Below are 57,671 nucleotides of genomic sequence, written 5' to 3'. Positions count from 1 at the left end.
GAAACCTTCCAGAAGAAAAGCTTTTAGAAATGCAAGCTATATATTCACAGTCAACACCTGGGTTAACTTGTTCAATTGGATATGGGCGATCATTTCAAGAAGTATATTTAGCATTGAAACTTGCGAAAACTCAGCCTGGTAAAAACGCCATTGTTGGCATTGAGCTTTGTTAAGTTAAATAAGATGATACTTTAGCTGGTAAGATGATACTTTAGCTGGCAATTTTTCCCATAAAACTGTCAAAAGTATTGGTATTGATTAAACCATTTTCTACCAATATTCGACGTACAGCTACCAAATGCACAGACTGAACATAAGCCTGTTGTTCGTAAGCTGGTAAAATGACCAAAGTTCCTGATAATGGATATTGATAGACTTGTTGAGAACCTGTTGTTGGTACTTTTGTAAAACCTATCTTGAAAAGCAATTGTTATAGGTCAGTAAACTGAATATTTCTCATTATCTTAATGTCAGTCATCTAGCTTAGGGTTAATTTAAGATATCTAACTTAGGATTAATTAAATTACTTGAATTAAAGCATAAGCTTTTTATAGCAGGTTAATTCCAATTATTTTATTTTGGAGATATAAGATTATGTCGCAAGCAGATTTTATGACTTCCCAGACAGAAAAAGACGCTTCTTTCATTGGTTTTGATGGGAATTTGTTGTCCGAATTAAGTTCTGAACAAGCTTCTAATATTGCTGGAGGATTTACACTTAAAAATAATACAGGATCACCGAGGATTTTTTATAATTTTGGGGATAAATTACCCCTGCAACAACAAACTTTACAACCGGGAGAGAGCGGTACTTATCCGGGAGAGTTTCTTTTGTATAATTCTTCAGCAGGAAATTCCGGAATTAAGCCAGCAATATTTAACGCAGATCCTTCCGGTTCATTCAGTTTGAATCAATCAGGAACTAAGATAATTCCTACTGATCTTAACTCTTCTAATGGAAATGGGAATGGTGGAAATGGGGATTGCTAAAAAAGCAATGAAAAGCCAAGAGTCGGTAAATAGATTTTAAATAAAAAGCCTCTATAATTCCATAGAGGTTTTATTTATAGTTATAGCAGGAGTCAGGAGTCAGGAGTCAGGAGTCAGGAGTCAGGAGTCAGAAGGAAGAAAGAAGTCTCTTTCTATATGAATTTTCCTGTAAATGTTGTATCTCATTCAAGTGCATACTGCTATATGGGAATTTCCAACTATTTACACTACTTCGCAAGAATGAACTAAAGGTAACAAAGGTCCAATTTGTTCCTGCCCATTTACAGCTAAATCACTATGACATAAATACAATTTATCAGACACCCGCGCCAACAAATCTGCGACAATTCTTTGTAATCTTTCTTCTTCGGCTAATTGTTCATCTGCTGCTGTCCAAGGTTGTCCTAACCTATCCCGTAAAAATAAATTAGCACCAAACAAAGTCGCCGCACCACCTTTTGCCCACAGGGGTGAACCAATATCTAACCAAAAATGCCAACGGTGATGTTTACGACTTGCACGGTATTGGAAGATAGTTGCTAAAGTTACAGCTTTTCTACTGCTACCGATAGGACGGATAGGATAGGGATTTGCAGTAATTGTCCCCCGTCGCAGCAGTTGAATAAATTCAATAATGGTAATGCTGAGTGTTTCTGGTGTATGCAGTGAAAGTAATAGAGAATCGGTTTGTTTTAAGCGGGTGTCTATTTCCCAATAATGTTGGGCGGTTTCTAGTAATTCTCTTAATACTGCTAATTCTTGATATGAAGGGTTTCTATCATTACACACAAAGCGTTGAATGGCTTTGTAGAGGAGAAAAATGGGGGTGAGGAGAAGCCGCTGGTGATATTCCTCTCTCTGTTCTCCAATCCATTGTAATATTTCTTCATAAGCCTGAGTGGCAATATAGCCAATTCTATCCCAACGTTCAAAGGTTTTCACGGGTAATAAATTGGGTGTGTGGGGGTGGGGAACAAAACAAGCATCGGCGATTAATCCAGCCCGCACTGGATCTATTTTAGAATGATGGAATTCTTTTTCCTCTCCATCTTGGGTTTGATATTGACTCAAAACCACTAACATTTCTGCCACCGCATCCCTATCTACTAACCGTCCCAAACCGGGATAAACTAGAGCCATGAGGGTAAGTAATGCTCTGACTACCGAGGAACTGATTAAAGGGCGTTGTTCGTTGAGAGATGCTACTTCAATATTTTGTTTAGTTAGTATTTCTACTATAGTATAACGAGCGATCGCATCTAAACCCGGTGCAATAATCGCTACCTCATCCGCCGCTATTTCCCCGGATTTAACCCCATCAATAATCATCTCGGCTGTTTGGCGTAATAGCTGGGCGCGGGAAGTGGTTTGAATAGGCTGTACACAACTAGGTAAACTCAACATCGTCATCGGCTGTGTTACCAATTCTACCATTTGCTCAGTCAGAGCAGATCCCAAACTATTCCCAGGTGGTGAGGTTAAATTTTCTACTTGACAACGCCCAGATAATCTGGCTAAATACTGAGGATCTGCACCTAAACCCCAGCGTACCTTCCCATGAGAATTGTAGCTAAACGCACCCACAGCCCCAGCATCTAATAAAAATTCAAATAAGTTAGCAGCGATCGCCGGATAATCATCTACATCGTCTGCTATGATGACTTGATAGCGTTGTTTTAGATGTTCCTGATAGCTACTATTAGTTAATAATTTGTGGTGATAAAGTTCGGTAATTAAGCCATAACTCAATAACCCCCGTTCTAAACACCAATTTCGCCAATTTAGTAGTAAAGAACCCAAAAATTCCGGTTCTAAATTGATAGCATTATCTTCTAAACCACTGTGTAATATTTGGGGAATGTCTTCACAAGGTACACCGCTATAAGCTGCTAATTGCCATAAATCCAGGATACGTCTTACCAAACGATTCTCATTCATCCCTACACGCCGCAAAACCTCGGAATCTAACTGACAACTCCAGAGTTTTGTCGCCAATTCTTGTTCCGTTTCTGGGCGTAATCTGACTGGAAATTGAGCTTTAATTGACAATGAATCAATTAGTAACGGCCAAAATAAAATTACCTCATCTTGGAAAAAACCCAAAGCTGTTTTGACGCGAATAGGATATTTTCCTGATGTTAAAGTAGTAACTCTATCAGCTAATTCTCTGCGGTTATCATCATTAGCAGATAACAATAAAATACCTAGTTCTTTTTGGTGTAAATTTACATTTGGATCTATAGGTTGAGTTTGGGAATTGTTAATATTTTTATTATAAAATAAATCAGGTAATTGACTATCAATTTGTAACCAAGCACTAAACTGGTTGACTAAGCGAGTAGTTTTACCACTCCGACTAGTACCAAAAATCCAAAGAGAATCAGAAAGCATGGTTTTTGCGTTAACTTAAGTTTAATAATTTAGTAGATAATGCCAAATAATCGTCTCGATGAAAAATACCGTGTTTAGCCAAAAAATATACCCTTTTTTACTGGCTGCTTACAGATGGTATCTACTGACACCAGAACGTTCTTTAGATACAGCTTATCAAGCGGCTATACAAATTAAGGAAATTGAAGATAAACACTTCAATGGTAACAAAATAGACTCCGAATTTACCATGCACAGCACCAGCGTCATGGATTATTTTCAAGGAGATTTGCAAAAGTTATTAAAAACTGTACAAATGCGGCTGACGGAATTCAAAGCCAGTCGGTGGTTTGCTAATGAATCTAAACAAAAAGCCGCGCTAAAAGTGGGGATAGAATATTCTAGCCCAGCATCAATTTTAGAGAAACTAGAATTCATTGATCAAGTTACTTTCAAATACACTAATAATGATATAGATGCAAATTATAAAAATGCCAATTCTCAACCTGTTGAACCTTCCACAGATTTAGTTAATTCTCAACAATTTATCCCTAAAACATCAAATAAATCCCCCAAAAACATCTCAAAAGGAAAAACTAATACTACAGGTATTTTACCCCGTTCAATTTTAAGTACAATAACTCGACTACAAGTAGAATTAGATCCAGAGTCTGAACAAAATGTAGTTAAGAATTTTCGTCAAGCCCAACAAAGAAGTATTATCTCAATTCGGTTTATACTTCTACTCATTATTGTTCCTCTTCTGACTCATCAAGTCTCAAAGGTTTTAGTTGTCGGACCATTGGTAGAACATTTCCGAAATGAGAAAACAGTAGGAGTTTTCTTAAATGAGGAAATGGAAGAAGAAGGATTATCAACATTACAAAGATTTGAAGAAAGAATTAAATTTGAAGCATTAATTAGTAATGCACCTGCCCTTGCGGCAGAAGAATTAGAAACTAAAATGAAGGAGAAAGCTGAGGAAGTAAAAGAGGAATTTCGGAAAGAAAGTGCTAATGCCATTAAAAATGTATTTGCTGATATTTTCTCAGTAATTACTTTCACTATCTTATTACTTGTTAGTAAATCTGATATCGCTGTTCTCAAAGATTTCTTTGATAATATAGTTTATGGTTTAAGTGATAGTGCTAAAGCATTTATTATCATTTTATTTACCGATGTTTTTGTCGGCTTTCACTCTCCTCACGGTTGGGAAGTTCTCTTAGAAGGGATATCACGACATTGGGGATTACCGGCAAATCGTGATTTTATTTTCTTGTTTATTGCCACATTTCCCGTAATTTTAGATACGATCTTTAAATATTGGATTTTCCGCTATTTAAATCGGATTTCACCTTCTGCCGTTGCTACCTACCATAACATGAATGAATAGCCAATATTTTACTAACATTACTATTAGCTTACCTGTATTTATGGCCAGTTTGATTGTGGGGATACAACCACTCCCCAATCAAGAACTCAGTCCCCCACAATGTCGGTTAGCAAAATGGAATTTACCAGCGTTAGTAAATCCAACTAAAAAGAAGTTACCTGTACTTATTCCGAGAGTCCCAGTTACCTGTTGTCAAGAAGATATATCTTGTTTAGATCAGGCTATTTATGATGATAAAAATGATGAAATTGCCGATAAAAAAGCATTATTACAATCTATAGATTACAGTCTCCAATATTTGCAAACGCCAAGGGCAATTACGGCTTATAAAAAATCAGAAATTACCAGAGAAAGAGTTTATCGAAGTTTGCAAAGATTTCGAGAATTGTTAATTGCTATAGAATCGCCTCAACAACTACAAGCAGCCATAGAAAAAGAGTTTATTTTTTATCAATCTGTGGGTAGAGATAATAAAGGAACAGTTTTATTTACCGCTTATTATGAACCTTTATATTTAGCCAGTCGCAAACCGACAAAAGAGTTTCGCTATCCGGCTTATCGCTATCCTCCTGATTTAGCATCTTGGGCTAAACCTCATCCTACAAGATTAGAATTAGAAGGTGCAGATGGCTTACAAAGTGGCAAAGGAAAATTAAAAGGATTGGAGTTATTTTGGTTTAAAGATCGTCTTGAACCTTATATGATTCAAATTCAAGGTTCAGCCAAACTCAAATTAACAGATGGAACTCAGACAACTATCGGTTATGCAGGGAATACAGCTTATAATTATCGAAGTTTAGGCAGATCATTAGTTGATGATGGTAAATTTCCTTTAGAAGGGTTAAATATGCCCATTATCCTCGACTATTTTCGCAAATATCCCCAGGATTTAAATATTTATATTCCTCGTGATAAGAGTTTCGTATTTTTTCAGGAAACCTACGGAAAACCAGCCCAAGGTTCTATTGGTGTACCAGTTACTCCAGAACGTTCTATTGCTACAGATAAATCTCTTATGCCTCCGGGGGCTTTAGCATTAATTCGCGCTCCTTTTCCCTATATTAATAAGAGTAATAAAATCGAAAATCGGCTGGTAAGTCGTTACGTTTTAGATCAAGATACAGGTGGTGCAATTAAGGGCGCAGGGAGGGTAGATTACTTTTTAGGAACTGGTGAATCTGCGGGGGAACGGGCTGGGGTGACAGTCAGTAATGGACAATTATTTTATCTGTTACTAAAACCGTAGGATTAATTATCACATTTAATTTGTGTTGGTGCAATCGTGCTGTAAATTTAATTCTTTCTCTTTAACGAACCGCAGAGGCGCAGAGAGCGCAGAGGTGGAGGGAAGAGAGATGTAAATATCTTATTTTATTTGGGATTAAGTAGCTTGGCATAATTAAATATAAGACCTCTCTCCAAACCTCTCCCCTACAAGGGGAGAGGCTTTGACTCCCCCTTACCTGGTAGGGAAGGGGGCTGGGGGGTTAGGTCTATCTTATATTTTTTAACGCCTACCTACTTACTATATTTTAACTTTTGCCATAAACTATCAACAGTTACAAATTCATACCCTTTTTGTAATAATTGGGGAATCAAAATATTAATTGTTTCTGCTACATCTTTTCCTCCAAAATAACCATCATGTAAGACGATTAATGAACCATTTTTAACTTGTTTCATGACTCGATTTACCACCACATTGACACCAGGATGAACCCAATCTTCAGGAACTACACTCCACATGACTGGACGATAATTCCACTGTTGAAATAATTGCAATGTTTGAGGTGTGAAAAAACCATTGGGAGGACGCACATCTCGCACTTGTTCGGGTGGTAAATTACAAGCATTGTAAATAGCAATTTGGGTTTTTTCTAAACTCTGTTTTAACTGAGTTGCGGAAAGCAGGGGAAAAGAATCATGTTCATAACCATGTAATCCGATCCAGTGTCCTTGTTCGCTGACTGTTTTCGCAATGTCTGGAAACCGATTCACGCAATTTCCTAACCAGAAAAAACTAGCGGTAATATTGTAACGGTTTAAAACCGATAATACCTGGGGTGTATATTGGGGATGAGGTCCATCATCAAAGGTGAGGGCGATAGTTTTGCTGTTTGAGTTCCCACTCCATAGACAATGGGGAAAAGTGGGTTGGAGAAGCCGATAAACAAGGGGAAATAGGGGAGCAAATTCCATTGTTAAAAAATAAATTTGTAACAAAAACTGTAACAACAACCTAATTTATGATCACACTGGTTTAGATTGGTAAAAAATCTGCGGGTAATTCCTGGACTGAAGATGATATTGTGCAAAGATATTCGAGATTATCAAATTCTCTTTTTGAGTTTATTTCTGATTTTGGGAATTTTCACGCGAGACTGGACATTACATCCAGAATTTATTGCTGTGGCGATCGCCTCCTGCATTATAACTCAAATCATCTTCTCATTGCTCACTAAATCCCAGGACAGCTTTCAACCAATTAATATCCGTAGTCCTCTTATTACCTCTTTAGGACTTAGTTTACTATTACGGGTTGATCATTGGCCAACAATGGCTTTAGCTGGATTTGCAGCCATAGCTAGTAAATTTGTCTTTCAATTTGGGGAAAAGCATTTCTTTAATCCTGCTAATTTTGGCATTATTGCCGTTCTTACCCTCACTAATGATGCTTGGGTTTCCCCAGGACAATGGGGGGAAGAATGGTGGTATGCGTTGTTATTTTTGGGGACTGGAGGCATGATTTTACAGCGCGTTGGCCGTTGGGATACTACTGCCGCTTTTCTAGGTGCTTATTCCCTTTTAGCAGCTATCAGAAATATGTGGTTAGGTTGGACTTGGGATGTTTATTTTCATCATTTAATGAGCGGTTCTTTACTGTTATTTTCTCTGTTTATGGTGACAGATCCGCGTTCAATTCCCAACGCTCCCATTAGCCGAATAATTTGGGCAGTATCTATTGCTTTATTAACATTTATTTTGCGGAATTTCTTCTTTTTACCAACTGCTGTTTTTTGGGCTTTATTTACCCTTGCACCTTTAACTATTCTATTAGATAAATTCTGGGTTACACCTAGATTTTCTTGGGGGAATAAAACAGAGTTACTAGCAGAAAATCATCAATTAACTATCATCAATTAAGGTATCAAAATGCAACTTTTTCGCCTATTTATGCCTTTAATATCTGCACTTTTAGCATTGCTGTGTTTTGCCCCTACAGCTTGGGCTTTTTGTGGTTTTTATGTAGCTAAAGCCGATACAAAACTCTATAATCAAGCTTCACAAGTCATACTTGCCAGAGATGGAAATCGCACTGTCTTAACAATGGCTAACGATTTTCAAGGTGACGTTAAAGATTTTGCGGTTGTGATTCCTGTTCCTAGCGTATTAAAAAAAGAACAAGTTCATGTAGCCCAACCGAAAATTATTGAACGATTAGATGCTTTTAGTGCCCCCAGATTAGTTGAATATTTCGATTCTGACCCCTGCGCCACAATGGAAAAAATGGCGGATATGCCAGCACCACAAGCAGCAGCAAGAATGAGAGGTGCAGAAAATAGCATGAAGAAAGATAGCAGTTTAGGTGTGACTGTTGAAGCCAAATTTAATGTTGGAGAATATGATATTGTCATCTTGAGTGCTAAGGAATCTGGTGGATTAGAAATTTGGCTGAATCGCAATGGTTATAAAATTCCTAAAGGGGCAAAGGAATTACTCAAACCCTATATTCGTTCTTCGATGAAATTCTTTGTTGCTAAAGTCAACTTAGATAAATTTGCCGAATCAGGTTATCAATTACTGCGTCCTTTACAAATTTCCTACGAATCACTAAAGTTTATGTTACCGATTCGTTTGGGAATGATTAATGCTACTAAAGAACAAGATTTAATTGTTTATATTCTCTCACCTCAAGGACAGGCAGAAATTACTAATTACCGCACTGTTAAAGTTCCTTCCGATGTGAATATTCCTGTGTTTGTGAAAAATGAATTTGGTGATTTTTATAAATCCATGTTCCAAAGTTCCTACACGAAAGAAGATAAAAAAGTTGGCTTTTTAGAATATGCTTGGGATATGAGTAGTTGTGATCCTTGTTCTGCTGAACCACTCAATAATGAAGAACTAAAGCAAGCGGGTGTATTTTGGTTAGATAATAATAGTAGTGATAGACCAGTATCTCCCAGTTTTCGTTCTCGTTTCCCTAGCAGTAGTGTTTTCATTACTCGCTTGCACGTTCGTTATACCAGAAATAAATTTCCCGAAGATTTGATGTTTCAAGCAACTTCCCAACGGGACTCTTTTCAAGGACGTTATATTTTACAACACCCATTTACAGGGAATCTTCAATGTAGTGAAGGCAGAAAATATAAAAGTTCTTTAAACCAACGATTTGAAAAAGAAGCCGAAACCCTAGCGAGACTTACCAACTGGAATATTCAAAATATTCGCCAAAAAATGAAAATATCTGTAGGAAAGATTTCTACTTCTTGGTGGGATAATTTCTTAGCTTGGTTAGGTATTTAATATTTAAATCCCCGACTTCAGAACCCCGACTTCTTGAAGAAGTCGGGGTTCTTTTCTGTTTTTTTCTTTTTTTAAGCTTCTTTAATGATTTGTCTAATAGGAATTTCTATCCAGAATTCTGTACCTATTCCCGGTTGTGAATTACATTTGAAAATACCAGAGTGTTTTTCCACCACAATTTGATAACTAATTGATAGTCCTAAACCTGTACCTTTCCCTATTGGTTTAGTGGTAAAAAATGGGTCAAATACTCTAGATACTAAATTTTCTGGCATTCCTTGTCCGTTATCAGCAATAGTAATAATCGCCGTTTTGATATTATTGACTTCTCCAACTCTAGTATTGATGGTAATATGTAAATTACGAGCCGTTTCTGATTCTGGTAATTGATAATTATCTAAAGCATCAATTGCATTACTGATGACATTCATAAATACTTGATTTAGCTGTCCAGCATAACAATCAACTAATGGTAAGTTGCCATATTCTTTAATTATTTCAATGCCTTTATTTTCCGATCTAGCTTTCAAACGATGTTGTAAAATTAACAAAGTGCTATCTATGCCTTCATGGATATTAACATCTTTCATTTCTGCTTCATCAAGACGGGAGAAACTGCGTAGAGATAAGACAATTTGCCGAATTCTATCAACTCCAACTTTCATAGAAGATAATGTTTTTGGAAAGTCTTCAATGAGAAACTCTAAATCTATTTCTTCTGATGCTTCTAAAATATCATCACTGGGTTCAGATAATTCCTCTTGGTAAAGATGGAGAATTTTCAATAAATCCTCAGAATATTCATTAATATGAACGAGGTTGCCACAAATAAAGTTAACTGGATTATTGATTTCATGGGCAACACCCGCTACTAATTGACCCAAGGAAGACATTTTTTCCGTTTGAATTAGTTGGGCTTGAGTGGCTTGTAAATTATGGAGTGTATGGCTGATTTCTTCTGCTTGTTGCTGAGTTTTAATCAATAGATTAGCTTGTTGAATTGCTACCCCAAGTTGTCCAGCGATTTGACTAAGAAAGTTAATTTCTGTCTCTTGCCATTGCCGTGACCCAGAATGTTGATAACTACAAAGTAACCCCCAAAGTTTTTTACCGACAAAAATAGGAGCTAATATAAAAGCATGAATCTGAAACTGTTCTAAATTATCAACATGACAGGGAGTAAATCCCATTTTATAGATATCATCTACAGCAAAGGTTTCATTATTACGGTAACGTCCACCTTGGGTATCTTGTAAATAGGTATCATTCCAAATGGTATTAATCCCAAGTTGAGATTCATTATCCCAATTGGGACTAGCGGCTTCAAAATCTCCGACAAATTCTCCACCCCAATCTGCACTGAAGCGATAAACAGAAACCCGATCTGATTTGATTAATTGACAAACTTCCTTTGTAGTAGTTTGAAAAATTGCATTTATATCCAGAGATTCTCGAATTTTGTTGATAACTCCAAATACCGCTTGTTGTTGATCTCCCGTTCTTCGCATTTCTAAGGTGCGTTTGTGAACTTGTTTTTCTAAACTATCATTAAATCCTTGTACCTGTTGGTAAAGTTCATATTGCTGAATAGCAGAAGCAAAATGTTTACTAATATCTGTAGCTAATTCTATTTCATCATCAGTCCAATGTTGCGATTGTCCTTGTTTAGATTCTCGCCAAATTTCAAAAGATAAACGGGGATAAAGTTGACGATGATCAGAATCAAATTGACCAGCCCAAAGAGTTTCTGTATCTATTTCATTCCGAAAAATACTTAAATATCCCACTAATTGCTGCCGATAATGCAGGGGAATCATCAAAATGCTGCGAATTTTTGTTGGTTTAAAAGCCAGTTGGATAATGCGTAAATTGGGATTTTGGTAAATATCATCAATTGCCCAAACATCATATTTACCTGTTTTATAATGTTCCTGCCAAACACTATACTGCTCTAATAATGGGTAAATTGTTGGTTCAGGAATTACTGGTTGTTGTCCATAGGTATAAACTCGGACGCAATCACTTCCAGGGATTAAACATTCTGGTAAACTTTTAAAAGTGCTGTGAATGAGGTCGAAGGCGTTATGTCTCAGACACAATCTCCCACCTACCCCATGAAAGGCGGCTACCGCAGCTTCTAAAGCAGGTTCTAAGACTATGGTGGGAAGGGAATGGAGGAGGGTGGCAATACGGTTAACAATCGCTTCTCGTTCGGCTCTGGCGCGGGTTTGGGTGAGGAGATGACTATGAGCGATCGCTACAGATAACTGTTCTACTACCATCTGCATCGCGTCTAGTTCATATTCTGCCACTGCACGGGCTTGGGAATGATGGGATACCAACAAACCCCAAAGTTGCTCTTCATGGATAATCGGGGCAACTACAGAAGATTTTACCCCCATTGCTGTTAAATATTCTACATGGCACGGATCTACAGTTCGGTAAGAAATATCCGCAGATCCAGTTTCTCCTAGTTCCAAATCTGACACAGAACTTTGACCAATTTGCTGAGAATCCACATTCACAACAGAACGCACCCGCGATTTAATGAACATTTCCCGCGCCTGGGGGGGGATATCATCAGCGGGAAAATTCAGCCCTAGTAATGATGGTAAGCGATTTTCATAAATTGACTCAGCAATTACCTGACCACTTTGATCACCGTGAAACTGATAAATCATCACTCGGTCAGTTCCCAGCAAGGAACGAACCTCAGCGGTAGTTGTGGTAATAATATCTTCTAATTCTAATGATTGGCGGATACGATTTGTAATCCGACGGAGTAAATTTTCTTGAGCTATACCAGTTTCTAAATTTAGTTTGGGTATGTAGGTCATATTTTTCATAAAATAAAAATAATAGGTTTCTACTAAAAATTATACAGTCTAATAATTATATTTTCAGACTTTCCAGCTTTACTTGTCTTCCGTACAAATACCGTTATAGTATCGACATAATAAACTTTACAAGCAGATACCTGACTTCTTAAATAAGTCAGGTATCTCATAATTTAGATAGAATTCACTTTTTCAGCAAAGCGAATTTTTAGATAATCATCTTCCATTTTTGCCCCTGCTGGTTCCAGTGCTGCTAAGGCTTGGGGTAATACTAAATTACGGCGATGATTGCCAATAGTGATGTTTAATTCATCTCCAGTTTTGCTGAGTTGAACTTGGCTTTTGGGAATATTCGGTAAATAAAGTTCCAAGCTGTATTGGTTATTGTCTTGGACAACTCTGAGAGTGGTTTCTTTATAATAAACTTGAGTTGGATCTTCATCTTTGTACAGAGTTTCTTTCAACCTTTCTAAAGCTGCTAAACCACACAATTCTTCAGAGTATAGAGGTACTTCTTTGACTGGCAAAGGTAAGAAATTATCATGAATTTCTTGACGATATTGTTCTTGATTTTCTTTCCACTGTTTGAAAAATGGATCTGTAACTTCTTGGGGAATAATCCGGTTAGCAATAACTAAATCTGTGGCTACATTATACAAACTCAAATAGGCATGAGCGCGAAGAGATTCTTTAATTACCATTTTTTCGGGGTTGGTAACTAAACGCACTGAGGTTTGGGTATTATCAGTTAAGACTTTTTCCAAAGCTTCAATTTGTTCATAAAACTCATAGGGTGCGTCCATTACCTCTTTATTTGGTAAAGAAAAACCAGCAATGGGTTTGAAAAAAGGTTCTACCAGTGGTCTAAGGGCAACGGAAATATTTTGCAACGGTTTGTAAAAACGACGCATATACCAACCGCCAACTTCAGGCAAACTTAACAGCCGTAATGCTGTACCCGTGGGGGCAGAGTCAATAATTAAAACATCATATTCCCCTTCATCATAATGACGTTTCATTCTTACCAAGCCGAAAATTTCATCCATGCCTGGTAAAATTGCTAACTCTTCTGCTTGGATGCCGTCCAAACCTCTGGCTTGTAAAACTTGGGTAATATAGCGTTTCACAGCCCCCCAATTACCTTCTAATTCTTGCAGTGCATCCAATTCTGCACCCCATAAATTAGGACGAACAAGACGGGCATCATGGCCTAATTCAACGTCAAAGCTATCTGCCAGGGAGTGGGCGGGGTCCGTACTTAAAACCAATGTCCGATAGCCGAGTTCTGCACAACGGAGTCCAGTGGCTGCGGCAACGGAGGTTTTACCCACGCCACCTTTCCCTGTCATTAAAATTACTCGCATTAATTATTCCTTACTGCCTGAATTTTGTTTACATTTATTTACATTATGATTGGTTTTTCACAGAAATGAAATGCTGCTTAATTACATCTAAACGGGAACAGTGCCAATAATCAATATGGGAAACAATTAAACCGTCAGCATTCAGCCGTAATTCACTCCAACCAGAAACAGAAATATGTGGTTTCCAAGGTAAAGGAGAATTCCAACTCATAGTCCATTCAGTTTTAATATTTTCTTCCTGACGTTGGATGTTATGTAAATCTAGTTTGAGATTCAAGAAAAAAGTTTGAATGAATTTAATCATCCATTTATAAAGTTCAATGCCCCGAAACTTAAAAACAGCATCTTGAAAATAAACATCATGGGCATAAATGCTGTAAGTTTGATTTAGCGGAAATCTAGCATAATCGGCTTTAAGAGTCTCAATAATATCCATAAATTAATGTTGTGCTGGTGGTGATAAATTTATTGGGAAAGTAAAGCAGTTTTAGGAATTGATCATATCTTTTATTACTGATTGACAAAATTACCTATTACAGCTTGTAGCTTTACTCTCGCACAATCTCTTTCTTCTACAGGTAAACGGGATAAGGCAAATTCAAAATCATCTAGTTTCTCCGTTATGGCATTGACCAATTCTTTTTGACCTTCTGCAATACTAAATCCAGATTTTTCTAGATCAATTTCTATAGACCCTAAAATCAAACTATTCTCGTTATATTGTGCTAGTTCAAAATCATCTTCTGTTTCCGGGCTAATCATTTCTGATTTAGTGATGTCGAGAATCTCTTCAGTTGTATACTCTAAATCAGCTTGTACTTCTCTTAATAGCTGCACTGCTTCCTTAATCTTTTCATGTGCTATTTGTTGCATGATTTTTTTCTTCTCCAAAAGCAAAGATAATTCTTTTTGAGAATCTAATAATGCTTGTTGCTGCTCTTCGATTTTAGCTACTTGGTTTTTGATTTGAGTTTGAATTTGTGCGACTGTCATTCTCTGGATTCCTTAGAGGATGTTAGAAAGGGTTTTACGAGTCAAATTTTATCCGAATTGCCTGACCATGGCTACACCTTTGACACTTTAATTGTCAATGATTGCGGCCGATATATTGGGATAACGCTCAATTTTGATTCTCGTCCACTTTCGCAGACCCAGAGTTATTTTTCAACCATGTTCCATCAATGAACAGGTATATGCCCTCTAAAAAGCGGGAAAGTCATCGGTTCATCTCACTGCTTCTACCAGGAAATAGAAGATCCCATGCAGGACTTCTATTTCCCTATTACCACAATTAGATTTCCACCCAAAGACGCTCTAAGCGTTGTCGCCAAGCCGCTAAAACTTGTTCTCTTCCCTGGGGATTTTGGTCAATGTCTCCTAATAATCCTTCTGCATAAAAACGGTCTAAATTTTGCATAGTGGCTGCGAGAGATTGCCCCTGTTGTTTTGCTGCTTTAACAATTTCGCGGATACGAGTTTCTACCAAATTATTGAAAACATCATTAACACCAGCTTCATATAATGAAATTAGACGAGCGATCGCATTAGCAAAATCTGCATTAGTCAAAGTGCCACTATTATGCTGGAATACTCCCCACACCACCCCATCATATACAGCATATCGTGTTTCTTGAGTATCATCAAAATTAGCCTCTAGAAACTGGGTCAGAAATGCTGCGGCTTCTTGTAAAGGCATAATTGGCAGTAATACCCGCAACCAAGTATTATCTTCTGAAAGTAGTACCAATAAGCGAAAATCAGGAGTTTCTACTTGCCAAGAACCAGGGGCAATAGATTTTACAACTTCAGCACTAAATAACTCTGTTAACGTACCAGCTATTTCTTCCAGTGTCATAATTATCTTTGAACTTTACCATCTAGATTAACGCTTTTTGGGTAAATGAATCACTTTTTATCTCACGCAGAGGCGCAGAGGCACGGAGAGAATTTAGAGGTTTTGTTTAATTTTTAATGTCTTTAAATCGTTCTTTTGCCCCTGTAAAAGCCTCTTGCATGACTGCTTGAATTTTTTGAGGATCAGGTTTTTTCCCACCCATTAAATCACCGAAATACACGCAAGCAGCTTCACCTAATGCCCAGGTATAAGCCCCTGCCCAAGAGGCCGCAATGACGCTACCAAAACCAGGGATAAATTTAATTAATTCCCGTGCTACCGCTTGGGCAACAAAACCACCAGCTATGGCGCTGACAATACCCCCGGCTTGAGATGGTGTTACTGTCTGTCCATATAATTTACCCAACAATCCCACCATTGATACTTGCAAGGCGGTTAAAACGGGCATGGTAGCAAAAGGTAAAGGAACTGCGGCTAAAGTAGCAGCCATAATCGAAAAGGGCAAAATGTAACGTCTGCCAGCGTCTCGATAAATATTACCTAATTTTTCTCCAGCTTGTTGATCTAATAGTTGATAAATTGCCTTTGATTCGGCTTCTGGGAGAAGTTCGGCTAAATTATCTCGCAGTGCTTCTAAACCGTAAAATACCGGATTATAATCATCTTCTTCTAAAGTGAAATCAATTAAAACGGCACTATTATATAAACCGACAAAATTTTCTTTGATAGCGATAAATGCCCGATTTAATTCTCCAAAATCTGGAGGATAATGAGGATGATTACTTATTTCTGGTGGGTAAACTTCATGCAAGCAAGTTACTACCAATAAACAGGGAATATTGGGATATTGCTGACGTAGTTTTTGAGCAATTTGCCGCAGAGTATCAGTGGCAAAATCATTGATTTTAACAGTGATAATCAGCACTCTAGCTTTATTTGTTTCCTGTTGTAAATCGCCGATTAATTCTTGAATAATGACTTCAGTTGCTTGGTTGACATCTCCCAAACCAACTGTATCTGTAAAAATTAGCAATGGTAAATCATTGTCAGGATATGCGTAACGTTCGGTATGTTGGGTATGGGGACGAAAACCCTGACCGATAATTTCCGCAGAAACCCCAGTTAAACCCCTGACAATCGAACTTTTACCCGCTTGGGGTTTTCCTAATAATAAAGCTTCCGTAGTTGGTAACTCAGAGCGAATGGTTTCCAGAATTTCCGCAACTTGAGTATCACTGACACTAAACCATTGTCCTACAGTTTGTGTAACTTGTTCTACTGGTAAAAGTTGGGTTAATTTATCTGTCGCTTGATTAAAAACCCCTGTCACCCTGTTTTTCCAGGAATTATTATCACCTCGTTCAGTCATAAACTGCACTCCCTACAATTTGATAGAGATGTCTAATATTTTTAGAGGACGGGGAAACCCCGCCCCTACTCAATTATAATCGGTGAATATCCCTTCCCATTTCTAAAATCCTCCTTCCGACCGATTCTATGACAGGAGTTACTGATAAACGATTACCTTTTTTGACTACTAATAACTCATCACCACTAAACTTTGCTTTGAGTGTTAAAAGTGCAAGAGGATTAGTAAATACTTCCACAAATTCAACTTTCACAGTTTGCCAACGAGGAGATTCAGGAGTTGATTTAGCATCATAATATTTACTATTTATATCAAATTGTGTCGGGTCGGAAATACTTGTTTCTACTATCCGCATTAAACCAAAAATCCCCGGAGGTTCAGCATTAGAATGATAGAAAAAAGCTAAATCTCCTATTTGCATTTCCCTCAGAAAATTCCGCGCTTGATAATTACGCACACCGTCCCAAATAGTTTCACCTTGCTGTTGTAAATCAGTAATACTATAAACTGCCGGTTCTGACTTCATTAACCAATAATTAATTGTATTCATCTAATAATTAATTCGATATGAGTAAAAATTCCTTCTTAACCTCCTTCCTCTGCGTCCTCTGCGCCTCTGCGGTTCGATAAAATCAAACCACAGATATACAAAAACTAACTTGTGGCTAAATTACCCCAACCAATATAAGGTAACTTCGCTGCTGTAGCTTTTACCTGTGCTGCATTCGCTACCAACTGTCCGCAAGCGTCCCAAGTTCCTGCAATAAAAGCGCTTCTTGTTCCTTCACTCATAACAACCGAGGCAGTAAAATCACCAATTTGCACTTGCAATTTTTCCAAAGTTATGGTAATAACTTCTTGAGGATTAGCGATGACTAATTCTTGCAACTGTTTAACTACTTCTGATTCAGCAGTTACGCATGGTATCCCCATTGCCACGCAGTTACCAAAGAAGATTTCTGCGAAGCTTTCACCAATGAGGGCTTTAATTCCCCATTTTGCTAGGGCTTGGGGCGCGTGTTCCCGTGATGAACCACAGCCAAAGTTGCGGTTAGCGATGAGGATTTTCGCCCCTTGGTAATGGATTTGATCAAATGGGTGTTCACCGTTTAAGGCTTTTCTGTCGTCAACAAAAACGCCTGCTCCTAAGTCGTCAAAGGTGATAGCTTTTAAGTAGCGGGCGGGTATAATTCTGTCGGTGTCTATGTCGTTACCAATGAGGGGAACGGCGTTACCGGATACTTGTTTTACTTCACTGACCATAATTAATAAACCACGAAGGCACGAAGAACACGAAGGGAAGAGTTTAAGAGAGTTTTTTCTTGTGGGACGGGCTTCTAGCCTGTCCTAGTTTGGGCGAGCAGGATGCCCACCCCACATGATTTTTATAACAACTCGCGCACGTCGGCGATTTCGCCTTTGATGGCTGCTGTGGCTACCATGGCGGGACTCATGAGTAAGGTACGACCGGATGATGATCCTTGTCTACCTTTAAAGTTGCGATTGGAGGAGGAGGCGCTGATTTGTCTCCCCTGGAGTTTGTCGGGGTTCATGGCTAAACACATGGAACATCCTGGTTCTCTCCATTCAAAGCCGGCGGCTTGGAAGATTTTATCTAGTCCTTCGGCTTCGGCTTCTTTTTTGACTCGTTCTGAACCGGGAACTACGAAGGCTTTTACACCCTTGGCAACTTGGCGACCTTGGGCAATTTTGGCGGCTTCTCGTAAGTCGCTTATGCGTCCGTTGGTACAGCTACCGATGAAGCAGACATCTATTTTTGTGCCTTGGATGGGTTGACCGGGATATAAGTCCATGTACCGATATGCTTCTTCGGCAATAAAGCGGTCTTCTTCTAGAAGTTCTGCGGCTGTGGGGACTTTTTCGTTTACGCCAATTCCTTGACCGGGTGTAATTCCCCATGTGACTGTGGGGGGAATGTCTTCGGCATTAAATACTACGACATCATCATATTCGGCATCAGCATGACTACTGAGGGATTCCCACCAAGCAACGGCTTTGTCCCAGTCTGCACCTTTGGGGGCAAAGTCTCTATTTTGCAAATAATCGTAGGTGATTTGATCGGGGTTGACGTATCCGCATCTTGCCCCACCTTCTATGGCCATGTTACAAACGGTCATCCGTTCTTCCATGTTCATCTGCTCAAAGGTCGTGCCAGCAAATTCGTAAGCGTAGCCTACGCCACCTTTTACGCCTAATGTCCGGATAATATGCAATATTACGTCTTTGGCGTAAACTCCGGGTTTTAATATGCCGTTAACTTCGATTTTGCGGACTTTGAGTTTAGATAATGATAGGGTTTGGGAGGCAAGAACGTCTCTCACTTGACTTGTACCGATACCAAAGGCGATCGCTCCAAATGCGCCATGACTTGATGTATGGCTATCGCCACAAGCTATGGTCATTCCTGGTTGCGTCAGTCCCAATTCAGGCGCAATGACGTGAACTATCCCTTGATTTCCTGAACCAATATTATAAAAAGTTATGTCATTTTCTTGACAACTCTTTTCTAATGCCTGAATCATTTCTTCGGCCATGCTATCCACAAAGGGACGGGCTTGGTTTTCTGTGGGAACGATATGATCAACTGTGGCTATTGTCCGTTCTGGAAATAATACTTTTAAATCCCGCTCCTTCAGCATCGCAAAGGCTTGGGGACTTGTAACTTCATGAATAAGATGTAGTCCAATAAATAGTTGTGTTAGTCCTGATGGTAGTGTACCAACGGTGTGTAAGTCCCAAACTTTGTCAAACAGAGTACCCTTGCTCATACATTAATTTATGTTAAAGGAGTCGGATTTTTGATTCTATCAGAAAATCGCCACTCTGTTACCAAGAAGGTGAACAGTAGGCAAGAAAAAAGCTTTAACCGCTGGTTAGTTGTTTGATATCAGCGCGGAATTTGCCGTTTTGTAATGCTTGTACTGTTGTTCCCGAATCTTGTACCCAAAACTGTCTGCCAAAGCGAACAATTTCCCGGTGATTTCCGGCTTGGACAACGCCAATTACAGGTATTCTTGATTTATCTTTATCCCCAGCTTGTGTTTTCAGAATTGTATTTAGACGATGTTGTTCTTCAATTGTCCCTGCTTGTTGTGGACTCAGTTCCACTAAAATCATTTTTACTGTTTCTACAGGTTCTGCATCTTCTAGGATAAATTGAACTTGATCATCACGGCGATCTATTTTACCCCAAATAATTAATCTGGCATCAACTTCTAAAACGGAACTAATGCGCTCATAGGTTTTAGGAAAAACCACAGCTTCCGAAGATCCAGATAAATCTTCAACTTGTAAAATTGCCATAGAATCACCTTTTTTTGTGACAACCTTTTTGACATTATTCAACATGACCACGGCACAAAGGATAGCATCATCTTTTTGTTCTCCCAATTGTGCCAGGTTAATGGGTGCAAGGACTGAGGATGATTGTCTGATAGATTTAAGGGGATGATTTAGATAAAATCCTAATAATTCTTTTTCCATCCGTGATTTTTCTAGGGGTGGTAAATCATTAACGGGAGGAGCTTTCGGTGCAGATTCATAAGCGTTCTTTTGGGGTTGATTATTATTATCTGCAAATCCACCTCCTAATAAATCAAAGATATTTCCCTGTCCACTAGCCTTATCTCTAGCACGGGATTGCGCCCATTCATACACTAATTCTAAATCATGAATTAATTGATTGCGATTAGATTCAATTTTATCAAAAGCTCCGCATTTAATTAATGATTCTAAAGTGCGCCGATTCATAGCCCGTAAATCAACGCGATCGCAAAAATCAGCCAAAGATTTAAATGGCACTAATTCCCCTGATTCTTCCCTCGCTTCTAAAATACTAGTGATCGCATTTTCTCCCACATTCCGCACCGCCGAAAATCCAAATAAAATCTTCTCACCCACCGGGGTAAAATCTAAACCAGAGCGATTCACATCTGGAGCATCAATAGTAATACTAATATTATCGGTAGAGCAGTTTTCAATATACCTCTTCACTTTGTCAGTATCTCCACTGTTAGCGGTTAACAAAGCCGCCATATATTCCAATGGATAATTTGCTTTTAAATATGCTGTTTGATAAGTTACGTAAGCGTAAGCTGTCGAGTGGGATTTATTAAAACAATTGGCAGCGATAAAACCATTTTTAATCACAAAATTATGGTCATTTTCTACGCCAATATCATAAACATTGGCTTGACCGACATAAGTACGAGAAATTATTTTAACCATATTACTTATTTTTGCAAGTTCTCTCTATATATTTGCTGAAACTTTAGTTACAGTCTACCGATTAGTTTGTCATACTCTGCGTGTGTTCCCATCCAAAACCAGGAAATACCGTTTTCCACTTCAACACCCAAAGCACGGTAATTTAATCCTGCTCGAACCGACCAATACTTGTTACCTAGCTTTTTGAAATGTAATGATGGATGAGACGGGTCAGCTTTGAGCAATTCATAGCATTGATTAGCAGTTTGCTGCACACTTTCAGGGAGAGCATCATAGCATTGCCAGAATCGTTGTGTTGTGTAGTGCATCAAATTTCGCGGCAACGTCCTGCTTGAAACTCGGCGATCGCTTCCTGAGCTAACGCTTCCAATTTACCATCTGCAATGTCAATCTCTAGCTGTTTATCCCAATGTTCATAATCTAGGTTTAAAAACCATTGTCTCAGCTTCTCAAAATCATGAGATGGAAGTGAAAGAATTGCAGTTTCAATTTCTTTAAGGTTTGACATAAACAGTTTTTACCTTTGTGGGATTACAGTTGATTTGATCCTATTTTAGTTAAGCTCGAACTTTCTGATGAAGATAATTATTTCTATTAAAGCTGGTGAGTTTTAGTTTACAGACTTTAATAGCCATTATCAGCCACACAAATACCTTTACATTTAATACCATTGGTGGCAGTGCGTTGACAATGGGGACAGAGAACTTCTTCCTTTTCTGTTTCTTGACTGATTTCTATATTACTGCTTACCTGGAGCTTATCTTTTTCTGTCTTTTGTTCCTTACTTAACATTACTGAATATTTTCCACGTATTTTATTTTCTATCTTCGATTGAAGATCGGGTGTAAGTAACTCTAAATCAAAATTAACTCTATCGCCTTTCTGAGAAATTGGCAAAAAAGAATACTCATCTTTTCTGTCGCACACATTGGGGTGGATCTAGCTATTGCTCATTGTTCCGATTTCATTGATTAGACTTATATAATAGCATATCCCGTATATTGCCTAACATTTTGAGGGTGAAAACCTAAAACAATTTTATCTTTAGGAATTCCCGCAGCTTCTAATTCATAGGTAACACCATCTTCTGTATCATCTCTTTGCACCCAGATTTTGCCATCAATAATGTCAAGATGAACTAAGCAACCGTGAATTCTTTTAGCACCATCCCAACCAATAGTTATTAGTAAATAGCTATCATTTTCGTTATCAAAAACTGTTTTACATTCAATCACCCCATAGGAGTAAGGAATTTGTGTATAAGGTATTAACACTTCTTTAATAATCCGGCGATAATTATCTAAGGTATCCATTGGGTAATCCTCTCAGTATCAGAATTGAAAACAAGTAAATTCAGATTTTCACTTTCTCTTAAAAGTTTACCAATTGGTTCTTCAAATAAATCTGTGAATACAGTATCACGCACTCCTAAATATAATATTCTATCAGGTTCTAGACGATTCATAACAGCACGATACAAAACAAATCCACCAATAGCATCTTTAAGATCAGCCATTTCCGAAGGACTGACAAAACTTTTAATTTCTACGGCAATTTTTTTAGTTCCTTGTTCTGCCGCTAAAAGTTGTTTTGCTCCTAAATCTACATACATATCTTTTTGACCCCATTTTAAATGTAGAGGGTCATTTGTAATTATCCAGCCTTCTTGAATTAAGGCATTTTTAACAGCATTGTGATAGATGTCCTTTGCCGGCATATTAAAATTGGCTTTTCCCAATGAACGTATAAACTGATTATCCAACCATAACTAATATTTTTAGTATAACTAAACTCTTAAAACTCTCTTTGCGCCTCTGCGCCTCTGCGTGAGACAAAAAATCTCAAACGAAAATTCCCCAATCCCCACACCTGTAAATGCTAAAATCAATGACTTGATTCCTTAAAGAGAACAATTATGGCATCCATCCGCGAGTTGCACGAACAGATAATCAATAAAGAACGTTCTGCCGTTGAAATTACCCAAGAAGCATTAAATCGGATTCAAGAGTTAGAACCAAAACTGCACAGTTTCCTCACAGTCACGACAGAACAGGCTTTAAAACAAGCTCAAGCTGTAGATGCAAAAGTCGCTGCGGGAGAAGAAATTGGCATCTTAGCGGGGATTCCCATCGGGATTAAAGACAATTTGTGTACTAAAGGGATTGTCACCACCTGCGCTTCCCGGATTTTAGAAAATTTCGTGCCACCTTACGAATCCACCGTTACCCAAAAACTAGCTGACGCTGGGGGTGTCATGGTAGGTAAAACCAACTTAGATGAGTTTGCCATGGGGAGTTCTACAGAAAACTCCGCGTACCAAGTTACCGCTAATCCTTGGGATTTATCCCGTGTTCCCGGTGGTTCTTCCGGTGGTTCAGCAGCAGCCGTAGCAGCCGATGAATGTGTGGTTTCCCTCGGTTCTGATACGGGGGGTTCAATTCGGCAACCGGCTTCTTTCTGCGGTGTGGTGGGGATGAAACCGACCTATGGGTTAGTTTCCCGTTATGGTTTAGTGGCTTATGCTTCGTCTCTCGATCAAATTGGACCATTTGGACGCAGTGTGGAAGATGCGGCTATTTTATTAAGTGCGATCGCAGGTTATGATCCTCAAGACTCTACCAGTCTCAAAGTTGCCATTCCTAACTATGCTGCTAATTTAAAATCAGATTTCAAAGTTGGCAAAAAATTGAGAATTGGCGTAATTACAGAAACCTTTGGTGAAGGTTTAGATCCTGAAGTAGAAGCCGCTGTCACCAAAGCTATCCAACAACTTCAAGAATTGGGTGCAGAAATTCATCCTATTTCCTGTCCCAGTTTCCGCTATGGTTTACCAACTTACTACATTATCGCTCCCTCGGAAGCATCAGCTAACTTGGCGCGTTACGATGGCGTTAAATATGGTTTGCGTTCTCCTGATGCCGATAATCTCTTGTCCATGTATACCCGGACGCGCTCCCAAGGCTTTGGAGCAGAAGTCAAACGCCGGATTATGATTGGTACTTATGCTCTTTCCGCTGGTTATTATGATGCCTATTATTTGAAAGCGCAAAAAGTCCGCACTCTCATTAAACAAGACTTTGAAAAAGCTTTTGAAACCGTAGATGTTTTAATTTCTCCTACTGCACCTACCACCGCATTTCGAGCCGGAGAAAAAACTACAGATCCGTTAAGTATGTATTTAAATGACTTAATGACTATTCCTGCTAATTTAGCTGGTTTACCAGGGATTAGTTTACCTTGTGGTTTTGACAGTAAAGGTTTACCAATTGGACTACAAATAGTTGGTAAAGTCCTAGGAGAAGAACAACTTTTCCAAGTAGCTTATGCCTATGAACAATCAACTAATTGGCATTTACAAAAACCCAAAATGGCTTAGTTTCTAACTTGTTACTTGTAGGGGTTTAGCATTGCTAAACCCCGATGTTATAACTTTCTTTTTCATGGTTTCAAAAATGAAGCAGAATTACCTCGTCTGTGGATTTTTACTCCTACAGCATCAGTAGAACTCCTAGCCAGCTTTAATGGTACTACTGATGAAGAAAACTGGGGAAAAGGGATTTATTTTTTTGGAGAAGGATTCAAAACCGTCATTATTGCCATTCACCAACTCCCTGTTACACCAGAAACACTGTTTTTGAGGGTTTTAGGAAAAGGAAAAGTGCAAAGACAAGCGGTGGAAGAATTAGAAACACTGGCTAATGATAGTCCTTTTCTCGCGGATATTATACAATTAGTACATAACCTAATTGCTGTGTTATCGGCTCGTCAGCGTCAAGAACAAGATATTGATAAAGATGATCAGGAGTTGATTATGAAATTATCGGAAATTTATCAGCAACAATTAGAAGAACTGAAAAAACAAGGACGACAAGAAGGACGACAAGAAGGACGACAAGAAGGACTTCAGGAAGGAATTCATGTAGGACTTCAGGAAGGACGACAGGAAGGACTCCAGGCAGGTGTAGAAAGGGAAAGACGCGCTATGATTGAAAGTATCCTGCAAGTGCGTTTTGGTCAAATTGATGCAGAATTAACAAGAATTATCAATCCTCTAATTGCAATGTCCAGAGAAGAATTTACTCCTTTACTTCTACAATTATCTCGTGAGGAGTTATTAGCTAAATTCGCATAACAATAGTACAGCCAGAGCAGAAGATTAGGGGTTTAGGAATCCTAAATCCCTACATTTAGGTTTTGAAAATGTGTTTATTTATCGTTATTATCTATGATTGATTACATTTTGTTCACTACTGATTTAGGATTACTATAGAAGTTTCAAAAGTATGAGATCATTAAAATCATATAAACTGTTTTTGAATCAACAATAGTTAAAGGAGTTTAAACAGATGGAACAAAATCGTAAGTCAACGGCAATCATTACTGGTGCTTCTTCGGGGGTTGGTTTGCAAGCAGCCAAGGCTCTCGCTGACAAAGGATGGCACGTCATTATGGCTTGTCGTGATTTAATCAAAGCCGAAAAAGCTGCTCAAAGTGTGGGAATGCCAGCAAATAGCTATACACTCATGCAAATTGATTTAGGCTCTTTAGAAAGCGTTCGACAGTTTGTCAACAATTTCAGAGCGACTGGCAAAACCGTGGAAGCTTTAGTTTGCAACGCTGCCATTTATATGCCTTTAATCAAAGAGCCTTTATTTTCTCCCGAAGGATTTGAATTAACCGTTACCACAAATCACTTGGGACATTTTCTGCTGTGTAATTTGATGTTACCAGATTTGCAAAAATCACCTGCGGCTGATAAAAGATTAGTGATTTTGGGAACTGTAACTCACAACCCAGATGAATTGGGTGGAAAAATTCCCCCTCGTCCAGATTTGGGGAATTTTGAAGGTTTTGCAGCGGGTTTCCAAAATCCCATTTGCATGATTAATGGTAAGGAATTTGAACCAGTCAAAGCCTACAAAGATAGTAAGGTATGTAACGTTCTCACCATGCGCGAACTACATAACCGTTTTCATGAGTCCACTGGGATTACTTTCAGTTCTCTCTATCCTGGTTGTGTGGCAACAACGGCTTTATTCCGCAATCACTATCCTCTATTTCAGAAAATTTTCCCTCTTTTCCAAAAATATATCACTGGGGGATTTGTCACTGAGGAATTATCAGGAGAACGGGTTGCTATGGTAGTTGCTGATCCTGAATACAAACAATCAGGTATTTATTGGAGTTGGGGAAATCGGCAAAAAGAAGGCCGGGAATCTTTTGGACAAAAGGTTTCTCCCCAAGCACGCGATGACGAAAAAGGCAAGCGGATGTGGGATCTTAGCTACCAGTTAGTAGGATTAGGAAAAGCATCTGAAAAATCAAAATCTCTAATTTAATTGGGGACTGGGGACTGGGGATTGGGGACTGGGTAATAATTCTTTCCCCCTGTTCCCTGTTCCCTAAATTGAATAATAAAGTGGAAAGGATTTAGCATCTTTAGGTTTGACATAAACCTTTCCTTGTGGTTCTAATTTTAATTGATCGAACCGTTCCCGCGTTAAATGGGCTGTCATCATTTGCCCATCATCTAAGGTTAATTCAACTTGAATTTCCCAACCTAAATGAATGATTCTGCTGACTGTAGCTTGTGCTGTTGTCCCATTACTAACTGTTTCAATGATGATATCTTGGGGACGTAAAAAAGTTTCTGGATTTGTTGATTCAAAGCCGCTACTTTGAAAGATTTTCGCAGAACTCGGTAATACATTCACAGGGCCAATAAAACTCATCACAAATGCAGAAGCAGGATGATCATAAATTTGTGCGGGTGTTCCTACCTGTTCGACTTTGCCTTTATTCATGACCACAATTTCATCAGAAACTTCCATTGCTTCCTCTTGGTCGTGGGTAACGAAAACCGTGGTAACATGAACCTCATCATGGAGACGACGTAACCAAGCTCGTAAGTCTTTGCGGACTTTGGCATCAAGAGCGCCAAAGGGTTCATCTAATAATAATACATTGGGTTCTACGGCTAATGCCCTAGCTAAAGCTACCCGTTGTCTTTGTCCACCGGAAAGTTGCGAAGGATAGCGATCGCCTAATCCACTTAATTGTACTAATTCTAGTAACTGTTCTACTTTTCCCTGAATTTTCTTTTTGGGGGCTTTGCGAATTTCCAAGCCAAAGGCGATATTTTTGCGAACAGTTAAATGTTTAAATAGGGCATAGTGCTGAAAGACAAAGCCAATATTTCTTTCTTGTACACTTTGATAAGTGGCATCTTTACCTGTAAGAATGATTTTACCAGTATCTGGTGTTTCTAAACCAGAAATTAACCGCAATAGGGTAGATTTACCAGATCCAGATGGACCAAGTAAAGCCACTAGCGAACCACTCTGAATTTCCAAATTTACCTGTTCAACTGCCTGGAAACTACCAAAGTTTTTGGAGACGTTTTCAACTACTATGCCCACTGGTTTTACACCTCTGCAAATAATCTACGGTTTTTGAGTAGGAATACCGTATTTTATATTTATATCACAAATATTTGCAGTGGTATCATTAAAATTCATGAATTAAATAACAGGAGTAGGGGCGGGGTTTCCCCGCCCAGAAGTCGGGAGTCAGTAGGGTTTCCCCGCCCAGAAGTCAGGAATCTCGATTTTGAGTCTGATTTAGACAAATTTTAACTTGTTTAGCCAATACTCTCACATTAGGTTCATTGAGGAGAGAAAGGTGAGAACCGGGAATATACTTAACATCTAAGTCACCAGTGATTATTTCACCCCAGCCAAATTGTGGATCATATTCTACACCCACAGCGTCAGTTCGATTTTGATCCTGAGTGCGAAAGAGAGTTACTTTCCCTGGATAAGGTTGGAAAACATAAGTATTCAGGGCTTGGATATGAGCAGTAGAGATATCTAAATACTTACTAATCTTAGATGGTTTAGAGGCAGTATTCACCAGATGAGTAAAATTCTCGCAGTAACCCTTGTGAGCTTTTTCAAAGTAGAAATTAAGGTGTTTGTGCCATCCCTTAGCCTTTTGAGAAATATATTTTGGTCCACCTTTGACGATATTATTGATATGTAATAAAATTCGTTTCTGGAATGACAATCTTTGTATATAACCAGGACGACAGGTATCTAACATAGCTAAAAGTGCTACTTCTTGACCTTGACTACGAAGTTGTTGGGCTATTTCATAAGCGATAATACCCCCCAAAGAATATCCTCCCAAAAAATAGGGGCCTTGAGGTTGAATAGTTTGAATTTCTTGCAGATATTGTGAAGCTATATCTTCAAATCGAACAAAAGGAGGGTGTTTTTCATCTGGTTTTTGGGGTTGCAGTCCATACATAGGTTGTTCTAAGCCTAGATGTATTGCTAAATTCCGATAACATAATACTTCTCCCCCCAAGGGATGAATCATAAACAAGGGTGGTTTTGCACCTTGGGGTTGAATTTCTACCAAAGATGAAAAATTGGCTTTGGGGGTATATTCTAAAACTGGTTGTTGGTGGATAATTTGGGCTATCGCTGCCACTGTAGCCGTGGGAAATAAAGCCGCTAGGGGCAATTTTTTGGCAAATTTATGTTCTATTTCGGCAAATAACCGCACCGCTAATAAGGAATTTCCCCCCAATTCAAAAAAGTCATCTTCAACACCAATTGGTTCAACACCTAACAAATTTTCCCAAATTTCTATTAACTGAGTTTCTATATCATCATGGGAATTAACAAAACTTTCGGTTATTTCTGGCTTGATTAAATTAAATGCTGGTAGTCCCTTTCTATCTACTTTCCCATTGGGTGTTAATGGCAAAGCATCTAAAAAAATAAAGGCACTGGGGAGCATATATTCAGGCAATTTATCCTGTAAATATGTCCGGATTTCTTTAGTAGTAGGTGCTGTTTTTTGTTTGGAAACAAGATAAGCGATGAGACGTTTATTTTCGGGAATATCTTCAGTTGCTATGACTACTGCTTCTTTAATAGTGCTAATTTTGAGCAGTTCCATTTCAATTTCTGCAACTTCAATACGAAAGCCGCGAATTTTTACCTGAAAGTCTTTTCTACCTTTATGAACCAAGCAACCATCTGGTTGAATACAGCCTAAATCACCGGTGCGGTAAATTCTTTTTTTGCTATTTTTAATATCTGGTAAAAAGACAGTTTTTGTCAGTTCTGGTTTCTGCCAATAACCCAAGGCTAAATATTCACTTTTGAGGGCAATTTCTCCAATCTCACCATTTTCAATTTCTATCCCAGCTTCATCTAATAGCACAACTTCCATATCTTCTACTGCATAGCCAATGGGTACGGTGCTATTTTCGATATTTGTATTTTTATCAACTATGAAATTGCGAAAAGTTCCTGCTTCTGTTGCCCCTAAACTGGCATATAAAATACAATCTGAGGCAAATACTTTTTTATAGTTTTCGACATCTCTAATTAAGGTAGCTTCACCACCTAATTTAACTAAGCGAATTTTAGGAAAATTTTCCGTACCTATGAGGGTATCTACAAAATGCCGAAACAGGGTTGTAAAGGAATGATAAATTGTAATTTCTGAATCAATTAACCAATTAACTAAATTAGTTAATCCCTGTTCTTTGACATTAAATGAATAGAGACTAGCACCATTAAGCAAGGTGTAGAAAATACATAATATTCCCCCCAATGCACTACAGGAATAGAGGAAAACTACACGATCTTCATGGCTAATTAATAAAGTTTTGGTATCATTCATGCAGTAATGCAGAGAATTACGATGATTCTGCACTACTCCTTTAGGTTTGCCAGTTGAACCACTGGTGTAAATTATATAAGCTGGTGTTTCTGGTGCTATTTTAATAAGGGGATTTTCACAGTAATTATGGCTATCAATATTGTCTATATTAAATAACTGACAATTATTAGTAGCAGTTTTAGCTAATTTTTTTGCTAAGTTTAAATTTGAATTATTGGTAACAAATGCAACAGTTTGACAATCTTCAATAATATAAGCCAGTCTATCAATGGGAAATGTGGGATCTAAAGGGACAAAGATTTTACCTGTTTTCAAAACTCCCAAAATACTAGTAATGAAATCTGCACCTTTTTCTAGCAATAATACAATTACCTCTGGTTTTTCTCCTCTTTGGGAAAGAATCGCATTTGCTAACTGATTAGCATTCTTATTTAACTGTGTATAAGTGAGGGTTTGATTATGGGTTTTAATAGCAATACCATGAGGATATTTATGAACTTGTTGTTCAAAACGTCTAGGAATAGACTGTTCAATCTCTGATTTGGGAAAGTCTATAAAGCCTTCAGGGGCAGTAATTAAGCGATTGCAAACAAATTTTTGTTTGAATATGATATGAGGATTTACATGATAAATATTGGTCATATTTGAATTTTCGCTTATTTAGTAATCATGTTGATTATTAAAATCAATACTATAGTAAGATTCCATAATCTGATCTACTCAAAGATAAGCTTTCATAAAATCTTTACCTATGCTTTAAAACTAATAATTGTATACCAATTGACTAAATTGATGTAACAATTAAGAATACAAAATATTTTGAGAATTTTGACTCAAAACTAATTTGCAACTTCTTAAGGATTTTAAGACAAATTTATGAATTATGGAAAAATCAGGTTTAATCAGTTACGATCTCTCTCTAACTGATCAATTACTTTTTGTAAATACCAATCATCGGACATTCCCGGATAATTATATTCTTGTTGTTGAATTAAACGTTCTGCTATTTCCCAATGTCCCCCCACTAAACGCAAAAGCCGCTGACGTAAAATTCCATCTTTCTGATTTTTGATTTCAGGATTGGAGATTTGGATTTTTTGTAATTTATTTAACACTTGGTGGTAATTTTCCCAGTCTTCTTGTTCACAATAAATACTAGCTGCTTTTTGATAATCGGATACAGCATTTTGCATTTCTTCCAACAATGTATAGGCAAGACCACGATTATAGTATGCAGAGGGATAATCAGGATTAATTTGCACTGCTTGACTATAATCTTGAATTGCATTCAAACAATTACCCATTTCTCGATAAATATTACCTCTAGCAACATAAACTAAAGGATCTTCAGGCTGCATTTTTAATGCTTGATTTAAATCAGATAATGCCCCTTGATGATCACCTATTTGAGAACGGGCTTTACCTCGGTTACGATACACAAGGGCATCTTGAAAATTTAGTTTTAGTGCTTGATTAAAGTCAGCAATGGCTTCTTGATAATTGCCAACTTTGCACTGAACTACACCCCGACAACAATAGGCTTGGGCATCGTTGGGATCAGCTTTTAATACCCAGTTTAAATCAGCAATGGCTTCTCTGGTTTCTCCCTGTTCAGCTTTTACTAATAATTGCTGAAAATATTGATTAGTAGAAATAATAGATATAGGTGCAGACTTGGTTGGTTGCGGTAGTGGTTTTTCTGGTGGTTGTAGCTGTTTAATTTTTTGCAAACAACTTTGACATTTTTCTTTATCCTTTTGTTCTAGATATAATTCGGCTGCTTTTTTAAAGTTAGCGATCGCATCTTGAATATATCCTTGTTTTCGTCGCACAATCCCCCGCAAATCATAAGCAGCAGCATCATGGGGATGAAGACAAATTGCCTTTTCTATATCATCCAAAGCCCCAGAAAGATTTTTTAATGCTAACCTAGCCAAAGCCCGATAATAAAAAGCTTCTCCACTAGATTCATCAAGTTTTATAGCTTCCGTATAATCATCAACAGCTTGGAGAATTGCCCCTGAATCATAATATGCTAAACCCCGGTGAATATATGCCTTGGTAAACCCAGGATTTTCCTTAATAGCATAGTTAAATTCTGCTATTGCCCCTGCATAATCGTTTTTTTGGGCTTTTTCTAATCCGCGATTGTAAAATTCATTATTCATATTAGTAATTGGAAAAAATTAATTACTCAATACCTTAAGTATACAGCAAGATCCCTGATTTCTTAAAGAAGTCAGGGATCTAAATCTTTATATTTAAGTTAATCAGTAATTAAACTAGGAGAAGTAATCACAAATACATCTCTACTTCCTATGCCTGGATTTTGGGGTTTTATGGGAGTAGTAAAATGGAAAAATTCATGATCATTAACTAAAATTATTTCTCCAGGTTGGAGAACTTTGTTGAAAACTGGTTTTTCTTTTTTAGCATTGTATAAATGGGTTTCTCCCCCTTGAATATTATCTCTACCTACAGCAAAGATGCCAATAAAATCGCTACCATCTTGATGGATACCTTCAGGGGCAGGATTTCCTAAATTATTTGGTGAACAGGTAGTTCTAATTTGATGAACACCAATTTCTGCTTCTGGATGTAATTTACAAGAATCATAGAATGCGAAAACTAGATTCTTAAAAATATCCAGTTCTATGAGGGCATTATCTAATTCTGCAAACTCTCTTTTAATATCTCCTAATAAGGGATTATATTCTCCACTTTGTAATAAATATCCATGGGGAAGTTTAAGCAATTTATCTCCAGAAACTACAAACCGCGATAACCTGCGGGAGCGATATTGACCCTTAATATAAGGATCAATTGGTAAATCCTGAAAAAATGGCTGAAAACCTGTCGTATTGATGGAATTGACCTTTCTGAGGGTAAACAGAAAAGCATATTCTAATTCCCGATAACATGAGACTTTTTGCATAGGATATTCCTCCTTGCAGTGGTCAAGTCTGCCACATTTGTCTATATGGTAGGCTGGTAATCTCTATTATATTCAATCTTGACAAGATTACAGTAAATTTGACTACAAAAATTATCTATTTATAATATAAATTAGACTTTGCGCCTTAATTACTTTGTGGTGATTGATAGCTATTAATTTGGGCGAGGGTAATTAAATCATCTAGTGATAGGTGCGGCTTATCTTCATAGGCTTGAACACCTATATTTATAGCCAGATGAAATGGCTGTTGTTTGCTTTCATTAAATTGGTTAATAGCATTTTGTAATCGCTGTTTTATGATTTGACAATCAGGATCACAACCCTGGGCCAGCACTACAAATTCACTGCCCTCCAATCGTCCTATGGTATCAGAATTGCGACAGGTGCGTTTGAGTAATCTAGCTGTGGACAAGATAGCATCATCTCCGTATTCTTGACCCCAGGTATCTTGAATATTTTTCAGTCCCTCTATGGCAATAAATAGGATACTGATATTAGTTCGTGAACGCTTGGCTAACCGAATCTGCTGTGCAGATAACAGGAAAAAACCATGTCGGTTGTGTATTCCTGTCAACTCATCAGTGAGTGAAAGCAAACGGATTTCCGCTTCTAAAACTTTGTGTGTTTGTATTTCTTTTTGCAGGAGATTCTCCGACTTTTCTAAGGCTGCGGTCCGTTCGCGTAATTTTCGCTCCAATTTTGAATGGACTTGAAAATTCTCCATTGCTACCCATGCAATATTGGCGATGGTTTGCAGTAATTGTACTGCTTCTAGGCTAGGTTCATGGTGATTTTGCCAATATATACCAATAGTACCCATTGGTTTCTGTATACCGAGGGAAACCATGACCATACTTTTGACAAAGGTATGTTGGTAAAAATTATGGATAATTCTCTCATCACTGTAGATATCACTAATTATTACGGGCTGACTATTCAGTATTACCCAACCAGCAATAGAGTGGTTTAGGGGAACTCGCTGACCTTTCCAAAGGGGAGCAATAGAGTTCTCATAGGCATAGTAACAGAAGCCATGATCAAGAACTACAAAAGTTGCTCCATCGGCTTTTGTGATTTTCCGGGCTGCGGTTAAGGCTATTTCCATAATCTGATCTAGGGAACAAGCCTGGGAAAGGTCTTGAGTAACTATTAACAAATATTCCAATGAATGCGAATAGTAATCTGTGGCATTATCAATTGATATATTGCAATGCAGTGGGGACTCATATTTATTCCTCATCATTTTTTTACCAGTTATTTTTAGTTTTTACTTATAGCGGTTAGCTAGATATATAAATTGTACTCAATAGAAAGGTAAATTCAGGTAGTATTTAATGTACCAACAGAGAATAAATTGCTAATATTTATGACAATGATCCCTTGTATTTATAACTACCCAAAACTATATTCTGGTATTTTACTAAAACGCTACAAGCGGTTTTTTGCTGATATTCAACTGGACTCTGGAGAGGTAGTAACAGCACATTGTCCGAATACAGGCCCAATGACGGGAGTTTCTACTATTGGTAGTGTTGTACAACTTTCTAAAAGTGATAATCCTCAACGCAAATTAGCTTATACCTTAGAGTTAATTCAGGTTAATGATAATGCAACTACTTGGGTTGGTGTAAATACGGCTTTACCCAATCGGGTCATCAAATTAGCTTTAGAAACACATTTATTCCCAGAATTGGGAGAATATGAACAGGTTAAGCCGGAAGTGGTTTATGGAAAAGATCGAAAAAGTCGAATAGATTTTTATTTGACGGGGAGTGGTGAACAACGGCCAATTTATTTAGAAGTAAAAAATACAACTTGGGCGCAAGGAAATTTAGTCTTATTTCCCGACACAGAAACCACAAGAGGACAAAAACATTTACGGGAATTAATGGAAGTTTTACCCGAAAGTCGGTCAGTTATGCTGTATTTTATTAACCGAGGTGATTGTTTAGAGTTTGCACCTGGAGATAGTAAAGATCCTGTGTATGGTCAGTTGCTACGGGAAGCAATTAAACTAGGTTTAGAAGTTCTTCCTTGTCGCTTTGATATATCCCCAGAAGGTATCCGTTATTTGGGTTTAGCAACACTGAAAATTTAAGGGGATATAGAAACCCCATCTTCAACAAAGTAAGATGGGGTAGTTCATCAAGAAGATTAGAGCAGCTTTAGAGATTTAGACAAGTTGATGAGAACTTAGAAAAGCATCAACTTCAGATGCAGTAGGTTGAGAAGCAATCGCACCTGGTTTAATAGTAGTTAATGCTCCCACAGCACTGGCATAGATGACAATTCTTTTGGCTGTTTCTGCGTCTTTAAGGCTGTGAATCCCCACTTGTTGCAATTGATGGATAAACCCAGCTAAGAAACTATCCCCTGCACCGGTTGTATCCACAACGGACATGGCAAAAGCCGGGATTTTACCTTCATTTTCTCCTAAACAATAGGAACAACCATGTTCACCGTCTGTCACCAAAACCCCTTCTAAGGTATTGAGTCTATAAGTAATTGCGCCTGGGTCTGTCGTATCAAATAACCATTGTGCTTCTTCTTTGGTTAGTTTGAGAAAATCAAATCGCTTTAATAATGAAAGAATTTTGGTCTTGGCTATATTTTCATCTTGCCAAAATACTGGTCGCCAATTGACATCGAGAATAATTTTTAGGTCATATTGTTCTGCTAACTCCAAAGCTCGCAAAACCGCTTGTTCACTTTCAGGGTAGGCTAGTTCTAAAGTTCCTACTATCAAAAAGTCGGCTTCAGCAAAGAGCGCGGGGGGCAATTTTGCAGCTTGGAGACGGGTATCGGCAAATTCTGAAGTATCATATTTACCAAAACCTGCAAAAGTGCGATCGCCTGCTAAATCCCTAACTACATATACTTGCCTAGTTGGTGCTGTAGAATGACGTTGCACACCCGTTGTATTTACACCAATATCTTCTAATAATGTTACCAGTGTATTCCCTGGTTCATCCTCGCCCACTGCACCCATAAATCCGGCTGATGTCCCCAACTTCACTAAAGCACAAGCCACATTAGCGGGCGCTCCTCCTGGGTAAGGAGTCCAGGATTTCACTTCTTCTAGTTTAAGTCCCAATTGATCAGCTAAACAGTCAAATAAGACTTCACCAAGACATAAAACTTGAGGATTACTCATTTCATTTTTGATTTGCGATGGGACATGATCTAAATTTAGTTTGACACTAAGCTAGATATCTTTTTGATTCTTAAAAAAATGTCCTTCACGAACCCAGAGCTTTTTTATTCATCCTAGTTAAAATCAATACCTTTAATCTGTAGCGTCTATGACTACAAACCTAAAATCAAAAGAAAATCTTGACATTAGTATTATTAGCAACATTTAAAACTATCTACCTCGGAAAGAATCTTCTAGAATGAGGAATAAGATTTGAGTACATATACCAAGGGAGAAATAGTAAGTCATGGCTACTAGTGAGTCTGGGACCCGTGTTAGTCTGTCAGACAGAGAACTGCAAATTATCGACTTAGTGGCCACCGGCTTAACTAACCAAGAAATTGCAGTCAAACTGGAAATTAGTAAACGGACAGTTGATAACCATATTAGCAACATTCTCAGCAAGACTAAGACTGATAACCGTGTGGCTTTGGTGCGTTGGGCTTTACAATGGGGAAAAGTCTGTTTGAATGATGTTAATTGCTGCTCTCTTCCGCTGCGGAATGATCAAAGTATGTCCTAGTCATGCAAAGTGGCAGTTAAAAAGCTAATTAATCAAGCTTTTACGCTATTTTGTAGATTTATGCTTTTGAGTATAGGTGATTGATTTACGCTGTTGTGTATTTATTACTTTGCATATGTAAAAAGTAAGGTCAAGACACAGGTATCTATAGGCGTAAATCAATTATCCTGTAAATATGCTTGATATGTTTATATCTTCTTTGCGTCTACCCTGGGTGATCTCTAAGAGGTTGTTTGATAGCAAAGCGTGGCGTTAGCCATAAAGTATTATATGAAACCCATAATCTCCAAAAACCTAACCCCCCTACCCCCCTTCCCTACAAGGGAATGGGGGTTTTAAAGCCTCTCCCCTCGTAGGGGAGAGGTTTGGAGAGGGGTCTGTTTACACATTACAAACTTTTAAAACATCCTCTAAGAGAGATTGTGCGAAAAATTTGGATTGAATATCCCCGACTTGTGCTGAAAATCAGGGATATCATTTTTATGAAAATGGAAACCAAAAACATCGAAGTTAGTTTAGTTAGAAGTAGGATTTTTTATCTCTTTTTCTAAAGCTTGAACTTGTTCCAGAGATAATTCCGTAACTTCAGAAATTTGTTGTAAACTCATACCAATTCTTAACAAATTTAAAGCTAACTTTTTGGTTGCTTCCGCTATTCCTTCAGCTTTACCTTTAGCTTCACCTTTTACAATACCTTTAGCTTCACCTTCTTCCAGAATTTCTTGATATATCACTGATTCTCGCATAATCTCACTCCTGAAAATCTTCCTAATTACATCTTTTTTTAACACAAGACCTGCTAAAACTGCACTAGCAGCAGCTATATTTCCTTGTATCTTTTGATCTGTAATGGCTGCTACTGCTTCTCCTACTTGGCTTAATACCATTTTAGGATCTTTTGTCTGACTTAGCACTGCAAAAGGTAATAAACCTGGAACTGTCATAAATTGGGCTGTTGGTTGTTCCCAAAGTCTAATTATCTCAAATTGATGGTAAGTGTTGTTTAATTTAAAACTATTTTCACTTACTAAGTCAGAACTCGTTTTTCGCAGATAGATGACGACTTGACGCATTTCTTTTTGAGGAAACCGACGATATACCCTAACTCGATAATCTAACATCCTAAAGGGCATATCTTCATCAGTATCGGTTTGAAATTCTGTATGTAAAACTAATTCATCTGATTGTAATAATATTAATGAATCTGCTCTAATTGGATCATTTGATAATTCCGTGGGACTAAGTTCTGTTAATTTGATTGGTGAACCTAGCAACCATGTCGCTATGTCATCTTTGTAATTTTCGGCAATGAATTTACAGATATTGTCATACATGAGAGATTGTTGAAAATAGCAAGTCTTGATATTTTACCATATCAAACTCCAAAAATATTTAGGGTTTAGCATTGCTAAACCCCTGCAAAATTAACTAACTAACAGCTAATGACTTTTTACTGTAATATTCAGTTTGGGGGTAAACGCTAATAATGGTATTTCCAACTTCAAAAAATGTCCCTGCTTGTTCATGTTTGGAAAATTGCAAATGGGGATATTTAGCAGCTAATTCATCAGCAGTCATGGCTTTAGCTGATATTTGATTTGGTAAAAGTCCTGTCGCACCAATGTAAAATACCATAGGGGAAATATTTTCTTGGTAAATTTTTTCAACATAAGCCGCTAATTTTTGGTAAGCTGTCGTCATAGCTGCAATCAAATCTTCTCTACTAACAGATTTACCAGCGTGTTGAGCATATAATAATAATGCTAAACTATGATCACCAACTTTATTGAGAATTTCCCCTACTTTACCATTGATATTAATTCCCAGAAAGTCGTCAAAAATGGGTTTCATAAAATCATCAACTTTAGTCAGTTTCATTCTTGAAGAAAGGGCTTTTTGTCGAAAACCGATATTTTGATTTAACCCCATTTCCCAAGTTGGTTTAGGGAAAATCTCCCCAGTTTCTTTGTCATAAACCTCATATCTTCGCGCTAAAAATTGATTAGCAGCAGATAATTTACTCAAATTGAGAATATCCTGATTACCAAACTCAATTTTATAACTGATATGAGAATCAATTGTATCTGGATATTCCTGAGTTTTAGGAAAATTCAGATAGAGATTTTTTGACAAATAATGTTGTTTTAATTCCTCTACCTGATTACTCACAAAGACATCTGATTGATGACGTAAACAAGCAGACAAAATACTCGTAACAACTTTAATTTCTGCTAATTGAGTAAATAAACCATCAATACTACCAAGATTGATATTAACAGGAACTAATGGTAAATTATCTAACTGAATTGTATACTCAGAATTGAAATCAAACTTGTCAGCAATAATTACACCTTTAGCTTGCAATAAATCAAATACTTTCTTGTTGCTGATTTTGATATTTAAAACGGAAACATTAACTTTCCCATCTTTAATAATGGTATAATTATTAAAATTATCCAAATCATTAGCCAGCAACCCCGCAACTTCAATCATGGGGGTATTATCTTCAGATTTTACCAGCTTAACCTTCCGCTTTACCAACATATTAATAGTAGCTGTATTGCGATTCATAGCAAATACACCCATTTGCACAAAATCACCAGTATAAACATCCTCAGTTTGTAACCAAGGAGTAATCAAATCACCATTAATATCTCTCACACCTCTCACCCGTTTAATCCCAGTTCGGTGGTAATCTTCCTTTAACTTATGTAAATTCAAAATAATATTTTGACGATGTGCCGATAAAATTTGTATAAGTTCTAACAGGGAAATCTGGTGATTTAAATTCGACATAAAACCCCCTAAATTTTATCAACTAAAAACTCTGTTTTCCTCTTTGCGCCTCTGCGTCTCTGCGTGAGGAAAATCCATATTTCTCCTATTATAGTACATAAATACTAAAAAGTCAAATTACCTGAATGAAGACTAAGATAAAAATAGCTTTACACTTCTTCATAATTAAAACAAAACAATGGCGAGAGATTTACGGGGATTCATTAAAATTCTAGAAGAAAGAGGACAATTAAAGCGAATTTCGGCTTTAGTTGACCCAGATATGGAAATTGCGGAGATTTCCAACCGAATGCTACAAAAAGGTGGGCCAGGCTTAATCTTTGAAAACGTTAAAGGTGCATCTTTTCCCGTCGCAGTCAACTTAATGGGGACAGTGGAAAGGATATGCTGGGCTATGAACATGGAAAAACCAGAGGAATTGGAAACCCTGGGAAAGAAGCTGAGTATGCTTCAGCAACCCAAACCACCAAAAAAGATTTCCCAAGCCATAGATTTTGGTAAAGTGCTATTTGACGTAATCAAAGCCAAACCGGGAAGGGACTTTTTTCCCCCTTGTCAACAAGTGGTAGTTGAAGGGAATGATTTAGATTTAAATAAGTTACCTTTAATACGTCCTTATCCGGGAGATGCCGGAAAGATTATTACCCTAGGATTGGTAATTACCAAGGATTGTGAGACGGGAATCCCCAATGTCGGTGTGTATCGTTTACAGCTACAATCCAATAATACCATGACCGTACACTGGCTATCGGTGCGGGGTGGGGCGAGGCATTTGCGGAAAGCGGCAGAACGTGGTAAAAAGTTAGAAGTAGCGATCGCTCTGGGTGTAGATCCTCTCATCATTATGGCAGCAGCGACACCGATTCCTGTAGATTTATCAGAGTGGTTATTTGCTGGATTGTATGGCGGTTCTGGGGTACAATTAGCCAAGTGTAAAACCGTAGATTTGGAAGTTCCCGCAGATTCCGAGTTTGTCTTAGAAGGGACAATTACACCGGGGGAAGTTTTACCAGATGGACCCTTTGGCGACCACATGGGATATTATGGCGGTGTGGAAGATTCGCCTTTGGTGCGGTTTCAGTGTATGACACACCGCAGAGATCCAATTTATCTTACCACATTTAGCGGGTTGCCACCGAAAGAAGAAGCCATGATGGCGATCGCTCTTAATCGGATTTACACCCCCATTTTACGGCAACAGGTGTCAGAAATAGTTGATTTCTTCCTACCAATGGAAGCATTAAGTTACAAAGCCGCAATTATTTCCATAGATAAAGCCTATCCTGGACAAGCACGACGAGCAGCTTTGGCGTTTTGGAGTGCGTTACCACAATTTACATACACGAAATTTGTGATTGTCGTTGATAAAGATATCAATGTTCGTGATCCGCGTCAAGTTGTTTGGGCAATAAGTTCTAAAGTAGATCCTACTAGAGATGTATTTATTTTACCAAATACTCCCTTTGATACTTTAGATTTTGCCAGTGAAAAATTAGGGTTAGGTGGGAGAATGGGCATAGATGCCACTACGAAAATTCCTCCAGAAACAGAACATGAATGGGGTGAACCATTAAAATCAGATATTGATATAGCTGCAATGGTAGAAAGACGTTGGGCTGAGTATGGTTTAGCAGATTTACAATTAGGAGAAGTTGATCCGAATTTGTTTGGTTATGATATGCGTTAAAGTGTTACGCTACAACTGGTAACAATATCTAAAAAATCAGCTTGGCTGATAGTATCAGTCAAGCTGAAAGTAGTTTTTCAGTTGTCAAAGGAGTATTCCATGAATAGGGCATTTATCAAAAATTCTCTAGGTTCAAAAGTCATAGCAGAAGAAGTTACACATAGAAAAATAGAGAAATACTTTTGATACCAAAATTTAGTAATATTAACTTTTCAAGAATTAATTAGTAACATATGATAGAAACTATCAATCAGTCTCAAGAAAAAGCAATTCTGGAGAGTTTTCTAGAATTGGTGAAAGCCCCTTATGGAGATTTTGCTGCTATTGGTAAGCTTTCCCATTTTTTGAATGATCCAGCTACGCTCCAAAAAATTGTAGCATTTCTCAGCTTGACTCCCCAGGGCAAGCAAGCTTTTGTAGACCGCCCCTTGCTGGGAAAAATTGATTTACAACAACTTCATCAGTTACCTGAGCATACACTGGGCTATATGTATGCCGAACACATGATTAAGAATGGATTAACTCCACCACCTGTTAACGAAAATATAAACGATCAGTTTACATTTTTGGGGACTCACATCACTGAAACTCATGACATCTGGCACGTCGTTACAGGGTGTAATACTGATAAACCAGGTGAGATTAAACTTGAAGCTTTCTATATTGCACAGCTTGCTTCAGACCGTTTATTTCTAGCCCTGATTGCTAAGAACTTACTCAAAACCGCAATGTATGAAATCGAGCTTTGTGAGCAGATTATGGATGGATTGACCCAAGGCTGGATAATGGGAAAACAGGCAAAACCGCTGTTTGGTATGGAATGGAACAAATTATGGAAAATACCTTTAAAAGAAGTGCAGACATCCTTAAACATTAGCTAAGTAGAAAATATTTTTTATTACTATGAACCATCCCCGTATATTACACAGGGATGGTTAATAGCTATATATTAGCCTTCAACAATGATTTGACCAACCATACCAGCACCACGGTGAGGTTCGCAATAGAAGGTATAAGAACCAGGTGCAGCGTCAACAGGAATAACGGTGGTTTCGGTTTGTCCAGGACTCATTAATAACTTCTTGTGGGACAAAGATTTCGCTAAAACAGCATCCTTAGCGGGGTTTTTAGCAGGATCAAAAACAACGTTGTGGGGGGGAACTTTGTTGTTCTTCCATTGAATTGTGTCACCAGCCTTAACAGTCAACTTCTTAGGTTCAAAAGCTAACATACCTTTATCACTACCCAATTTAATTGTATATGTGTCCGCAGATGCAGTGGGAGTAAACACAGCAAAGCTGCCAAAAATTACAATAACTGTTAATACAGCTAGGCTTAAGCGTCGCAAAGTTGCTGCGATAGATTTCATGGTTCTCTCCTGTGGAAATATTTTTATTTTTCTGATCTCATTTTAAATACATTCAATGCCAAATATGACAACCTGTCATATATTTATTTTTGTTAACCACTATCGCCAGCTAGATGTCTTAGTTGAAAGCCGCTGCAATCACCGGAGATTAGGCTATATTTAGCGAACTTAAACAGCAACTGTCTTTTTCCTTCTGAGTTCCTAACTCGGTGACTTGGTGACTCCTGCTATAAAATAGTAAATAGACCTGATATACATTACTAACTAAGCGTAATTCCCAATGACCACTAAACGCCATTACCACATTATTACCTTCGGTTGCCAAATGAATAAGGCCGACTCTGAGCGCATGGCTGGCATCTTAGAAGACATGGGCTTTGAGTGGTCAGATGACCCAAATCAAGCAGATGTAATCCTTTACAACACCTGCACCATCAGGGATAATGCGGAACAAAAAGTATATTCTTATTTAGGTAGACAGGCCAAACGCAAGCAAGAACAACCTGATTTAACTTTGATTGTTGCTGGTTGTGTTGCCCAACAAGAAGGGGAAGCTTTACTGCGACGGGTGCCAGAATTAGATTTAGTCATGGGACCCCAACACGCCAACCGTCTCAAAGATTTGCTAGAGTCGGTTTTTGCAGGTAATCAAGTTGTCGCTACCGAAGAAGTTCACATTTTTGAAGATATCACCCAACCCCGTCGAGATAGTCAGGTAACAGCTTGGGTAAATATCATTTATGGTTGCAATGAACGTTGTACTTATTGCGTAGTTCCCAACGTGCGCGGTGTGGAACAGTCCCGGACACCAGAATCTATTCGGGCAGAAATTGCCCAGTTAGGAAAACAAGGATACAAAGAAATTACCCTCTTGGGTCAAAATATTGACGCTTACGGGCGAGATTTACCCGGTTCTACCCCAGAAGGTCGTCACCTGCACACATTGACAGATTTACTATATTATGTCCATGATGTGCCAGGGATTGAACGCATTAGATTTGCCACCAGTCACCCCCGTTATTTTACAGAAAGATTAATTAAAGCTTGTGCAGACTTGCCCAAGGTGTGCGAACATTTCCATATTCCCTTTCAATCTGGGGATAATGAGCTTTTAAAAGCCATGTCACGGGGTTATACTCACGAAAAATATCGCCGCATTATTGATACTATTAGACGGTATATGCCAGATGCGTCAATTAGTGCTGATGCGATTGTGGGTTTTCCGGGGGAGACAGAGGAACAGTTTGAAAATACTTTAAAATTGACGGCAGATATCGGCTTTGATATGTTGAATACTGCGGCTTATTCTCCCCGTCCTGGGACACCTGCGGCTTTATGGGATAATCAATTGAGTGAAGAGGTAAAAAGCGACAGGTTGCAAAGATTAAATCATTTAGTTAATATCAAAGCAGCCGAGCGATCGCAACGTTACTTTGGCCGCATTGAAGAAGTATTAGTAGAAGCTCAAAATACCAAAGACACAAATCAGGTCATGGGAAGAACTGGGGGAAATCGCCTCACCTTCTTTACTGGTGATATTAATCAACTTCAAGGGCAAATAGTCAAGGTAAAAATTACCGAAATTCGCGCTTTTAGTTTAACTGGAGAACCTGTGGAAGTCCGTCAAGCCGTCACAGTTTAAGAAAATACAGGAGTATGGTGTCAACTATACTCCCTTCCTGGAATCTCCCAAATCAAAACAATGGCTACACCCAGTGCAAGCATGACTCTAACGCACTTTACATATCATTCAAGTTATCATAATAAAGACTAGGTTATATATTGAAGAAAACATGACGCTAAACAACTTATTAGAAACTCAAGGAATTATTCACTGCGATCCTGAAATTATGAGTGGAGTTCCAGTGTTTGTGGGAACTCGTGTCCCTTTAAAAACATTTTTTGATTATCTCGAAGGAGAGGGTGGATTAGCTGAGTTTATTCATGATTTTCCTTATCTGGAGACTCAAACTATGAAAGTTTTAGAAAATGCAGCTAAATTAATAATTGCTCAAGAACGTTGCGCTTAATGATTATATTGCTAGATGAAAATCTTTTAAGTAAAAAACTCAAACAACCTTTTTTAAATAAAGGTTATATTGTTTATAACGTTAATGATATGGGATGGCGTGGTTTTAAGGATCACCAAATTCTTAATTTAGCTGAAAAACATCCTTTTGATGTGTTTATTACAGCCGATAAAAATCTTCCTTATCAGCAAAATTTAACTGATAAAACTTTGAAAATTATTATTTTAAACTCTCGTAGCACTCGTCCTGATTATTTAGTACCTCTAATGGAAAAAATTAGTGAAATGATCTCATCTTTATCAATGGGTTCATCTGTATTTATAAATGATGCAGGTGATATTGAAGCGATTGGTTAATTATTTAGTTACTAATACTACAATGTAGTATATTGGGCTTTGCGCCATATAGCATCAAAATAGACTTAATTGCGCTTATTAAAAAAGTAGAAGTAATAAATTCTGATCAATGAAGATATCCCGGAAAGACAAGATATTGTTACAATATTTAACAACGTTGATCTAACTGGTGGCTTCTTCATGATGGTTAAGACACTTCCCCCTAGTTCTCGAACAAGTCAGGAGGACAGTCGCGGAGGCGAGTTGTCCGTAATTGAAGTAGTAGCGGAACAAAGTACACAGACTTTAGTAATCAAGTCAGCGGCAGCTTCACGATTGCCAAGACACAAGCCACGGGTGACAACTGGATCTGAACCAGAGTCAGTGCTGTATGATCCTGTAGAAATACAAGCACAGTATAATGGGCGATTTTGGCAAGTTTTACGGCGGATTTTCACAGTTCTGCAACCAACTCTTTCCTTTGCATTTGGATTGTGGTGGGATAAGCAATGGGGAATTGTGGTTAAAAATGAACGTCGTCGCGCTGTTCAACTCAGAGACTTACTCACCAAGTTGGGTCCGGCTTACATTAAAATCGGTCAAGCTTTATCTACTAGACCAGATTTAGTACCACCAACTTACTTAGAAGAATTAACTAGACTCCAAGATCAATTACCAGCTTTTCCTAATGAAATAGCTTACCAGTTTATTGAGGAAGAACTGGGAGCGCCACCAGCAGAAATTTATGCAGAATTGTCTGCACAACCCATTGCGGCTGCTTCCTTGGGACAGGTATATAAAGGGAAATTGAAAACTGGGGAAGAAGTAGCAATTAAGGTACAACGTCCGGATTTACGGGAACGAATTACTATAGATTTGTATATTTTGCGTAACTTAGCTGGTTGGGTACAGCGGAATGTTAAGCGGGTACGCAGTGATTTAGTCGGGATTTTGGATGAGTTAGGCGATCGCATTTTTGAAGAAATGGACTATATTCATGAAGGCGAAAATGCGGAACGCTTTTTTGAATTATATGGTCACATGAAGGATATTTATGTACCAAAAATTTACTGGGAATACACCAACCGTCGCGTTTTAACGATGGAGTGGATTAACGGAATCAAATTAACTCAACCAGAAAAAATCGCCGCTTTAGGAATCAATGCAAGGTATTTAATTGAAGTTGGGGTGCAGTGTTCTTTACGTCAATTATTAGAACATGGATTTTTCCACGCTGACCCCCACCCAGGCAACTTATTAGCGACAATGGATGGTAAATTAGCTTATCTCGATTTTGGGATGATGAGCGAAGTTAAACCCGCCCAACGTTATGGTTTAATTGAGGCCATTGTTCACGTCGTTAACCGAGAATTTGATAGTTTAGCAAAAGACTATGTCAAGTTAGAATTTCTGACTCCAGAAACAGACCTTACCCCCATTATTCCAGCTTTTGCCAAGGTATTTGCTAACGCCCAAGGTGCAAGTGTAGCGGATTTGAATATTAAAAGCATCACCGATGATTTATCAGCTTTAATGTATGAATATCCCTTCCGCGTCCCCCCCTATTACGCTTTAATTATTCGTTCTCTTGTCACTTTAGAAGGGATTGCAATTTATATAGATCCCGATTTTAAAGTTCTCAGTGAAGCCTATCCTTATGTTGCTAAAAGGTTATTAACAGATCCCGCAGATGAGTTAAGAACATCATTACAAGAATTACTGTTTAAAGATGGTAAATTCCGCTGGAATCGCTTGGAGAACTTGTTAAAAAATGCCCGCAGTAACCAAGAATATGATCTTAACTTAGTCGTCAATCAAGGAGTAGAATTTCTCTCTTCTGACCGAGGTTCATTTATTCGTGACAGATTAGTTGATGAATTTTTTAACAGTATAGATGCTGTCAGTAAAAATGCCTTGCACAACTTCACTTATGTACTCCGAGAAAGGGTAGGAATCACCGCAGTAAATCAAATCCCCTCCGCCACAGTTGAACAACAGCAAACCTTAGAATATATTAAACGCATTGCTGGTATTCTGCGAGAAACGAAAGGATTTGATGTGACAAAACTAGCCCCTCAATTAGCCCAAGTCATTGTTAATCCAGGAGTCCAACTTTTAGGTCAACAAATTGCCACTCGTGTCACTCAAAAAGCTGTAACTCGGATAATTCGGGAATTATTAGCATCTGAATAATGTCTTAACTGTGATTTTTCTGATTAATTAATTGTCTTAACTGTGATTTTTCTGATTAATTAATTGTCTTAACTGTGATTTTTCTGATTAGTTAATTGTCTTAACTGTGATTTTTCTGATTAGTTAATTGTCTTAACTGTGATTTTTCTGATTTAGATGATTAAGATGATTAATTAATCACAAAAATCAGATTAATCAAATTAATTAAGAAAATCAGATTAATCAAATTAATTAAGAAAATCAGATTAATCAAATTAATTAAGAAAATCAGATTAATCAAATTAATCACGCAAATCATAGTTCTGATGTTTTTCTTCTAAAGCTTCGATTTGTTCACGACGGGCTTCCAATTCCAGGCTGCGACGGGCTAAATCTTGATTTTGCAAAGTTAGATGTTGCTGCCAATTTTCCAATTTTTCGGCTTCTTGTTTCATAAATTCAGGAGTAACTCCTGTGGAAAGATAGGTTTGGACTAGATTAATTACCCAGTCTTTAGCATCTTGAATTGTTTCAATTTCACCTGTAGCAGATAATTCAACTAATACTAATAAGTTATGACTCATAGTATTTTCCTTTCCTAAAAGAATTAAAGTTTCTATGGTTATAGCTTGCGTGACGAAGGAGGAGTAAGAGGTCAATCTATCGCTATCGGAAATTGTTAGCCAAAAGTTTTCTGATTCTTGACGGGCTAATAAATGTAATTGATACTGATCTAAAAAATCATTTTTATGTACTTGGGCAAGATATAACATAATTTTACTTTGCTTCTAACTTCATATTGAGGAAAGAGGAACAAATCAATTAAAAATTAATTGTTCCCTATTCCCTATACAGTTATACTAGACTACGTAGGCGTTCACGTAAAATTTCTGCTTGTTTTTCAGCTTCAGCTTTTGTAGCCCTAGCACTCTGTACCACATCTGCGGGGGCTTTATCAACAAACTTGGAATTGCTTAATCTAGCGCTTAAAGATTGGGCTTCTGCTTCAGCTTTTTGCAGACTTTTCTCTAGTTTTGCCCGCACAACTTCAATATCTACAACCCCTTTTAAGGGAATTACTACCTGTACAGTTCCGACAACACCAGCAATGGAATTTTCTTTTTCCTGGGGTACGGTTGCTGGTAATTCCGGTTCAGTTGGTGTTTCACTGGGTGGGAAGTATTTTGCAAATAACTCTTTTCTAGCTTCAGCATTGAGTAAATAGCGGAAACCAAACCAAGCTACATAACCTAAACCAATTATTTCAAAGCTAGTCCCAAACAAGGGAATATCTAATGCAGTATTACCCACAAATAAAGCCACTCTTAAACCAATAAGCGCGACAACGGTTAAACCGATGATTTTTAACCCACCCCAATATTTATTATCTTCAACTTGTGCAATTTCTTCGGGAATAACAACAGGATTAGCATCTACAATTGTTAAAGTTTCCACTTTGGCTAAATCTTGAATATAAGCCTGTCCAGCGGTGAGAATAAACCTTTCACTTGCGCTTTCACTTTGCAAATTAGCAGTAACTTTTACCCCTGGTTTAATATCTGCTTCTGCCCGTAAATTGCGAATTGTGCGAATTGTCCCAATTAATAAATCAAACTGTGTTTCTAACGCTGAATCAATGAAATTTTCATCTGCTTCAGGATAGGCTTGTAAAGGTAAAAGTTGGGGATTTTCAGCGGGTTGTTGAGTGAGAGTTTGCCAAATTTCCTCAGTAATATGAGGCATAAAGGGATGCAATAATTTTAAAATCCCTTCGAGAATATAGGCAATAATTTGCTGGGCAACTTTGCGAGATGTGGGTTCTGCATCTTGCTGTAATCTGGATTTGACTAATTCAATATACCAATCACAGAAATCACCTCGAATAAACTCATAAAGTCCTTTAGCTGCTTCTCCTAAACCATAATTCTCAATGTCATGATTTGTTTGTTTGACAACTTGATTAAAACGGGAAAGAATCCATCTATCACTCAATTCTGTGGGAACTGGTTGACCTAATTGGGCTGGAGTTTGTCCATCCAAATTCATCATTACAAATCGGGCAGCATTCCACAACTTATTGGCAAAATTACGAGAAGCTTCCACCGAAATAGATTCATCTTTTTTGCGGTCATATTCTAAGCGAATATCTTGACCAGCCCCAGCAACTTCCTTAATTAAGGTATAGCGTAAAGCATCAGTTCCATATTTGGCAATCAACAATAAAGGGTCAATGCCATTATTTGCTGATTTGGACATTTTCTTATTATTTTCATCTCGAACCAAACCATGAATATACACAGTTTTAAACGGCATTTTTCCGGTAAAATGTGTACCCATCATCGTCATTCTGGCGACCCAGAAAAAGATAATATCAAAACCAGTAACGAGGGTAGCCGTAGGGTAATATGTGGCTAAATCTTCAGTTTCTTCCGGCCAACCTAAAGTAGAAAATGGCCAAAGTCCCGAAGAAAACCAAGTATCTAAAACATCGGGGTCTTGAACTAATTTTACATCTTCCCCAAATTGGGCTTGGGCTTTTTCTAAAGCTTCTGCTTCATTGCGGGCGACAAAATAAGGGGTAGAGTCAGTAATTTCTCCTTCAGTTTCGCTGACAGCATACCAAGCGGGGATTTGATGCCCCCACCACAACTGACGAGAAATACACCAGTCACGCAGATTTACTAACCAATCACGATAAACTTTATGCCAACGTTGGGGGACAATTTGGGGGGAATCTTGGGTATCGAGGAAATCTAAGGTTTTATCAGCCAATGGGCGGATTTTTACAAACCATTGGGTAGAAAGCAAAGGTTCAACAGGGACTTTACCGCGATCGCTATAAGGTACTGTATGTTTATATTCCTCTACTTTGACTAAAACGCCTTCAGCTTCCAAACGGGCTACTACATTTTTCCTAGCCACAAAGCGGTCTTGTCCTTGGAACTCACCGGCATTTTCATTTAATGTGCCGTCCTTATTCATAATATTAATGAACGGCAAATCGTGACGTTTACCCATTTCAAAGTCATTGGGGTCATGGGCTGGAGTCACCTTCACACAACCAGTCCCAAAAGCTGGGTCAACCAATTCATCACCAATAATGGGGATTTCCCGGTTCATAATTGGCAAAGTTACGGTTTTCCCAATCAGGTGTTTATATCTGTCATCATTGGGGTTAACCGCCACACCTGTATCACCTAACATGGTTTCCGGGCGAGTTGTCGCCACTTCCAGAAAGCCAGAACCGTCGCTGAGGGGATAACGGAAATACCACAGATTCCCATTTACCTCTTTGGGTTCTACTTCCAAATCAGACACCGCTGAAGCAGAAGCGGGACACCAATTGACTAGATAGTTACTGCGATGAATTAATCCTTCTTCGTGGAGGCGAATAAATGCTTCTAAAACAGATTTTGATAAACCTTCATCTAATGTGAAGCGTTCCCTTGTCCAGTCTACGGATACTCCTAAGCGTTTTAACTGATTAATAATTGTGCCACCAGATTCGGCCTTCCATTGCCAAGCCCGTTCTAGAAACTTTTCCCGCCCTAAATCATGGCGAGTTTTGCCCTCGGCTTTCAGTTGCTTTTCTAAAATCGTTTGCACTGCAATACTGGCGTGGTCAGTTCCCGGTAGCCACAGGGTGTTCCGTCCTTTCATGCGGTGGTAACGCACCAGGGTATCAATGATAGCCCCTTCAAAGGCGTGACCCATGTGCAAACTGCCAGTCACGTTAGGTGGAGGGATAACGACGCAGTAGGGTTCACCTTTGTGGTTGGGGTCAGCTTTGTAAACTTGGTTGTCTTCCCAGAATTTTTGCCATTTGGCTTCTGTGGAAAAGGCTTCGTAAAGACTGGGAAGATTAGGAATAGTTACGGTCATGCTGGGAATAATAATTTGATTACAACTTTACTAAATTTTGCCACAGGCTTGGAAAACCTTTATCATCAGTTGGGGATTAGCTACCCATGATGTTACAACCCAATCAGCTAGATAACCACCAACTCATCCCACAACAGTTGTAGCAACTGGTATTGCCAATCGTTAGGTCTTAAATATTGAAGGAAGATTAATTTTAAAGAACTGGATCTTTTTTTTAAAGATTTGATAAAGCATCTCCAAAATAAACCTATTTATTAGAGAATGACTGGCAGACAATGAGAATCTAGCTTAAAAACCTACTCAAGAATTCTTGAATAGACATCTGCTTTTTTTGTGATTAATATGGTATAAAAAAGCATGATAGCCACCGAAAGGTATATGTTAGTACAAGGGAAAATATGAGAATTTTAGTAACAGGCGGTGCGGGGTTTATTGGGTCTCACCTGATTGACCGATTAATGAATGATGGTCATGAAGTCATCTGTCTGGATAATTTTTATACAGGAAAGAAGCATAATCTCCTGAAATGGTTAGATCATCCGTATTTTGAAATGATCCGTCATGATATCACCGAACCAATTCGCTTAGAAGTGGATCAAATTTATCATCTAGCTTGTCCGGCTTCTCCAGTCCATTACCAGTACAACCCAATTAAAACCGTTAAAACTAACGTTATTGGTACACTGAATATGTTGGGTTTGGCTAAACGGGTTAAAGCCAGATTTCTCTTAGCTTCCACCAGTGAAGTCTACGGAGATCCAGAAGTTCATCCTCAAGTCGAAGAGTATCGAGGTAGCGTTAATCCGATTGGGATTCGGTCATGTTATGACGAAGGCAAAAGAATTGCTGAAACCTTAGCATTTGACTATCACAGAGAGAATAACGTTGAAATTCGAGTTGCCAGAATTTTCAATACTTATGGACCAAGAATGCTGGAAAATGATGGTCGCGTAGTTAGCAATTTTGTCGCCCAAGCATTACAAGGTATTCCTTTAACTGTTTACGGTGAAGGTCAACAAACCCGGAGTTTTTGCTACGTTTCTGACTTAGTAGATGGACTAATGCGATTAATGAATGGTGAACATACAGGCCCCATAAATCTGGGTAATCCTGATGAATACACTATTCTAGAACTAGCTCAGGCAGTGCAAAACTTAATCAACCCGGAAGCACAGATTAAATTTGAACCCCTACCGGCTGATGATCCTCGTCGTCGTCGTCCTGATATTACCAAGGCAAAAACTTTGTTAAATTGGGAACCAACCATTCCTTTGCAAGAAGGGTTGAAACTCATGATCGAAGATTTCCGTCAACGTGTTAAAGATAACAATTAATTAGTTATTTATTTATCACCAATCATTTAACTGTCAAAAAACGAGGGTTTAAAAAATGCGTGTTTGCGTAATTGGTACTGGTTATGTTGGCTTAGTTACAGGTGCTTGTTTAGCTCACATCGGTCATGATGTAATTTGCATAGATAATAACGAAGAAAAAGTAAAATTAATGAAATCTGGGCAGTCGCCAATTTTCGAGCCAGGACTCTCGGAAATTATGCAGTCTGCCATCAATAGTGGCAAGATTCAATTTTCTAGTGATCTTGCGGCTGGTGTGACTCACGGGGAAATTCTATTTATTGCTGTAGGAACGCCACCTTTACCCAATGGTGAAAGTGACACCCGTTATGTAGAAGCCGTAGCTCGTGGCATTGGCGAAAATCTCCAAGGTGGTTATAAGGTCATTGTTAACAAATCTACTGTCCCCATTGGTTCTGGCGACTGGGTAAGAATGATTGTTTTAGACGGGATTGCGGAACGTCAGAAAACATTGCTGGCATCTGGTGATACATCTAGTGACGATAAATTATCGGAGATTGCTAACCAGTTTGATGTAGTGAGTAATCCAGAGTTTCTGCGGGAAGGTTCAGCAGTCCATGATACCTTTAACCCTGATCGGATTGTCTTAGGTGGTAATAGTCAACAAGCCACCGGCATGATGAAAGAATTATATGCCCCCATTGTAGAACGCAAATTTGCGGCTGATCAGTCTTTACCTCCTGTTCCAGTCCTAGTTACAGACTTAAGTTCCGCAGAAATGATCAAATACGCGGCTAACGCCTTTTTAGCCACCAAGATTAGTTTTATTAACGAAGTTGCCAATATTTGCGATCGCGTTGGTGCGGATGTTACCCAAGTAGCAAAAGGCATCGGTTTAGATTCCCGCATTGGTAAAAAATTCTTACAAGCTGGGATTGGCTGGGGTGGTTCATGCTTCCCTAAAGATGTTTCTGCCCTTATTCACACCGCTGATGATTATGGCTATGAAGCCCAACTCATGAAAGCCGCTGTCAGTGTCAACGAACGCCAACGCTTAATCGCTCTAGAAAAACTTCAACAAGCTTTAAAAATCCTCAAAGGTAAAACTGTCGGACTACTCGGTTTAACATTCAAACCAGATACCGACGATTTACGGGACGCACCCGCACTAATCTTGATTGAACAACTCAACCGACTGGGTGCTAAAGTCAAGGCTTATGACCCCATTATTTCCCAAACAGGAATGCGTCATGGTCTTTCTGGTGTATTGGTAGAAACCGATGCTGAAAGACTAGCGGATGGTTGTGATGCTTTGGTACTTGTAACCGAATGGGAACAGTTCAGCACTTTGGACTATGGAAAAATGGCAAAATTGATGCTCCACCCCGTCATGATTGATGGTCGTAATTTCCTTGACCCCCAAACGATGATCAAGGCTGGATTCCAATATGTAGGTGTAGGAAGGTAAAAGAGGCAGGGGGCAGGGAGCAGGGAGCAGGGGGAGAAATTTCCTTCTTCTTTCTTCTCCTGACTCCTGACTCCTGACTCCTGACTCCTGACTCCTGACTCCTGACTCCTGACTCCTGACTCCTATAAAAATCGCCGCCCAGAGTCAACTAGGCGGCGTTAATTTTTTGGCAATTTTTTTCAATTTCCAGAGCTGCGAGGAATTCTTTCTATTTCTGCATATCCGCTAAAAATCAATCTTTGACCTTCTGTTTCTAAACGATTCAGTCGCATTTTTACCCCATCTAAGTCAAAGCGATCTAAATCAACCATATTATCCAAAATTTCTACCAATGCCATACTTAAGGTCTGGGAAATTTCTCTTTGTGCTGCTGGAACTCCCTCAAGTTCAATCTTCGGTTCTTTGAAAGAAACCCGCCTTCTTCTTTCAATCCCGATACCAATTGTCATACTTAGGGGTATGATTTCACCGTTGTTTAAATCGGCTTTAGCTAACAAATGTAAGCGATTTTTAGGTAATAGCTTAACCTGAACTTCAGTAAAAGAAACTGGTTCACCACCAGATATGGCGATTAAAGTTGGTTCAGAAAGGTTCAGCAGGCGCTTTTTCACCAGTTCCGACTCAAAAGCCCGATTAATGCCTACTTCTGATAGAATTACTTGGGCTACTGCTTGGGTGGGTTGTTTGAGAGTAAGTTTGCCACTTAAAACCGAGCCGAAGTCAATGGCTACTGCATCGGTTTCAAAGGACATTTCCTCAACTGCGAAATCTTTGCGAATTACTAAGCCACGACCGTTCATTTGAAAGCTATCAATGCTGCCTTGCAACAGTTTGCTGGAGGGATAGCAGCGCACAAAGACTTCTACCGACTCGCTTTGGGTAAACAGGTGGCGAATCGTTTGGCTGGCGACTGTGTTGAGCATTCGCTCTCCCCAATCGGTACTTTTGGAATCTGTTAAACCAGTAAGTCCGCCGAACATTAGGTTTTAGTCTCTAGAAGTTCTTTATATTTTTGTAACAAATTGTGAACAATTATGCAAGCGATCCCCTGATTTAATCTGCTGATGACTTAGAACAGGATAACTGATGGTTGATTGTCGGTTGTCAGTTGTCATTGGTTAAGAACTTTCTTCTATTCCCTATTCCCTATTCCCTATTGCTTGCCGTTGAGTTTGATAAATGTGAATTTGATCTACTAAACCCTGAATACCAGGAATATCATCACCATAAAGTCGGAAACCTTTACCAATAGAATTAGTTAAAAATTCCGAACCATTACCTTGATAATAAACAGGAACTGGACGATTGCCATGATTTCCCCAACCATATTTGATGTTAGGATTAGAACCCCAAAAATGACCCGCTTTCAGGGAATCAGATTCAGCCGTTAAAGCTTCTGCACCTTTTTCTTTGAGTAGTTCAGAAAAGTTAGGATTTAAAGTGAGATAATGATCATGATCAGCAGTGACAATCAGCAGATTATTTTCCCAACCACCATTATTTTTAATCCAGTCAATTGTACTTTTTACAGCTTTGTCAAAATCCAACACCGTCCCCATCATATTATCTAAGTTATCATCATGGGCAGCCCAATCAATATCACCACCTTCTACCATTAACCAAAATCCATCTTTGTCTTTAGATAAAACTTCTAAAGCCGCTTTGGTTAAATCATTGAGAGTGGGATTTTCATTAATTTCTTTTGCAATAAAAGATTGATCAGTTTCTCCAGGAAGTAGAGGCCGAACTGTATCCGGTTTTTGTCCTTGGGAACTAAACAGAGAAAAAATACTTAAACCAGTATTACTATAATCTCCATTTGCGGTACTCACAGGCAGATTTCCCTCTTGTCCCCTCGCTCCATATAATCCTAACAAGCGATCGCCTGCATTTGGATCTAATTTAGCCGCAGTAGCTGCTAACTTCCCAGCAGCATCCTTTCCCCGCTCTAAAAATGTGTACTTATAGCGGTTTTGATTGGGGTTTTTACTCAATTCCCCATAGGTTGATTTAGTAATATATTCAAATTTGCTTGGTGGTTCTACACCCGTGGGGAGAGGTTGACTACTTGCACCCGTGAGAGGATGGCCACCACCTAAAATTACCGTTGGTTGATATATGCGAAGTTGTTGCTGGAGAATATTATCCAAAGTCGGATAATCACCATCATATTTATTGCGACGATTGACATTAGCTGCTGCTGCTCCCGGTGTAGCATGATCAATAGGAACAGAAGTGACAATCCCCGTAGATTTACCTTTATCAGCCGCAGTTTTGAGAATAGTTTCTAAGGGTTTTTCAAATATATCCACGGAAATAGCATTGTTATAGCTTTTTACTCCCGTGTACAAAGTAGTCGCTGTATTGGCAGAATCAGGATAACTATACTTGATATATTCAGGATCATTACCAGGTGTCCAAGGATTTATCCCCCCACGCTGAGGATCATAACCCACCAAATTACCCACCGCATTAGGTTGAAGATTTTTCTCCCCTCCAGATGGTGTATTTCCAGGATTAAATTGGGGTTGGAATTTAAACCCTGATAACATCGGACTAGCTCCAGTAATGGAAATAGAGTTGGACAACGCAGAGTTACCCGTGCTGAAAACTCCATTACCAGGGGCAATGGTAGTACCATAGGTGGTAGCAAGGGCGTAATTATCCAAAGCTTGAAAACTCAGTCCTTCCCCTTGACCAGACGTGTAATTATATCCTTTCGCCATAGCTCCAGCGCGAGCCATTTCCCAGCCCATACCGTCCCCAATCATCAGAATGACGTTTTTGGTTTTAGTGACAGGTGTAGCGGGGCTAGAATGGTTAGTCAGAGTGATGAATATACCAACTACAATGATCAACGCTGTAGTAAATAAACGGCGTTTGAATCGAAATTCTGAACTAGATTTAATTACCATTGGTAAAATGCCTGCTAGAAAATTGCCCTATGATGAGAGAATATTACAAAATGATCACAAAACTTTAGATTTACTCATCATGGCGAAAATTCAGTTTGCTAGAGGTATTGAAGAAACAGTAGTTCCAGATGTTCGTTTAACAAGAGCAAAAAAAGGTGAAAGTGGTACAGCAACATTCATCTTCACCAATCCTGATATACTGGCGCAAGATGGCAACGATGAAGTTACCGGGCTATATTTGATTGACGAAGAAGGGGAAATAGTTATTCGTGAAGTTCAGGGGAAATTTGTCAACGGTAAACCAGAATCATTAGAAGCAATTTATGTGATGAATTCTAATGAAGAATGGGATCGTTTTATGCGGTTTATGAATCGCTACGCCGAAGAAAATGGACTAGGATTAAGCAAATCTTAATTAGTCAGTAGTCAATGGTCAGTTGTCAATTGTCAATTGTCATTGGCTAAAATTTAAATATTATCTATGGAATTTCAACCACACCCCAATACAGAAGAAGTTTCTGTAAGTTGCGCGGTGATTACCGTTAGTGATACCCGTTCCCCGGACACAGATAAAAGTGGTCAATTAATTAAAGAACTACTTTTAGCAGATCATCACACTGTAGAATTTTATCAGATTATCAAAGATGAGCCGGGAGAAATTCAAGCCCAAATGACAGCTTTAAGCCAAGATACTCGTATCAATGCTGTGATTTTTAATGGGGGAACGGGAATTGCTCCCAGGGATACCACTTATGATGCTTTAGAAAAGCTATTAGAAAAGACTTTACCGGGATTTGGGGAATTATTTCGGTTTTTAAGTTATCAAGAAATTGGTTCCCGCGCTATGGCTTCCCGTGCTGTCGCTGGTGTTTATCAAAACAAAATTATCTTTTCTCTTCCTGGTTCTAGTAACGCTGTGCGACTGGGTATGGAAAAGTTGATTTTACCGGAGTTAGTGCATTTGGTAAAACAGATAAGTTAAAATTTGTAGAATATTATCTAAACTATCTAAACTATCAAAACCTAAAAACCAATGAGTGACAAGATTCAATGGACTCCTGAAGCTGAAGCTAAACTTAAAGATATTCCCTTTTTTGTCCGTCCTTTTGCTCGTAAAAAGATTGAAACTTATGCTCAGGATAATAATTTCTCTCCTATCACCATTGAGATTTACGAAGAAGCCAAAAAACAGTTTAACAAAAAATACGACTAACTAATAGGAACTCTATAACTGGATTGACTCTTTTCCTAACTAGGGCTTGCTTAATAAAGCTAAAACTTAGATATATCAAGAGTTTGAAGGTGAAAAAGGTGAATCAGATGCAAGGAATAAGGGTTGAAATTAGCAACAACCTATCACTTGACCAGATTCAAGACTA

Annotated in this window: 53 protein-coding genes (1 of these 53 only partly in view); 22 read left to right on the top strand and 31 right to left on the bottom strand. The window is 38.4% G+C overall.

What is annotated here, in order from left to right:
- Positions 1-173 carry the 3' end of a mCpol domain-containing protein gene (locus FJR11_RS09675; RefSeq protein ID WP_254444731.1) on the top strand. The gene continues 1,348 nt to the left of window position 1, outside the view, so only the last 173 of its 1,521 coding nucleotides appear in the window; the start codon falls outside the window, past its left edge; it ends in the stop codon at positions 171-173.
- Between the two features lie 38 nt (positions 174-211).
- On the opposite strand, the gene FJR11_RS09670 is transcribed toward FJR11_RS09675, so the two are convergent.
- On the bottom strand, positions 212-427 hold the full coding sequence (locus tag FJR11_RS09670) for a type II toxin-antitoxin system HicA family toxin (protein WP_254444730.1): 216 nt from the start codon (positions 425-427) through the stop codon (positions 212-214).
- Positions 428-594: 167 nt separating this feature from the next.
- On the opposite strand from FJR11_RS09670, the gene FJR11_RS09665 reads away from it, so the two are divergent.
- Positions 595-990, top strand: coding sequence for a hypothetical protein (locus tag FJR11_RS09665; RefSeq protein WP_168503482.1), 396 nt, complete (start codon positions 595-597; stop codon positions 988-990).
- A gap of 222 nt (positions 991-1,212) precedes the next feature.
- Here FJR11_RS09665 and FJR11_RS09660 read toward each other — a convergent pair whose 3' ends face one another.
- Complete coding sequence (locus tag FJR11_RS09660) at positions 1,213-3,381, bottom strand: recombinase family protein (protein WP_168503481.1); 2,169 nt, start codon at positions 3,379-3,381, stop codon at positions 1,213-1,215.
- Positions 3,382-3,439: 58 nt separating this feature from the next.
- Here FJR11_RS09660 and FJR11_RS09655 point away from each other — a divergent pair, with 58 nt between their 5' ends.
- Together FJR11_RS09655 and FJR11_RS09650 are read left to right on the top strand one after the other, a co-directional pair.
- Positions 3,440-4,753 (top strand): proton extrusion protein PcxA, encoded by a 1,314-nt coding sequence (locus FJR11_RS09655; RefSeq protein ID WP_168503480.1) that lies wholly within the window; start codon positions 3,440-3,442, stop codon positions 4,751-4,753.
- Positions 4,746-5,999 (top strand): murein transglycosylase A, encoded by a 1,254-nt coding sequence (locus FJR11_RS09650; RefSeq protein WP_168503479.1) that lies wholly within the window; start codon positions 4,746-4,748, stop codon positions 5,997-5,999. Before FJR11_RS09655 ends, FJR11_RS09650 begins: the two co-directional genes overlap by 8 nt.
- A 272-nt stretch (positions 6,000-6,271) precedes the next feature.
- Here FJR11_RS09650 and FJR11_RS09645 read toward each other — a convergent pair whose 3' ends face one another.
- Positions 6,272-6,952 (bottom strand): polysaccharide deacetylase family protein, encoded by a 681-nt coding sequence (locus FJR11_RS09645; RefSeq protein WP_168503478.1) that lies wholly within the window; start codon positions 6,950-6,952, stop codon positions 6,272-6,274.
- Between the two features lie 105 nt (positions 6,953-7,057).
- On the opposite strand from FJR11_RS09645, the gene FJR11_RS09640 reads away from it, so the two are divergent.
- On the top strand, positions 7,058-7,897 hold the full coding sequence (locus FJR11_RS09640; protein ID WP_168504163.1) for an RnfABCDGE type electron transport complex subunit D: 840 nt from the start codon (positions 7,058-7,060) through the stop codon (positions 7,895-7,897).
- A gap of 9 nt (positions 7,898-7,906) precedes the next feature.
- On the top strand, positions 7,907-9,280 hold the full coding sequence (locus FJR11_RS09635) for a DUF2330 domain-containing protein (protein ID WP_168503477.1): 1,374 nt from the start codon (positions 7,907-7,909) through the stop codon (positions 9,278-9,280).
- 71 nt (positions 9,281-9,351) lie between these two features.
- Here FJR11_RS09635 and FJR11_RS09630 read toward each other — a convergent pair whose 3' ends face one another.
- From FJR11_RS09630 to FJR11_RS09560, 15 genes are all read right to left on the bottom strand, one after another.
- The gene (locus FJR11_RS09630) at positions 9,352-12,117 is read right to left on the bottom strand and encodes a GAF domain-containing protein (RefSeq protein ID WP_168503476.1); all 2,766 of its coding nucleotides are present in this window, start codon (positions 12,115-12,117) and stop codon (positions 9,352-9,354) included.
- 173 nt (positions 12,118-12,290) lie between these two features.
- Complete coding sequence (locus FJR11_RS09625; protein WP_168503475.1) at positions 12,291-13,481, bottom strand: TRC40/GET3/ArsA family transport-energizing ATPase; 1,191 nt, start codon at positions 13,479-13,481, stop codon at positions 12,291-12,293.
- A gap of 43 nt (positions 13,482-13,524) precedes the next feature.
- The gene (locus FJR11_RS09620; protein ID WP_168503474.1) at positions 13,525-13,917 is read right to left on the bottom strand and encodes a DUF2358 domain-containing protein; all 393 of its coding nucleotides are present in this window, start codon (positions 13,915-13,917) and stop codon (positions 13,525-13,527) included.
- Between the two features lie 74 nt (positions 13,918-13,991).
- Positions 13,992-14,474 carry a hypothetical protein gene (locus tag FJR11_RS09615; protein WP_168503473.1) on the bottom strand — a complete coding sequence of 161 codons (483 nt, stop codon included), beginning with the start codon at positions 14,472-14,474 and terminating at the stop codon, positions 13,992-13,994.
- 298 nt (positions 14,475-14,772) lie between these two features.
- Positions 14,773-15,336, bottom strand: a complete 564-nt coding sequence (locus FJR11_RS09610; RefSeq protein ID WP_168503472.1) for a hypothetical protein — start codon at positions 15,334-15,336, stop codon at positions 14,773-14,775.
- A gap of 106 nt (positions 15,337-15,442) precedes the next feature.
- The gene (locus FJR11_RS09605; RefSeq protein WP_168503471.1) at positions 15,443-16,705 is read right to left on the bottom strand and encodes a YcjF family protein; all 1,263 of its coding nucleotides are present in this window, start codon (positions 16,703-16,705) and stop codon (positions 15,443-15,445) included.
- A 73-nt stretch (positions 16,706-16,778) separates the two neighbouring features.
- Positions 16,779-17,255 carry an EVE domain-containing protein gene (locus FJR11_RS09600; RefSeq protein WP_254444729.1) on the bottom strand — a complete coding sequence of 159 codons (477 nt, stop codon included), beginning with the start codon at positions 17,253-17,255 and terminating at the stop codon, positions 16,779-16,781.
- Between the two features lie 104 nt (positions 17,256-17,359).
- Positions 17,360-17,968 (bottom strand): 3-isopropylmalate dehydratase small subunit, encoded by a 609-nt coding sequence (gene leuD, locus FJR11_RS09595; protein WP_168503470.1) that lies wholly within the window; start codon positions 17,966-17,968, stop codon positions 17,360-17,362.
- Positions 17,969-18,090: 122 nt separating this feature from the next.
- The gene (gene leuC / locus FJR11_RS09590; RefSeq protein ID WP_168503469.1) at positions 18,091-19,494 is read right to left on the bottom strand and encodes a 3-isopropylmalate dehydratase large subunit; all 1,404 of its coding nucleotides are present in this window, start codon (positions 19,492-19,494) and stop codon (positions 18,091-18,093) included.
- 94 nt (positions 19,495-19,588) lie between these two features.
- Positions 19,589-20,953 (bottom strand): OB-fold nucleic acid binding domain-containing protein, encoded by a 1,365-nt coding sequence (locus FJR11_RS09585; RefSeq protein WP_168503468.1) that lies wholly within the window; start codon positions 20,951-20,953, stop codon positions 19,589-19,591.
- Positions 20,954-21,000: 47 nt separating this feature from the next.
- Positions 21,001-21,261: a hypothetical protein gene (locus FJR11_RS09580; protein ID WP_168503467.1), complete on the bottom strand. Its 261-nt coding sequence runs from the start codon at positions 21,259-21,261 to the stop codon at positions 21,001-21,003.
- The gene (locus FJR11_RS09575; RefSeq protein ID WP_168503466.1) at positions 21,261-21,461 is read right to left on the bottom strand and encodes a hypothetical protein; all 201 of its coding nucleotides are present in this window, start codon (positions 21,459-21,461) and stop codon (positions 21,261-21,263) included. The genes FJR11_RS09580 and FJR11_RS09575 overlap by 1 nt, the downstream gene beginning before the upstream one ends.
- Positions 21,462-21,577: 116 nt before the next feature.
- Positions 21,578-21,745, bottom strand: coding sequence for a hypothetical protein (locus tag FJR11_RS09570; protein ID WP_168503465.1), 168 nt, complete (start codon positions 21,743-21,745; stop codon positions 21,578-21,580).
- 185 nt (positions 21,746-21,930) lie between these two features.
- Positions 21,931-22,266 (bottom strand): XisI protein, encoded by a 336-nt coding sequence (locus tag FJR11_RS09565; RefSeq protein WP_168503464.1) that lies wholly within the window; start codon positions 22,264-22,266, stop codon positions 21,931-21,933.
- Positions 22,254-22,670, bottom strand: coding sequence for a XisH family protein (locus FJR11_RS09560; protein WP_168503463.1), 417 nt, complete (start codon positions 22,668-22,670; stop codon positions 22,254-22,256). The genes FJR11_RS09565 and FJR11_RS09560 overlap by 13 nt, the downstream gene beginning before the upstream one ends.
- Positions 22,671-22,868: 198 nt before the next feature.
- Here FJR11_RS09560 and gatA point away from each other — a divergent pair, with 198 nt between their 5' ends.
- The 3 genes from gatA (at position 22,869) to FJR11_RS09545 (ending at position 26,292) form a co-directional block, all read left to right on the top strand.
- Positions 22,869-24,329, top strand: coding sequence for an Asp-tRNA(Asn)/Glu-tRNA(Gln) amidotransferase subunit GatA (gatA, locus tag FJR11_RS09555; protein ID WP_168503462.1), 1,461 nt, complete (start codon positions 22,869-22,871; stop codon positions 24,327-24,329).
- A 282-nt stretch (positions 24,330-24,611) separates the two neighbouring features.
- A complete protein-coding gene (locus FJR11_RS09550) occupies positions 24,612-25,085 on the top strand; it encodes a Yae1 family protein (RefSeq protein WP_254444728.1) in 474 nt (157 codons plus the stop codon).
- A 214-nt stretch (positions 25,086-25,299) separates the two neighbouring features.
- Positions 25,300-26,292 carry a protochlorophyllide reductase gene (locus FJR11_RS09545; RefSeq protein WP_168503461.1) on the top strand — a complete coding sequence of 331 codons (993 nt, stop codon included), beginning with the start codon at positions 25,300-25,302 and terminating at the stop codon, positions 26,290-26,292.
- 63 nt (positions 26,293-26,355) lie between these two features.
- Here FJR11_RS09545 and FJR11_RS09540 read toward each other — a convergent pair whose 3' ends face one another.
- The 5 genes from FJR11_RS09540 to FJR11_RS09520 form a co-directional block, all read right to left on the bottom strand.
- Positions 26,356-27,372, bottom strand: a complete 1,017-nt coding sequence (locus FJR11_RS09540) for a sulfate ABC transporter ATP-binding protein (RefSeq protein WP_168503460.1) — start codon at positions 27,370-27,372, stop codon at positions 26,356-26,358.
- Positions 27,373-27,547: 175 nt separating this feature from the next.
- Positions 27,548-30,295, bottom strand: coding sequence for an AMP-binding protein (locus FJR11_RS09535; protein WP_168503459.1), 2,748 nt, complete (start codon positions 30,293-30,295; stop codon positions 27,548-27,550).
- Positions 30,296-30,555: 260 nt separating this feature from the next.
- The gene (locus FJR11_RS09530; RefSeq protein WP_168503458.1) at positions 30,556-31,821 is read right to left on the bottom strand and encodes a tetratricopeptide repeat protein; all 1,266 of its coding nucleotides are present in this window, start codon (positions 31,819-31,821) and stop codon (positions 30,556-30,558) included.
- Positions 31,822-31,919: 98 nt separating this feature from the next.
- The gene (locus FJR11_RS09525) at positions 31,920-32,588 is read right to left on the bottom strand and encodes a 2OG-Fe dioxygenase family protein (RefSeq protein ID WP_168503457.1); all 669 of its coding nucleotides are present in this window, start codon (positions 32,586-32,588) and stop codon (positions 31,920-31,922) included.
- A gap of 145 nt (positions 32,589-32,733) precedes the next feature.
- On the bottom strand, positions 32,734-33,852 hold the full coding sequence (locus FJR11_RS09520) for a sensor domain-containing diguanylate cyclase (RefSeq protein ID WP_254444727.1): 1,119 nt from the start codon (positions 33,850-33,852) through the stop codon (positions 32,734-32,736).
- Positions 33,853-33,981: 129 nt separating this feature from the next.
- On the opposite strand from FJR11_RS09520, the gene sfsA reads away from it, so the two are divergent.
- Positions 33,982-34,707, top strand: coding sequence for a DNA/RNA nuclease SfsA (sfsA, locus tag FJR11_RS09515; RefSeq protein ID WP_168504157.1), 726 nt, complete (start codon positions 33,982-33,984; stop codon positions 34,705-34,707).
- 75 nt (positions 34,708-34,782) lie between these two features.
- Here sfsA and FJR11_RS09510 read toward each other — a convergent pair whose 3' ends face one another.
- Positions 34,783-35,763 (bottom strand): carbohydrate kinase, encoded by a 981-nt coding sequence (locus FJR11_RS09510; RefSeq protein ID WP_168503456.1) that lies wholly within the window; start codon positions 35,761-35,763, stop codon positions 34,783-34,785.
- A 286-nt stretch (positions 35,764-36,049) separates the two neighbouring features.
- On the opposite strand from FJR11_RS09510, the gene FJR11_RS09505 reads away from it, so the two are divergent.
- Positions 36,050-36,325 carry a LuxR C-terminal-related transcriptional regulator gene (locus tag FJR11_RS09505; protein WP_168503455.1) on the top strand — a complete coding sequence of 92 codons (276 nt, stop codon included), beginning with the start codon at positions 36,050-36,052 and terminating at the stop codon, positions 36,323-36,325.
- 515 nt (positions 36,326-36,840) lie between these two features.
- Here the strand turns inward: FJR11_RS09505 and FJR11_RS09500 are convergent.
- Positions 36,841-37,659 (bottom strand): Rpn family recombination-promoting nuclease/putative transposase, encoded by an 819-nt coding sequence (locus tag FJR11_RS09500; protein ID WP_168503454.1) that lies wholly within the window; start codon positions 37,657-37,659, stop codon positions 36,841-36,843.
- 94 nt (positions 37,660-37,753) lie between these two features.
- The gene (locus FJR11_RS09495) at positions 37,754-39,121 is read right to left on the bottom strand and encodes a hypothetical protein (protein ID WP_168503453.1); all 1,368 of its coding nucleotides are present in this window, start codon (positions 39,119-39,121) and stop codon (positions 37,754-37,756) included.
- Between the two features lie 178 nt (positions 39,122-39,299).
- Between FJR11_RS09495 and FJR11_RS09490 the strand changes: the two genes are divergently transcribed.
- Together FJR11_RS09490 and FJR11_RS09485 are read left to right on the top strand one after the other, a co-directional pair.
- Positions 39,300-40,808, top strand: a complete 1,509-nt coding sequence (locus FJR11_RS09490; protein ID WP_168503452.1) for a UbiD family decarboxylase — start codon at positions 39,300-39,302, stop codon at positions 40,806-40,808.
- A 233-nt stretch (positions 40,809-41,041) separates the two neighbouring features.
- Positions 41,042-41,689 (top strand): Coq4 family protein, encoded by a 648-nt coding sequence (locus FJR11_RS09485; protein ID WP_168503451.1) that lies wholly within the window; start codon positions 41,042-41,044, stop codon positions 41,687-41,689.
- A 68-nt stretch (positions 41,690-41,757) separates the two neighbouring features.
- Here FJR11_RS09485 and petE read toward each other — a convergent pair whose 3' ends face one another.
- Positions 41,758-42,177 carry a plastocyanin gene (petE, locus tag FJR11_RS09480; RefSeq protein WP_168503450.1) on the bottom strand — a complete coding sequence of 140 codons (420 nt, stop codon included), beginning with the start codon at positions 42,175-42,177 and terminating at the stop codon, positions 41,758-41,760.
- 280 nt (positions 42,178-42,457) lie between these two features.
- Here petE and miaB point away from each other — a divergent pair, with 280 nt between their 5' ends.
- The 4 genes from miaB to FJR11_RS09460 all read left to right on the top strand — a co-directional run bounded on the left by miaB (position 42,458) and on the right by FJR11_RS09460 (position 46,735).
- Positions 42,458-43,819, top strand: a complete 1,362-nt coding sequence (gene miaB, locus FJR11_RS09475) for a tRNA (N6-isopentenyl adenosine(37)-C2)-methylthiotransferase MiaB (protein ID WP_168503449.1) — start codon at positions 42,458-42,460, stop codon at positions 43,817-43,819.
- A 151-nt stretch (positions 43,820-43,970) separates the two neighbouring features.
- A complete protein-coding gene (locus FJR11_RS09470) occupies positions 43,971-44,207 on the top strand; it encodes a DUF433 domain-containing protein (protein WP_168503448.1) in 237 nt (78 codons plus the stop codon).
- On the top strand, positions 44,207-44,563 hold the full coding sequence (locus FJR11_RS09465) for a DUF5615 family PIN-like protein (RefSeq protein ID WP_168503447.1): 357 nt from the start codon (positions 44,207-44,209) through the stop codon (positions 44,561-44,563). The genes FJR11_RS09470 and FJR11_RS09465 overlap by 1 nt, the downstream gene beginning before the upstream one ends.
- Positions 44,564-44,743: 180 nt before the next feature.
- The gene (locus tag FJR11_RS09460; RefSeq protein ID WP_168503446.1) at positions 44,744-46,735 is read left to right on the top strand and encodes an AarF/ABC1/UbiB kinase family protein; all 1,992 of its coding nucleotides are present in this window, start codon (positions 44,744-44,746) and stop codon (positions 46,733-46,735) included.
- 281 nt (positions 46,736-47,016) lie between these two features.
- On the opposite strand, the gene FJR11_RS09455 is transcribed toward FJR11_RS09460, so the two are convergent.
- Positions 47,017-47,487 (bottom strand): hypothetical protein, encoded by a 471-nt coding sequence (locus tag FJR11_RS09455; protein ID WP_168503445.1) that lies wholly within the window; start codon positions 47,485-47,487, stop codon positions 47,017-47,019.
- 82 nt (positions 47,488-47,569) lie between these two features.
- A complete protein-coding gene (locus FJR11_RS09450) occupies positions 47,570-50,596 on the bottom strand; it encodes a valine--tRNA ligase (protein WP_168503444.1) in 3,027 nt (1,008 codons plus the stop codon).
- 398 nt (positions 50,597-50,994) lie between these two features.
- On the opposite strand from FJR11_RS09450, the gene FJR11_RS09445 reads away from it, so the two are divergent.
- Together FJR11_RS09445 and FJR11_RS09440 are read left to right on the top strand one after the other, a co-directional pair.
- Positions 50,995-51,930, top strand: a complete 936-nt coding sequence (locus tag FJR11_RS09445) for a UDP-glucuronic acid decarboxylase family protein (protein ID WP_168503443.1) — start codon at positions 50,995-50,997, stop codon at positions 51,928-51,930.
- A gap of 55 nt (positions 51,931-51,985) precedes the next feature.
- The gene (locus tag FJR11_RS09440; protein WP_168503442.1) at positions 51,986-53,377 is read left to right on the top strand and encodes a UDP-glucose/GDP-mannose dehydrogenase family protein; all 1,392 of its coding nucleotides are present in this window, start codon (positions 51,986-51,988) and stop codon (positions 53,375-53,377) included.
- 179 nt (positions 53,378-53,556) lie between these two features.
- Here the strand turns inward: FJR11_RS09440 and FJR11_RS09435 are convergent, their stop codons facing one another.
- Positions 53,557-54,357, bottom strand: coding sequence for a DUF2993 domain-containing protein (locus tag FJR11_RS09435; protein WP_168503441.1), 801 nt, complete (start codon positions 54,355-54,357; stop codon positions 53,557-53,559).
- A gap of 159 nt (positions 54,358-54,516) precedes the next feature.
- Complete coding sequence (locus FJR11_RS09430) at positions 54,517-56,148, bottom strand: alkaline phosphatase (RefSeq protein ID WP_371417521.1); 1,632 nt, start codon at positions 56,146-56,148, stop codon at positions 54,517-54,519.
- A 223-nt stretch (positions 56,149-56,371) separates the two neighbouring features.
- Between FJR11_RS09430 and psb28 the strand changes: the two genes are divergently transcribed.
- The 3 genes from psb28 (at position 56,372) to FJR11_RS09415 (ending at position 57,505) form a co-directional block, all read left to right on the top strand.
- Positions 56,372-56,707, top strand: a complete 336-nt coding sequence (psb28, locus tag FJR11_RS09425) for a photosystem II reaction center protein Psb28 (RefSeq protein WP_168504155.1) — start codon at positions 56,372-56,374, stop codon at positions 56,705-56,707.
- Between the two features lie 66 nt (positions 56,708-56,773).
- Positions 56,774-57,274, top strand: coding sequence for a molybdenum cofactor biosynthesis protein B (locus FJR11_RS09420; protein WP_168503439.1), 501 nt, complete (start codon positions 56,774-56,776; stop codon positions 57,272-57,274).
- 51 nt (positions 57,275-57,325) lie between these two features.
- A complete protein-coding gene (locus FJR11_RS09415; protein ID WP_168503438.1) occupies positions 57,326-57,505 on the top strand; it encodes a PCP reductase family protein in 180 nt (59 codons plus the stop codon).
- Positions 57,506-57,671 lie beyond the last annotated feature (166 nt).

The organism is Anabaena sp. UHCC 0187 (assembly GCF_009712035.1).
In the GTDB taxonomy this organism is placed as follows: domain Bacteria; phylum Cyanobacteriota; class Cyanobacteriia; order Cyanobacteriales; family Nostocaceae; genus Dolichospermum.
The sequence above is the reverse complement of the archived record's forward strand: the minus strand, read 5'-3'. Positions and strand labels throughout refer to the sequence as shown.

Coding starts and splice junctions, on each gene's coding strand:
- FJR11_RS09455 (WP_168503445.1), bottom strand. CDS start 47,487: ATGTTATATCTTGCCCAAGTACATAAAAATGATTTTTTAGATCAGTAT.
- FJR11_RS09625 (WP_168503475.1), bottom strand. CDS start 13,481: ATGCGAGTAATTTTAATGACAGGGAAAGGTGGCGTGGGTAAAACCTCC.
- FJR11_RS09500 (WP_168503454.1), bottom strand. CDS start 37,659: ATGTATGACAATATCTGTAAATTCATTGCCGAAAATTACAAAGATGAC.
- FJR11_RS09450 (WP_168503444.1), bottom strand. CDS start 50,596: ATGACCGTAACTATTCCTAATCTTCCCAGTCTTTACGAAGCCTTTTCC.
- FJR11_RS09650 (WP_168503479.1), top strand. CDS start 4,746: ATGAATAGCCAATATTTTACTAACATTACTATTAGCTTACCTGTATTT.
- FJR11_RS09605 (WP_168503471.1), bottom strand. CDS start 16,705: ATGACTGAACGAGGTGATAATAATTCCTGGAAAAACAGGGTGACAGGG.
- FJR11_RS09490 (WP_168503452.1), top strand. CDS start 39,300: ATGGCGAGAGATTTACGGGGATTCATTAAAATTCTAGAAGAAAGAGGA.
- FJR11_RS09445 (WP_168503443.1), top strand. CDS start 50,995: ATGAGAATTTTAGTAACAGGCGGTGCGGGGTTTATTGGGTCTCACCTG.
- miaB (WP_168503449.1), top strand. CDS start 42,458: ATGACCACTAAACGCCATTACCACATTATTACCTTCGGTTGCCAAATG.
- FJR11_RS09615 (WP_168503473.1), bottom strand. CDS start 14,474: ATGACAGTCGCACAAATTCAAACTCAAATCAAAAACCAAGTAGCTAAA.
- FJR11_RS09460 (WP_168503446.1), top strand. CDS start 44,744: ATGATGGTTAAGACACTTCCCCCTAGTTCTCGAACAAGTCAGGAGGAC.
- FJR11_RS09485 (WP_168503451.1), top strand. CDS start 41,042: ATGATAGAAACTATCAATCAGTCTCAAGAAAAAGCAATTCTGGAGAGT.
- sfsA (WP_168504157.1), top strand. CDS start 33,982: ATGATCCCTTGTATTTATAACTACCCAAAACTATATTCTGGTATTTTA.
- FJR11_RS09435 (WP_168503441.1), bottom strand. CDS start 54,357: ATGTTCGGCGGACTTACTGGTTTAACAGATTCCAAAAGTACCGATTGG.
- FJR11_RS09570 (WP_168503465.1), bottom strand. CDS start 21,745: ATGTTAAGTAAGGAACAAAAGACAGAAAAAGATAAGCTCCAGGTAAGC.
- FJR11_RS09645 (WP_168503478.1), bottom strand. CDS start 6,952: ATGGAATTTGCTCCCCTATTTCCCCTTGTTTATCGGCTTCTCCAACCC.
- FJR11_RS09560 (WP_168503463.1), bottom strand. CDS start 22,670: ATGCCGGCAAAGGACATCTATCACAATGCTGTTAAAAATGCCTTAATT.
- leuC (WP_168503469.1), bottom strand. CDS start 19,494: ATGAGCAAGGGTACTCTGTTTGACAAAGTTTGGGACTTACACACCGTT.
- leuD (WP_168503470.1), bottom strand. CDS start 17,968: ATGGTCAGTGAAGTAAAACAAGTATCCGGTAACGCCGTTCCCCTCATT.
- FJR11_RS09575 (WP_168503466.1), bottom strand. CDS start 21,461: ATGTCAAACCTTAAAGAAATTGAAACTGCAATTCTTTCACTTCCATCT.
- FJR11_RS09470 (WP_168503448.1), top strand. CDS start 43,971: ATGACGCTAAACAACTTATTAGAAACTCAAGGAATTATTCACTGCGAT.
- FJR11_RS09580 (WP_168503467.1), bottom strand. CDS start 21,261: ATGCACTACACAACACAACGATTCTGGCAATGCTATGATGCTCTCCCT.
- petE (WP_168503450.1), bottom strand. CDS start 42,177: ATGAAATCTATCGCAGCAACTTTGCGACGCTTAAGCCTAGCTGTATTA.
- FJR11_RS09430 (WP_371417521.1), bottom strand. CDS start 56,148: ATGATTGGGGACGGTATGGGCTGGGAAATGGCTCGCGCTGGAGCTATG.
- FJR11_RS09620 (WP_168503474.1), bottom strand. CDS start 13,917: ATGGATATTATTGAGACTCTTAAAGCCGATTATGCTAGATTTCCGCTA.
- FJR11_RS09665 (WP_168503482.1), top strand. CDS start 595: ATGTCGCAAGCAGATTTTATGACTTCCCAGACAGAAAAAGACGCTTCT.
- FJR11_RS09535 (WP_168503459.1), bottom strand. CDS start 30,295: ATGACCAATATTTATCATGTAAATCCTCATATCATATTCAAACAAAAA.
- FJR11_RS09635 (WP_168503477.1), top strand. CDS start 7,907: ATGCAACTTTTTCGCCTATTTATGCCTTTAATATCTGCACTTTTAGCA.
- psb28 (WP_168504155.1), top strand. CDS start 56,372: ATGGCGAAAATTCAGTTTGCTAGAGGTATTGAAGAAACAGTAGTTCCA.
- FJR11_RS09530 (WP_168503458.1), bottom strand. CDS start 31,821: ATGAATAATGAATTTTACAATCGCGGATTAGAAAAAGCCCAAAAAAAC.
- FJR11_RS09510 (WP_168503456.1), bottom strand. CDS start 35,763: ATGAGTAATCCTCAAGTTTTATGTCTTGGTGAAGTCTTATTTGACTGT.
- FJR11_RS09565 (WP_168503464.1), bottom strand. CDS start 22,266: ATGGATACCTTAGATAATTATCGCCGGATTATTAAAGAAGTGTTAATA.
- FJR11_RS09505 (WP_168503455.1), top strand. CDS start 36,050: ATGGCTACTAGTGAGTCTGGGACCCGTGTTAGTCTGTCAGACAGAGAA.
- gatA (WP_168503462.1), top strand. CDS start 22,869: ATGGCATCCATCCGCGAGTTGCACGAACAGATAATCAATAAAGAACGT.
- FJR11_RS09660 (WP_168503481.1), bottom strand. CDS start 3,381: ATGCTTTCTGATTCTCTTTGGATTTTTGGTACTAGTCGGAGTGGTAAA.
- FJR11_RS09600 (WP_254444729.1), bottom strand. CDS start 17,255: ATGAATACAATTAATTATTGGTTAATGAAGTCAGAACCGGCAGTTTAT.
- FJR11_RS09610 (WP_168503472.1), bottom strand. CDS start 15,336: ATGACACTGGAAGAAATAGCTGGTACGTTAACAGAGTTATTTAGTGCT.
- FJR11_RS09420 (WP_168503439.1), top strand. CDS start 56,774: ATGGAATTTCAACCACACCCCAATACAGAAGAAGTTTCTGTAAGTTGC.
- FJR11_RS09465 (WP_168503447.1), top strand. CDS start 44,207: ATGATTATATTGCTAGATGAAAATCTTTTAAGTAAAAAACTCAAACAA.
- FJR11_RS09415 (WP_168503438.1), top strand. CDS start 57,326: ATGAGTGACAAGATTCAATGGACTCCTGAAGCTGAAGCTAAACTTAAA.
- FJR11_RS09545 (WP_168503461.1), top strand. CDS start 25,300: ATGGAACAAAATCGTAAGTCAACGGCAATCATTACTGGTGCTTCTTCG.
- FJR11_RS09440 (WP_168503442.1), top strand. CDS start 51,986: ATGCGTGTTTGCGTAATTGGTACTGGTTATGTTGGCTTAGTTACAGGT.
- FJR11_RS09655 (WP_168503480.1), top strand. CDS start 3,440: ATGAAAAATACCGTGTTTAGCCAAAAAATATACCCTTTTTTACTGGCT.
- FJR11_RS09585 (WP_168503468.1), bottom strand. CDS start 20,953: ATGGTTAAAATAATTTCTCGTACTTATGTCGGTCAAGCCAATGTTTAT.
- FJR11_RS09630 (WP_168503476.1), bottom strand. CDS start 12,117: ATGACCTACATACCCAAACTAAATTTAGAAACTGGTATAGCTCAAGAA.
- FJR11_RS09520 (WP_254444727.1), bottom strand. CDS start 33,852: ATGATGAGGAATAAATATGAGTCCCCACTGCATTGCAATATATCAATT.
- FJR11_RS09525 (WP_168503457.1), bottom strand. CDS start 32,588: ATGCAAAAAGTCTCATGTTATCGGGAATTAGAATATGCTTTTCTGTTT.
- FJR11_RS09495 (WP_168503453.1), bottom strand. CDS start 39,121: ATGTCGAATTTAAATCACCAGATTTCCCTGTTAGAACTTATACAAATT.